A 55,377-nucleotide genomic window follows, 5' to 3' on the forward strand; every position below is an offset into this window, starting at 1 on the left:
GAATTGTGGAAGAAGGAGGTGTGGCCCCGGGTAAAAGGCTCGCGGCGGAGCACGGGCCCTGGATCGTCTTCGAGGACGAAGCCGGCTTCTCGATGACACCGCCCCGTGCCCGCACAGCACGCGGGCAAGCTGCTCATCGTCGACTGCGGCGTGCTGTTCCCCGAGGAGACCCAGCCCGGTGTGGACGTGATCCTGCCGGACTTCACCTCGATCCGGGACCGGCTGGACGACATCGTGGCCGTGGTCCTCACCCACGGCCACGAGGACCACATCGGCGGCGTGCCGTACCTGCTGCGCGAGCGGTCCGACATTCCCGTCGTCGGCTCCAAGTTGACGCTGGCGTTCCTGGGGGCCAAGCTCAAGGAACACGGCATCCGGCCGCGCACGGTGCGGGTGCGCGAGGGCGACCGGCGTAGTTTCGGGCCCTTCGACTGCGGGTTCGTGGCGGTCAACCACTCCATCCCCGACAGCCTCGCGGTCGCGATCCGCAGCCGGGCCGGGATGGTGCTGCACACCGGCGACTTCAAGATGGACCAGTTCCCTCTCGACGACCGCATCACCGACCTGCGCGCCTTCGCCCGCCTCGGCGAGGAGGGCGTGGACCTGTTCCTCACCGACTCCACCAACGCCGAAGTACCCGGCTTCACCACCTCCGAGCGAGAGCTGAACCCGGCGATCGAGCAGGTGATGCGCACCGCGCCGCGCCGCGCCGCGCCGGGTCATCGTCTCCAGCTTCGCCAGCCACGTGCACCGCATCCAGCAGGTCCTGGACGCCGCCCACCAGCACGGCCGCAAGGTCGCCTTCGTCGGCCGGTCCATGGTCCGCAACATGGGCATCGCCCGTGACCTGGGCTATCTGAAGGTCCCCTCCGGTCTGGTCGTGAGCACGAAGGAGCTGGAGAAGCTCCCGGACCACAAGATCACGCTAGTGTGCACCGGCTCCCAGGGCGAACCGATGGCCGCGTTGTCACGGATGGCCAACCGCGACCACATGATCCGCATCGGCAAGGACGACACCGTCCTGCTCGCCAGCTCCCTCATCCCCGGCAACGAGAACGCCATCTACCGGGTGATCAACGGACTCACCCGGTGGGGCGCCCGCGTGGTCCACAAGGGCAACGCCAAGGTGCTACAACATCGTCAAACCCCGCAACGTCATGCCGGTGCACGGCGAATGGCGCCACCTGCGGGCCAACGCCGACCTCGCCATCCGCACCGGTGTCGACCCCGACCGGGTCGTCATCGCCGAGGACGGCGTCGTCGTCGACCTGGTCGACGGGCGCGCATCCATCACCGGCAAGGTCCCCGCCGGCAACGTCTACGTGGACGGCATGGAAGTCGGCGGCGCCACCGAAGCGTCCCTCAAGGACCGCCTCACCCTCGCCGCCGAAGGCGTGGTCACGGTGGTGGCGATCGTCGACGCGGACACAGGCGCCCTCGCCGAGGCCCCCGACTTCCTGGCCCGGGGCTTCGTCCACGACGACACCACCTTCGAGCCGGTCATCCCCGTCATCGAGAAGACCCTGGCCACCGCGGCCGAGGAAGGCGTCGGGGACGCGCGCCAACTCGAACAACTCCTCGCCCGCGCCGTCGCGAACTGGGCGTTCCGCACCTATCGCCGCAAGCCCCTCATCATCCCCGTCATCATCGACGCCTGAACCACAGCCCGGCGGCACGGTCCCGGTTCCGGCCGCGGCCTCGCCGGCATCGAGGCTGGGCACGGGAGTGCGTTGCCACCCCTGCAGGCCGGGGTGGCAACGCACTCCACATGATGAGTCATCGGAAGGTGTCGGCCTGCGTGAGCCGTAGAAAAGACCAGGTAAGCACCACTTTCTCGGCTCGCCGCGCAGCGTCCGGGCGCCCAGAGCCTCAAACGAGCGTCACGGCCGGCGGCCCGTGCCTCCTGCTCAGGAAAGAATCGGCTGTGACAGCCGGCTCGCGACGGGGACCCGCCCCCGCCCGCTCCAGACAGTGCCCCGCCAACCGGCACACCGCGTCATTCCGGAGGAATGCGAAACTCGAATTCGGGACGGTCCCACGGCACGGCGGGCGGGTTCGCGAACGCGGTCCCGGTCCGCACCGCACCAACGCGGTGGTAGAAGTCCTCGGCGGGAAGATGCGACACGACCTTGAGACGGTCGAGCCCGGCGGCACGGGCCTCGGACTGCATGTGCGCCACAAGCAGCCGTCCAATGCCCCGTCCTTGCGCTTCGTCGGCGACGAACAGCAGGTCGAGTTCCGGTGGCGCGAGGACGAGCGAGTAGAACCCGAGGACCCGGCCTCCATGCTCGTCGGCGCCGACGGCCACAAAGGCACGGTGGGCCTCGATGTAATCAGGACCGACCCGGTAGCCCGCGACTGCGGCTGCGTACTTACCCTCATAGGCGCCTGAGCCACGCACGAGCCGCGTGAGCCGTTTGGCATCCCGCGCGACGGCCCTCCGTATCGTGATCGGCTGGCTGCTCGGAAAAGGGCGTGAACTCATCGGGAGAGTATTTCGCACCGGGGAGTGCCTTCGTACGGCGGGTCGGCTGCTCGGGCAGGCGTTCCTGCAGCGCTCCCGCGAGCCGCTCACCCAGGCCCCGATCGGCCACGTCACTGCCGCCGAATCGGCCGCCCGCAAGCAGCCACCGGACGCCCGAACCGATGCGGAGAAGTTGGATCACGGCGTGGTCGACTGCTGCTCTCCCTGGGCTTGCCGCGGCGAAGCCGAGCCGGTACCGGAAAATTCCGAGCCAGCCTCATGAGGCGGATCATCCTCGACCTGTTCGCCGGCCCCGGCGGCTGGAGCCGCGCCCTCACGGTCCCCGGGGCGCGGGACATCGGCCTGGAGTGGGACAGCCGGGCCTGGAAAACCCGGGCTCGAGTCGTTCGGTTGACGATCCAGACCGATGTCGCCCGCTATACCGTATGGATCTTCTCCGCTCGGATTCCCGGGCTGACCGCCTCCCCGCCGTGCCAGGTGTGGTCGATGGCGGGCAAGCTTCTTGGCCTGGTCGACCAGCCGCTCGTCCGCCAGGCAGTCTCCGATCTCGCCGCCGACCGTGAGAAGGTCCGCCGGTGTACTACGCCGAGCAGGCCCTGCTCGGCGCCCTCCTGTCCGAACCGCAGCGCCTCACCAACTTGACCGGCAGCGGCCCAGACGCGTTCTCCACCCCGGCGCGCGCCGAAGTGTCCGTCGGCATTCGTGCCCTGTCGGCCCCTGATCCGGTCACCCGTACGTGACGCCGTCCGATGCACCCCGGCCGATCTCCGGTCCCGCGTATCCGTCCAGCAGCGTAGACGAAGACACTGCCCGGCAGTCCGGGAAGCCGGTCTCAGCCGCCGCGCCGCACCCGGGCCGCCTTGCGGGCCTCCGCGAGCTTGCGGGCCTCGCTGCTCTTGCGGGACGACGACCTGCCACCGGAACCGCTCTTCGCGTCCTTGGCGCTGCCCAGGCCGCCGAACGGGATGTTGTGGTTCTTGGGGCGCGGTACGGCCGACCCGTCGTCGAGAGGCTTCCCGGAGGGGGCCTTGGCGCCGGTGATCCGGCTCAGCTCCGCCTCGCCGGACCGCACTTTGGTGACCTTGGGGGCGACGTCGGCGTCCGCCATGACCTGGCTCGTCTCGCGGCGCTGTCCCGACGGGACGAGTGTCACGACGGTGCCGGAGCGGCCGGCCCGGGCCGTGCGGCCCGCGCGGTGCAGATAGTCCTTCGGGTCGGTGGCCGGGTCGACGTTGACCACGAGGTCGAGGTCGTCGACGTGCAGGCCGCGTGCGGCGACGTTCGTCGCTACCAGCGCGGTGATCTGCCCGTTCTTGAACTGGGCCAGGGTCCGGGTGCGCTGCGGCTGGGACTTCCCGCTGTGCAGGGCGGCGGCGGCCACGCCGCTGGCCCGCAGATGCCGCGTGAGCTGGTCGACGCCGTGCTTGGTGTCCAGGAACAGCAGGACGCGGCCGTCCCGAGCGGCGATCTCCGTGGTCACGGCGTACCGGTCCGGGCCGTGCACGACGAAGACGTGGTGCTCGATCGCGGAGACGGCGCTGGACGAAGGATCCACCGAGTGGACGGCGGGGTCGCGCAGGTAGCGCTGCACCAGCCGGTCGACATCGCCGTCGAGGGTGGCGGAGAACAGCATCCGCTGCCCGTCGGGACGTACCTGGTCCAGGATCCCGGTGACCTGCGGCAGGAACCCCATGTCACACATCTGGTCGGCCTCGTCCAGGACCACGATGCGCACCCGTCCCAGTCGGCAGCCCTTGCGCTCGATGAGGTCGTGCAGCCGACCGGGCGTGGCGACGACGATCTCGGCACCATCCCGCAGCACGGCGGCCTGCCGTCCGATGGACACGCCGCCCACCACGGTCGCGAGCCGCAGCCGCAGCGCCTCGACGTACGGGGTGAGCGCCTCACCGACCTGCTGCGCCAGCTCCCTGGTGGGCACCAGAACGAGCGCCAGCGGCTCTTTCGGCTGCGCGCGCTGCCCGGCCGTCCGGGCGAGCATCCCCAGGCCGAAGGCGAGCGTCTTGCCGGATCCTGTGCGGCCCCGGCCCAGGACGTCCCGTCCCGCGAGCGCGTTCGGCAGCGCCGCCGCCTGGACAGGAAAGGGCACAGTCACACCCTGCTCATCGAGCGCCCGCAGAACCTCGGCCGGCAACCCCAGCTGGGCGAAGGACGCCGCCGTGGGCACTGCCGAAGTGGCCCCCGACGCCTCGGACACATCGTCCTGCCGCCGGGCATCGGCACGTGTTGATTCGCTCACAGAGAGCCTTCCTCCGAAGGGACCGTACCGAGGAAGGCGCGGCAGGGACGCGGCCGCCGACCAGAGACACCCAACGGAGCACCGACACAGCGACACAGCAAAAGCGCAACGCTAGCACGGGGCACGCCGTCCGGGCCTCCCGTGCCGCGCCGCTCAGCCGAGGAACGACAGCCGGACCCAGCAGACGAAGAACCTCCTCGTCTCGTACTCGCCGAAGAAGCTTGGCTTCTTCTAGGAGGAACAACAGGGTCGCCCGGCACGAGGATCGATGACCTGGCGACCCTCCTCCCGCTCGGCAGCGCCCCCGCGCGCCGTCCGGAGATGTGCACGGCTTCATTCCGTACGCACTGCTGCACATCACCGTCCCAGACGGTCACGGACCAAGCGTGCACGCTCCAGCCCCGAAGAGTTCACCAACACCTCGAGACCGCCGGTGGTCCGACGATCCGCACGAGCGTCTCGCCCAGCTCGGCGCCGTCCGCACGCCCCGTTGAAACCGCCCGCGGTGGACCCATCAGCGCGATGCAGCCGCACGTGTGCCGGGTGGACATCCCTATGCCGACGCCGGGCAGCCTGGATGCGCCCGGGGAGGGCCAGGCCGCCGGGCATCGAGGGGAGGAACCGCTCGAAGTCATTCTCGGGTGCGCAGGTGGGAGGGTGCTCTCCGGCGAGCGCGGTGAGCAGGTACTCCCCGCCTGGCCAGGGTTCCCGCGTCGACGAGGTGTGGGAGCCGGGTCATGACGTCGCACAGCGCTCGCACAGGGCCCCGCTCGCCCTCCTGCGCGAACCGCCGTGCCGCCCCGCCGGTCCGCACGGCATGAGGTACTCGAAGGGGCCCGGTGGCGAGGAGAGGTCCCGATGGACGCCATCTGGCGACGGCCGTCTCCGCTCTGCTCGGCCCGCTCTACGCCGACCGCACGGCTGGGCTCCGTGGCCATGCCGAGCGGGCCGGGCACACCGTGGAGCTCACCCCGTCCGGCTGCGCACGCCAGGCGCGTCGGCCCCGCGGGGCTCTGCTGCGGACCATGACCGCGGTGGCTCCGCCGTCACGGTCTTCGGACTCCTCGCCACCTCCTCGGCTTCGGCTCGCCGTCTACGTGGCCTGCGTCAGCGACCCGTGAGCCGGGTCCCAGCCCCGGCGGGGCACGGAGGCCAGGAGCAGCCGGGTGTACGGGTGCTGCGGGGCGTCCAGGACGTGGGCGGTGGGGCCGGTCTCGACGACCCGCCCCGTCTTGAGCACCAGCACCGCGTCGGCGATGTGCCGGACCACTGCCAGGTCATGGGTGACGAACAGGTAGCCGATACCCGCCTCGCGGCGGATCGTCGCGAGCAGGTCGAGAATCTGCGCCTGGATGGACACATCGAGTGCCGCGACCGCCTCGTCCAGGACGAGGACCCTCGGCTGCACCGCCAACGCCCGGGCGATGGCGACGCGTTGGCGCTGGCCGCCGGAGAGACGGCGTGGCAGGACCGTGGACTCGCGGGTGCCGAGGCCGACCTGGTCGAGCAGTTCGGCGACCCGGGCCCGGCGGGCGGCGGCGTCGAGCGCCGTGTGCAGCCGGAGGACCTCGTCGAGGCAGCCGGACACCGTCACCCGCGGATCGAGCGAGAGGTACGGGTCCTGGAAGACCATCTGGATCTCCCGGGCACGGTCCAGCCGTTCGGCCCGGTTCCGGGGCCGTGCCGACCGGTCCCGGCCGTCCAGGCGGACCGTGCCGCCGTCCGGCCGGACGCGCTGTTCGTCGTGGCCGAGGCGAGCCCGCCGCTCGTCCTGGACGCGGCTCGCCGGCAGGGCTACCGGGTCCCCGGCGACCTGCTCCTCGTCTGTGTGAGCGAGGACGCGACCGCCCTGCACACCGAGCCGCCGGTGACGACGGTGAGCCTGCGGCCCCGCGAGGTCGCGCAGGCCGGGCTCGAACTCCTCGTCGCCGTCCTGGAGCACGGCCGCCAGGAGCCGTCCGGGACGCTCGTGCCGACCACCCTCGACGTCCGGGCCTCCTCGGTCCGGCACGGTCAGACCGCGTGCACGAGCCGGCCGCCGACATAGGTCCGCTCGACCCTGGCCTCGGCGATCTCCTCCGGCGGCCCGGTGAGGATGTCGCGGTCGAGGACGACGAGGTCGGCGAGGTGGCCGGGGGCCAGGCTGCCGGTGTCCTCGAGACCGTTCACATATGCGGAGCCGGCCGTGTACGCGGCCAGCGCGCTGGGCAGGTCGATGCGCTGCTCGGGGAGAAAGACCCGGTCGTCCCCGGCCTCCGGGGCGCGGCGGTTCACCGCGACGTGGATGCCTTCCAGCGGCGCGGGGCTGCTGACGGGCCAGTCACTGCCCGCCGCCAGGGTCGCCCCGGCGCGCAGCAGATCGCCGAACGGGTACTGCCACGCGGCCCGTTCGACCCCGAGGAAGGGGATGGTGAGCTCGTCCATCTGCGGTTCGTGGGCGGCCCACAACGGCTGGATGTTGGCGATCGCCCCGAGCCGGGCGAACCGCGCGATGTCGTCCGGGTGGACGACCTGGAGATGGGCCAGGTGGTGCCGGTTGCCGCGTCGGCCGTTCGCGGCCACCGCGGCCTCGACGGCGTCCAGGGCCTCGCGCACGGCGCGGTCGCCCAGCGCGTGGAAGTGCACCTGGAAGTCGAGGGCGTCGAGCTGGGTCACGTACCCGCACAGCGCCTCGGGGTCGACGAAGCTGATGCCGGTATTGGTGGTGGCGCAGCCGCAGCCGTCCAGATACGGGGAGGACAGCGCGGCGGTGAAGTTCTCTGCGATGCCGTCCTGCATGATCTTCACCGACCCGGCGCGGAACCGGCCGTGCTGCAACGCCGCACGCTTCGCCACCAGTTCGTCGATCTGCTCGGCGCCCCGCTCCCGGTCCCACCACAACGCACCGATGACCCGGGCGGTGAGCGAGCCGTCGCGGGCGGCGGTCAGATAGGCGTCCGACGGGTCGGGCATGCCGCCGACGGAGCCCAGCAGCGCGTCCTGCCAGGCTGTGATGCCGAGCGAGTGGAGCAGTTTCTGGGCACGCAGCAGACCGGCCAGCCGGTCCTGCGGCGTGGCCGCCGGCACCAGCCGGGCGACCAGCCCGATCGCGCCCTCCTGGAGCATGCCGCTGGCGGAGCCGTCCGCCTCGCGCTCGATCCGGCCGTCGGCCGGATCAGGGGTGTCGGCGGTGATCCCGGCCAGTTCGAGCGCCCGGGTGTTGACCCACGCGCCGTGGTGGTCCCGGTTGGAGAGCAGCACCGGGCGGTCCGGCACGACGGAGTCGAGCAGCTGACGGGTGGGCAGCCCGCCGTCGAAGCTCTCCATCGACCAGCCGCCGCCGGTGATCCAGACATGGTCGGGGTGGGCGTCCGCGTAGCCGCGGATCAGGTCCAGGTACTCCGTGACGCCGACCGTGCCGGTCAGGTCGCACTCGACCAGCTCCCGGCCGCCGGCGACGGGGTGGACGTGGGCGTCCTGGAACCCTGGGAGCAACAGCTTCCCCGTCAGATCGACGACCTCGGTGCCGGGCCCCACGAGGTCCAGCACCTCGTCGTGGCCGACGGCCGCGATCCGGTCGCCGACGACAGCGAGCGAGGTCGCCCGGGTGCGGGCCGGATCGACCGTGAAGACGGGACCGCGGGTGAAGACGAGATCGGCCGTTGCCATACGTGGCTCCAGTGCTCGGGACGGCGGGCTTGGTGGGCGTCATGGAAGCGGGACGGCCGTTTACACGTCAATGGTGTTGACGTAAGGTCCGGACATGGCCGAGCGTGTGGTACCCGAAGGCAGGCGGCAGCGCCGCCGCCCCACCAAGCAGGGCGCCGTCCTGTCGGAAGAGCTGATCGTCGAGACCGCGTTGCGCCTGGTCGCGCAGCATGGAGCGGAGGCGCTGTCGGTACGGCGGCTGGGCGCCGCACTGGGCGCCGACCCCAGCGCGCTCTACCGCTACTTCCGCAACACCGACGCCCTGCTGCTCGCCCTCGCGGACGAGCTGATCGGCCGCGCCCAGGACGGCTGGACGAGCACCGGCGACTGGCGCGCCGACCTGCGCGCGATCGGGCTGCGGATCCACGCCTCGTACCAGTCGAACCCGCAGGCCGCGCTGCTCGCGGCGCATCGCACGACCGGGCGGCCGAACGAGACGCGGACGGTGGAGACGATCCTCGGCATCCTGCGTTCCGGCGGTTTCCCGGACCGGCTCGCAGTGCGGATCTACCATGCGTTCGTCGACCAGGCGCTCGCCTTCGCCGCTCAGGACGCCGCCGCGCTCGCGCTGCCGGAGGCGGCGCAGCAGGCGGACGCGGAGGTCTGGCAGGAGGTCTACGGCCGGCTGCCAGCCGACACCCACCCGAACATCGCCGCGACCTTGCCGCTGCTCGCCGCCGACATGCGCAACAGCGGGTACCCGTACGCCCTGGAGCTGATGCTCGACGCGGTCGCGGCGCTCCGCCCGGCGGAGGACGGCGACTGACCGGTGAGCCGCGGGCGGCCGGCGGACTCAGCCGGTGGCCACGGGCGAGAAGCGGCTCACCGCCGCCACGTCGGCGCCGATCCGTGCGGCCGTCGCCCGCAGGTGCGGCAGCAGCGCGGCCAGGCTTGTTTCTCGTCCCAGTCGGCGGCGAACAGCGCGCCGGGCGCGCAGCGTTCGGCCGGCAGCAGGTCGCCGACCCGGAAGGAGCGGCAACCTCGTCTTCAGCCGCGCCGCCGGCAACTTCAACCCGCTCGCCGCGATGGCCGGCCGCATCACGATCGCCGAGGTGGAGGAGTTGGTCGAGCCCGGCGAGCTGGATCCCGACCAGGTCCATCTGCCGGGCGTGTTCGTCCAGCGCATGCTCGCGCTCACCCCGGAACAGGCCGCCGCCATCCCTCGCCGACGTACTCCTCGGCCGGGAAGAACCGGGCGGCCGCCTGCCCACCACCTGGCCCGACCGCCTCGCGGACGCCCCCGTCACCCGTGTCACCCCCGAGGACGGCGTCCTCCCCTATGAAGAAGGTCTCTTCATCGGCTACCCGGCCTGGCGGAACCGCACCGTCGCACCCGCGTACCCCTTCGGTCACGGCCTGGGCTACACGACCTGGGAATACCTGACCCTGGACGCCGGGCCCGACTCGGTACACATCCGCCTTCGCAACTCCGGAACCCGCCCGGGCCGCGAGACCGTCCAGATCTACGCCGAGCCGCTCGACGCCGCCGACACACGCCCCAGCCGCAGACTCGCCGGGTTCACGACGGTCACCGCCCCTCCTGGCGGCACCGCCGAGGCCGTCATCCCGCTCTCGGCGCGCACCTTCCAGATCTGGGACGAGGCCCACGGCGCCTGGACCACCGCCCCTGGCCGCTACCGACTGCACGCCTCTCGAAGCAGCATCCACGAGGACCTGTCCGTGCTGCTCACCGTCCCGGCAGGCCTGTGACCGGGGAGCGGCAGGCCGGCAGCCCGGGGAGCGCGTCCAGGAGCGGTTCCCCGGCTGCGCCGCGCAGGTGAAGGGCCCGGCGGGCCGGTCAGGGACGCAGGAAGAAACCCGATGCTTCGCCTCGGCAACTATTTGTTTGACTTTCTTAAGTATCTCGGTCTAGGGTCTGCGGGTACTTGATGACATGAAACATCTAAGTTCTGAAGCATTGAGAAGGTTCCTTACCCTGATGAGCCAGGCCACCACTCCGCCCAGCACCGGCCGCAGACGTGAGACGGTCATCGTCTTCGCGCTGAGCCTCGCCGCGATGGTCGTGTCGATGATGCAGACGCTGCCGGTCCCGATCCTCGGCCTCATCCGCGCCGACCTCGGCACCTCGACGGCGGGCGTGAGCTGGGTGACCACCGCCACCCTGCTCTCGGCTGCCGTCTTCACCCCGCTGCTCGGCCGTTTCGGCGACCAGCACGGCAAGAAGCCGACCCTGGTGGGCGTGCTCGTCGTGATGGTCGTCGGCTCGGTCATCGCCGCCCTCGCGACCTCGCTGCCCTTGCTGATCCTGGGCCGCGTCCTGGAGGGCTCCGCCACGGCGATCTTCCCGCTCGCCCTGTCCGTGCTGCGCGAGGAGGTGCGCCCCGAGAAGCTGCCCGGCGCCATGTCACTGGTCAGCGGGACCCTCGCCTTCGGCAGCGGCCTCGCGCTCGTCGCCACCGGTCTGCTCACCTCCGGCCCCGACGCCGACTACCGCAGCGCCTTCTGGATGGCGACCGGTCTGGCCGCACTCGCCCTGCTCGCGGTGGTCCTCCTGGTCCCGGCGACCCGCCACAAGACCGGTGGCCGCACCGACTTCCTCGGCGCGCTGACCCTCGGCGTCACCCTCCTGCTGCTCCTGCTGCCCATCTCCCAGGGCCACGAGTGGGGCTGGACCTCCGCCCGCACGCTGGGCTGCTTCGCGGGCGCGGCCGTCATGACGGCCGTCTGGGTCCTCACCGAACTCAAGGTCAGCGAACCCCTCGTCGACATGCGGATGTTCGTCCACCGGCCGGTGCTCATGGCCAACCTGGCCGGCATCCTCGTCGGCTTCGGCATGTTCGCGAACTTCCTCGGCATCTCCTACCTCGTCCAGATGCCCAAGGCCCTCACCGGCTACGGCTTCGACGCGTCCATCCTGCGCGCCTCCGTGCAGTACCTGCTGCCCGGCGCGATCGTCTCGCTGCTCGCCTCGCCCATCGGCGGCCAGCTGGTCCGCCACCGCGGTCCGCGCACGGCACTGACCCTGGCCGCCGCGCTCGGCGCCCTGGGCTTCGGCTGGCTCGCCCTCGGCCATGGCCACACCGCCTCGGTGATCGGGGCCGGCATCGTCATCGGCGCGGCCGTCAGCTTCGGCTACGCCGCCATGCCCGCCGTCATCATGGCGAGCGTCCCGCACCACCAGAGCGGCATCGCCAACGGCATCAACTCCATCTCCCGCTCCACCGGCAGCGCCATCGGCAGCGCCGTCGTCACCACGATCCTGGCCTCGAAGACCATCGAGCACCTCCCCGTCGGCGTCCCGGCGCTGCCCGCGGAGTCCGGCTTCACCCTCACCTTCTGGATCGGCGCCACCGCCTTCGCCCTCGTGGCGGTCATCAGCGGGTACGGCCTGCGCGGCGGGCACGGTCCGCTTACCGCGCCGGTGACCGCCTCGGCCACCACCCCTGCCACCGAGAAGGCCACCGAACCCGCAGCCTGACGCGAACGGGGCGCCCCCTGCACCCGCGAGGGGCGCGCCTCCTGGACCGGGGGTCCTCCTCGGTCCAGCACGGTCACCGTGCCCGACGAGACGGCCACCGAGCCGGACGAATCGGTCGCGGTGACCGGCGTTTGGGCAGCCCGGGCCGAGCGAGGGGACGGGACTTTCTGCCGCGACCGTCACGGGGAGGCGATCCCCGCTGGCGGGCCGCGGTCAGGCCGTCGCGCCCAGGCGGTCCAGTTCTTCCCCGATCGCAACCCGCAGCTCGTCGTGGCTCGGGCCGAGCCTGAAGGTCTCGTCGTTCCACCGGTCGTGCGGGTAGAGCCACACCGGCAGGCCCACCAGTTCCGCCGGCTCCCACTCGTAGCGCGGCCAGACATGCGCGTGCAGAACCGGGTAGGTGTTCCCCAGGATCTCCAGATTGACCCGCCGGAACCTCGGGTCCAGCCGCCCGCAGGCCCGCTCGACCGCTTCACCGAGCCGGTCCATGTCGGCGAGGAACGCCGCCCGCTTGGCCCGCGGCAGATCAGACAGCCGTTCGACGCCGGGTTCGTCCACGAGGAGAACCGAGTAGCCCGGCAGGAACTGGACGTCCCCGATCGCCGCGAACCCCGCGTCCAGGCGTCGCAGCACGGTCGGGTTCTCACCACGGAGCGCTGCTCCGATCCGGTCCTTCCGCCAGTCGTTTGTCATGACCCGACCCTATCCGTAAGCGATCAAGGCCGGCGTTCGTGGCGCGTACGGCGGGCCTCGATCAGCAGGGGCAGGAACGAGAGGGCCAGGACCACCGCGACCAACGGCAGCAGATAGTCGTCGATGTTCGGCACGGACGCACCGAGCGTGTAACCGGCCAGGACGAGGGACTGCGACCAGAGGACGCCGCCCACGGTCTGCCAGACGGTGAAGGTGCGGGTGGGAACTCCGAGCACTCCGGCCACCGGGTGCAGGACGGTGCGCAGCAGAGGCACGAAGCGTCCGATCACCAGGGCCTTGCCGTAGCCGTAGCGGGCGAGCAGTTCCTCCGCCCGTGCCGCCGCCGTCTTCACGCGCCGGCTGGAGGTGCGCGACAGCAGGGGCCGCCCGCCGTGCCGGCCGAGCAGGAACCCCACCTGTCCGCCGGCCACCGCGCCGACGGCCGCGCACAGCAGCACCTGCCACAACTCCAGTCGCGGCGGCCGGTCCGCGCTGCCCGCACACAGCACACCGGCCGGGAACAGCAGCGTGTCACCGGGCAGGAAGAAACCGACGACCAGGAGTCCTGACTCGGCAAAGATCACGACCAGGACCCCCAGGGCGCCGAAGGCGGCCAGGACCGAGGCGCTGTTCAGCGGGTTGACGCTGATCACCGGCCGTGCCTCCTGGCCTCTTCGAAGGGCTGCTCGCTCCCCCAGCATCGCCCTCCGGCCGTGAAACCGCCCGCTCGGAACGGACCCGCTCCACCCGGCCACCAGGGCGCCGGGACCCTGGCGCTACCCTGAGCACGACCTGGCCCCCGGACGGGCCGGGCCGACGAACCGGCCCCCTGCCGATCGGACTGTTTCATGGACCTCGTCTTCACCGGCCGCGTGATCGAATGGCGGGGTCCGTCGCCGTACTACTTCGTCCCCGTGCCGGACGCGGAGTGCGACGACATCCGCCAGGTCGCCGCGCTGGCCACCTACGGCTGGGGCGTCATCCCCGTCGAGGCCCGGATCGGCGGTACCGCCTTCACCACCTCCCTGTTCCCCAGGGACGGCGGCTACCTGCTGCCTCTCAAGAGCGCCGTGCGCACCCCGCACGGCCTCTCTGCGGGCGACGACGTCACCGTCGACATGTCCATTCGGCTCTAGCCACGCGATCTTCACGAGTCACCTCCCTACGTCTCGTCCGCCGGGCCCTTCTCGCACGTAGCCGGATGGGCCGGACGGGCGGGGCGGGGCCACGCGCGGGGGCCGTGGCCCGCCCGGTCACCGCCGTGAGAAGGAGAGGCCGTGCGGCCAAGGCGGTGTCGGGCGCCCGCAACGGGTGGTCGGCCAGGGCGGTGAGGTCGGCGCGCCGGCCGACGGCGCTCCGGCCGGCCGAGTTCTCCTCCCCGGCGGCCCAGGCGGTGTCGACGGTCACGCCCTGCAGCGACTGCAGAGCGGTGAGGCCCTGCTCCGGGCCGTGCGGGGCCGGGGCAGATGGGCGGTGCCGGGCCGGGGCAGATGGGCGGTGCCGGGCCGGGGCAGATGGGCGGTGCGGCGGGGCCCGGCACCCGCCGTTCCGGTGCGGGCGCGGGGCCACCCTGTCCGCGCGCCGGCGCTCGGGGCGGGCGTCGCCGCCTCCGCCCTGTGCGCCGACACCGTCCGCATCGGTCCCGTCGCCGCCCCGGGCGGGATCGGCCTCGCCCTCCCGGTGGGCCCGTGCCGGCGGACGCGTACGCGCTCCTGATGCGGCGGCAGCGCCGGTGCGCACCGCGTGAGCTGACGCCGCCTCCTGGACGCCCCGCTGACAACCCGTGAGACTGGCGCGCGTCCGACGCCCCGCTCTCCAGGACGGTGACCATGGAAGAGGAAGTCCCCCGCGTCGAACTGACCCCACGAGCCGCGGAGCTGGTGCGCCGGTTGCGTGCCGAACACGGTCCGCTGATGTTCCACCAGTCCGGCGGCTGCTGCGACGGCAGCGCACCCATGTGCTACCCGGACGGCGAGTTCCGCACCGGCGGCTCGGACGTGCTGCTGGCCGAGCTGTCGGTGGACGGCGTGGAGGAGCCGGTGACCTTCTGGATGTCGCGCAGCCAGTATGCGGCGTGGAGCCACACCCGGCTGATCGTGGACGTGGTACCCGGACGGGGCAGCGGGTTCTCGCTTGAGGCACCCGAGGGGGTGCGTTTTCTCACCCGTTCTCGCGTAGTCGACGCCTAGCCGCCCCGGCGGTCCCCCGCGTCTGGTGCACTGACCCTGACTTCCGGGACGGTGACGAGACATCAGGGGGTACGGTGACGCGACGTCAGCGGCGCTCAGCAGCGGGCAGAACGGTCATCACGGCTCTCACGGCGTTCGGTGTGCTGGCCGGCGCGGCCCTGACCGGGGCGGCGCCGGCCGGTGCCGTGCCGGAGGGCAGGCTGATCGCGCCGGGTGTCACCTACCGGCAGTTCGACCTGTCGGCGGCCAAGGGGACGACGCGCGCCCATGTGCTCAGCGTCGACCTGACCGACCGGCATGTGCGCCTGGACCTGCTGTACCCGGGCGCGGTGGCGGCCCGCGCCACGGTCTCCGGGATGGCCGACGCGGCGGGCGCCGTCGCGGGCGTCAACGGGGACTTCTTCGACATCAGCGAGACCCGGCGCCCCGGCGTGGCGGCCACCGGCGCCGCCGACGGGCCGGCCGTCGCGCACGGCCGGATGCTGAAGGCCGCGGTGCCCGGCGGCCAGCGGTTCGGCCCCGTGCTGCCGCCCGGCACCACCACCGAGGAGGTGTTCGGGGTGGGCGAGGACAGGCGGGCCCGGCTGGACCGGCTCTCCCTCACCGGCTCGGTCCGCACCCCGGAGGGGACGCTGCCGCTGCGGGGGCTCAATCAGTACGCGCTGCCGGAGAACTCCGTCGGCGCCTTCACCCGGGCCTGGGGCAGCGTCTCGCGGGCACGCGCGGTCTGCGGCTCCGACACCGACCGCGCGGCGAAATGCGACAGCACCGCCTACGAGGTGACGGTCCGCGCCGGCCGGGTCGTGTCCGTCTCCGACCGGCCGGGCAGCGGCCCGATCGCCGCGGGCACCACAGTGCTGCTCGGCCGCGGCACGGGCGCCCGGCAGCTGCGCAAGCTGGCCCCGGGGAACCCGGTGACGGTGTGGCACCGCCTGCTGGCATCGGCGTCGAAGGTGCCGTACCGGTTCGCGCTCGGCGGGTACCCGGTGCTGCGTGACGGGGAGCCGCTCGCCGGGCTCGACGACAGGGTCTCGGCGGTACGGACCGCCGTCGGCCTCAGCAACGACGGGCGCAGGCTGCTGCTGCTCGCCACGGACGGCGCCCCCGCCTACCGCAGCGGCCTGACGATCGCCGAAGTATCCTGGGTCATGCGGAAGTTGGGATCGTACGACGCGTTCAGCCTGGACGGCGGCGGCTCCACGGAGATGGTCGTCCGGAAGCCGGGCGCGCGCACGGTGTCGGTCCGCAACCACCCGAGCACCGGCGCCGAGCGACCGGTACCGAACGGCATCGGGGTGTTCACGACGGGGTGACACCCCGGCGGCTCAGGGCTGCAGGCCGCTCACCAGGCTGGCGGTCGCCGTGAGTCCGCTGTTGATGGTGGGCGCCACGCTCGAGCTGGCCATGCAGAAGCCGAGCAGCATGCAGACCAAGGCGTGCGAGACCTTCAGCGCGCCGTTGCGCATGAAGATCACGGTGATGCTCAGGAGCAGCAGCACCGCAGAGATGGAAACGGCCATCGGGAACCTCCTCCGCCACGCCCCATGAGCGGCGTTCGGCCGCAAGTGTGGCGCAGCGGAGGGTCCGTCCGGGCACCTGACGTGTCCTCCGATCGTGTGGTGTCACGCGGAGGTCCCGCCGTTACACGGAGCCGTGGGCGTCGAGGAAGGCCTCCAGACCGGCGAGGTCGTCGGTGTTGAGGTAGTCGACGCCGCCCGCGAGCAGCTCCGTCCACAGCGCGTCCCGGGCGGGACCCGGGGTGTCGGGCGTGGCCCAGAACCGGACCTGCCGGCCGCCCGCGTGCGCCTGTCCGGTGATGGCGCGCAGCTTCTGCCGTTCGGCGTCCGGGAACGGCCCGACCCCCAGCCAGGTGAAGTTGTTCGTCCAGTTGTCGCTGATCAGCGGGATGAAGGAGGCGGGGGCCGTACCGGCGAGGTCGCTGAGCCGGCCGTCGTAGAAGGCGCGGCGCTCGGTCTGGGCCTCCATGGGGATGCGGGCCGCACGGTCGCCGGAGACGACGGCGGTGAGCGGGCCGGGGTGGACCCGGCCGCCCGCGTAACGGGTGAACAGCTGCGGGTAGCGGCGCAGATGGCGGTCGAGCTCCAGGTACGTCGAGGAGCCCTCGGTCTTGATGTCGATCAGGAGCTGCACCGGCCGACGCCAACCCCGGTAGACGCAGCCCTCGTTGGCGCGCACCAGAGCGGCGAGCGGATCGAGGTAGAGCGACTCGAGGGTACGGGTCGGGTCCAGGTCGGTGGCCTCGTGCGCGACGAGGAGCTGGTCGCCGACGAGGAAGATGTCGGCCTCGACGCTGCCGAAGCGGTGGTCGAGGGCGTCGAACAGGGGGCGCGGGTGCTCGTAGTCGTTGTGGGCGTGGGCGTTCCACAGCGGGTGCGGGCCGCGGTGGCCGTCGGCCGCCCAGGCCCGGCCGGCGGGCAGGACGACTCCGCCGGCGAGGGCGGCGCCGAGGGCGGTGAGGGCTCCGCGACGGGTGGTGAGGGCCATGCTCTGCCTCCCTGAAGGGTCTGCTGGGACCTGGGAGAGTATGCGTGGCCTTGGCGTCCGAATGACCCTGCTCGTAAGCGAGTTGGCCGGACCGCCGCCCTCTGTTCACTTCGCCGGAGCACGCGCACGCACAAGCCCGCCCCAGGTGGGGCGGGCTTCACCTGCCGTGGATCAGGGTGCGCCGAGGTCGACCAGTTCGGCCAGCGCCGAGCGGTGGGCGCCGGCGGTGCCGTAGGCGATGGAGTCGGCCTTGGCGCGCTTCAGGTACAGGTGGGCCGGGTGCTCCCAGGTCATGCCGATGCCGCCGTGCAGTTGCACCGCCTCCTCCGCGGCATGGACGGCGGCCGGAGCGGCGTAGGCCTGTGCGACGGCGACCGAGACGTCGGTGTCCTGGCCGCGGGCCAGCGCGTCCGCGGCGGCACGGGCGGCGGCACGGAGGTTCACGACCTCCAGCCACACCTGGGCGAGCCGGTGCTTGAGCGCCTGAAAGCCGCCGACCGGCCGGTTGAACTGCTTGCGTTCTTTCAGGTAGCGCACGGTCTCCGTCAACGCCCAGTCGGCGACGCCCAGTTGCTCCGAGGCGAGGAGTCCGGCCGCGGCGCGCAGGGCTCGGCGTACGGCGGGCCCTGCGTCGCCTGTGCGGCGGCCGGGCGCGCTGTCGAGGGTGACGGTGGCGAGGGGCCGGGTCTGGTCCAGGGATGTCTGCGGGGTGACCGTCACCGCGTCGGCGGACACGGCGTACAGGCCGCCGTCGTCGGCCGGGACGAGCAGCACGTCGGCCGCGCCGGCGTCCGCGATACCGGTCAACTCGCCGTGCAGCGTGCCGTTCTCCAGGCGTACGGCCGCGAACGCGGCGCCCGGGGCGGTGTGCAGCCCGACCGCGAGGGCGCCTATGGTGCGCCCGGAGGCCAGCCGGCCCAGCAGTTCCTCGTCGCCGCAGGCCAGCAGGGCCTCGGTGGCGACGACCGCACTGGTGAGATACGGCACCGGGGCCACCGCGCGCCCCAGCTCCTCCAGCACGACGGCGACTTCGCGGTGGGTGGCGCCCTGGCCGCCCTGTGCCTCGGGCACCAGGAGCCCGGCGAGGCCCATGCTGTCGGCGAGCAGCTTCCACAGGTCGAGGTCGTGCGGGACGTCCGACTCGGTGCGGGCGATCACGTCGGCCGGAGGGCAGTGGTCGGTGAGCAGGCCGCGGACAGCGGCGCGCAGCGCCTCTTCCTCCTCGGAGTAGAGAAGATCCGTCATCGGGAGAGGTCCTTCCAGGCGACTTCCTTGTCGGTGCGCGGCTCGGCGGGCAGGCCGAGGACCCGCTCGGCGACGATGTTCAGCAGGACCTCGGTGGTCCCGCCCTCGATGCTGTTGCCCTTGGCGCGCAGATAGCGGTAGCCGGCGTCGCGGCCCGTGAAGTCGACCAGCTCCGGGCGGCGCATGGTCCACTCGTCGCGCAAAAGGCCCTCGGCGCCGCGGAGTTCGACCTCCAGGCCGCTGATCTCCTGGTTGAGGCGGGCGAAGGCGAGCTTCATGCCGGCGCCTTCGGGGCCGGGCTGCCCGGCGACGAGCTGCTGACGCAGCCGCTCGGCGGTGAGCCGGGAGACCTCGGCCTCGACCCAGAGCTTCAGCAGCCGCTGGTGCAGGTCGTGGGTGCGCAGGTCGGGGCGCTCACGCCAGGTCTTCGACACCGGGCCGATCATGCCGCCCTCGCGGGGCAGCCGCATGCCGCCGATGGCGACGCGCTCGTTGTTGAGCGTGGTCTGCGCGACCCGCCAGCCGTCGCCGACGTCGCCGAGGCGGCGGGAGTCGGGGATGCGGACGTCGGTGAGGAAGACCTCGTTGAACTCGGCCTCGCCGGTGATCTGCCGCAGCGGGCGCACCTCGACACCGGGGTCGGTCATGTCGCAGACGAAGTAGGTGATGCCCGCGTGCTTGGGCACGTCCGGGTCGGTGCGGGCGATGAGGATGGCCCAGCGGGCGAGATGGGCGCTGGACGTCCACACCTTCTGCCCGTTGACCACCCAGTCGGCTCCTTCACGCACGGCACGGGTGCCGAGCGCGGCCAGGTCCGAGCCGGCGCCCGGCTCGCTGAAGAGCTGGCACCAGACCTCCTCGCCCGTCCACAGGGGCCGCAGATAGCGCCGCTGCTGCTCCTCGGTGCCGTAGCGCAGGATGGTGGGGGCGACCATGCCGAGGCCGATGCCGATGCGCCGGGGGTCGTTGTCGGGCGCGCCGGCCTGCTCCAGCTCGGCGTCCACCACGGCCTGGAGGGAGCGCGGGGCACCGAGTCCGCCGAGCCCCTGCGGAAAGTGCACCCAGGCGAGGCCGGCGTCGAACCGGGCCCGGAGGAAGTCGAGGCGGCCAGTGGTGGCAGGCGGGTGCGTAGCCAGGAACTGCCTTGTACGGCTGCGCAGTTCGTCGGCGTCGGTCATTTTACGGCTCCGTTCTTCAGTGCCGGGAGGACGGCGACGCGTCCGGTGGTCACACCGTCGGCGACCCGCTGCACGGCGTCCGCCGCGCCCTCGAGCGGCACCCGCTCGCTGACCAGCGGCTTGATCGCGCCCCGGGCGGCCAGCTCGGTGAGCTGCTCGTGGCAGTGCAGGACCAGCTTGGGGTTCTTGGTGGTGTACAGGCCCCAGTGCAGGCCGAGGATCGAGTAGTTCTTCACCAGGGCGTGGTTGAGGCCCGGGGTCGGGATGGTGCCGCTGGTGAAGCCGATGACCACGATCCGGCCCTCGAAGGCGACCAGCTTGGCGGACTGCGCGTAGGCGTCGCCGCCGACCGGGTCGTAGATCACGTCGGCGCCGCGGCCGCCGGTGGCCTCCTTCACGGCGGCGACGACGTCCTCGGTGTGCCGGTCCACCACGACGTCGCAGCCCAGCTCGCGGGCGACGGCCGCCTTGGCGGCGCCGCCCGCGACGCCGATCACGGTGGCGCCGGCAGCCTTGCCGAGCTGTACGGCGGCACTGCCGACACCGCCCGCGGCGGCGTGCACGAGGAGGGTCTCGCCCGCCTCCAGCCGGGCTCTGCGGTGCAGGGCGAACCAGCCCGTCTGGTAGCCGATGTGCAGCGCGGCGGCCTCCGCGTCGTCGAGCGACTCGGGCGCGGGCAGCAGGGCGCGGGCGTCGGCGACGGCGTACTCGGCGAAACCGCCGTGCGGCAGCTCGGGGTTGGCGATGACCCGGCGGCCGTCCTCGGTCTCGGCGCAGATCTCCACCCCGGGCGTGAACGGCAGCGCAGGGCGCACCTGGTACTCGCCCCGGCACATCAGCGCGTCCGGGAAGTTGACGTTGGCGGCGCGGACCCGCAGCAGCACCTTGCCGTCGCCGGGTGAGGGGCGCTCCACCTCTGCCAGGCGCATCACCTCGCCCGGCTCGCCGTTCTCGTGCACTTGCCATGCCTGCATGCGGGGCCTCCACGGGACTGCTCGTCTGACCGGGTCCGACGCATACTAAGCGGTCGCTTGCTATTCAGGGAACCGTCAGGCGCATCACGGCTGCCGGGGCCGGGCCCGAACGTGCATCCGTTCGCCCTGCGGCCCGAACAGGCTCAGGAACTCCACCGGCCCCTCCCCCGTCGACCCGAACCAGTGCGGTACCCGGGTGTCGAACTCGGCGGCCTCGCCCGCCGTGAGGACCACGTCGTGTTCGCCCAGCACCAGGCGCAGCCGCCCGGAGAGCACGTACAGCCACTCGTAGCCCTCGTGGGTGCGCGGATCCGGCTCCTCCTTGCGCTGCGGTTCCAGGATCTTGAACGCCTGGAGCCCGCCGGGCTGCCGGGTCAGCGGCCAGTGGGTGCGTCCGTGGCGCACGATCGGCTTGAACCGCACCCGCGGGTCCCCCACCGGCGGCGCGCCGACCAGTTCATCCAGCGGCACCTGATGGGCCTGGGCGATCGGGAGCAGGAGTTCCAGGCTCGGCCTGCGCAGGCCCGACTCCAGCCGGGACAGGGTGCTGACAGAGATCCCGGTCGCCTCCGACAGCGCGGCGAGGGTCACCTCCCGCTGCTGGCGGATGCGTCGCAGCCGGGGGCCCACTTCCGCCAGTACCTCATCGGTCGTCATGGCCCTCATTGCAGAATCGGCAAACGGGTTTGTCAATACCGCCATGCATGGGCGACCGTCGGCCGCGGAGGTGGTCACCATGACCGAGAGGTACGAAGTCGTCGTGATCGGAGGCGGGGCGGCCGGGCTGTCCGCCGCGCTCGTCCTGGGCCGCGCCCGGCTGCGCACACTGGTCGTCGACGCGGGCGAGCCCCGCAACGCGTCCGCGGCGCACATGCGGGGCTATCTGTCCCGGGACGGCATGTCCCCGGCCGAGTTCCTGGCCGTCGGGCGTGAGGAGATCGCCCGTTACGGCGTGGAGCTGGTCCGGGACCGTGCGGTGGACGCCGGCCGGGACGGGGAGGACGGGGACTTCACCGTGGCCCTGGCGAGCGGCCGGGCCGTACGGGCACGGCAGCTGGTGGTGGCCACCGGCCTGAAGGACGAACTCCCGCCCGTCCCGGGCCTTGCCGAGCGGTTCGGCCGGGACGTGCTGCACTGCCCCTACTGCCATGGCTGGGAGGTCCGCGACCGGCCGACGGGCGTGCTCGCCACCTCCCCGCTGAGCGTGCACCAGGCCCTGATGGTCACCCGGTGGTCGAAGGACGTGCGTCTCTTCCTGCACCGGGTCCACCCGGGCGAGCTGACGGACGACGACCTGCGCCGGCTGGCCGCCGCCCGCGTCCCCGTCGTTCCCGGCGAGGTGGCGGAGCTTGTCGTGGAGGCGGACCGGCTCACCGGGATCCGGCTCGCTGGGGGTGCCCCCTCTGGGGGAGGCGCGGTCCACGACCGCGAGGTGCTGTACGCCGCCCCGCGCGCCGTTCCGCAGGGCGACCTGTTCGTACGGCTGGGCGCGAAGCTGCGCGAGACCCCCTTCGGCAGCTACCCGGTGATCGACGAACGGGGTCTGACGAGCGTGCCCGGACTGTGGGCGGCCGGCAACGCGAGCGGGTCCGCCGAGCAGGTGGTGAACGCGGCCAGCCGGGGCTACCGCGCCGGAGCGGCGATCAACGCGGAGCTGCTCCTCGCCGACCTCGACGCGGCCGTCCGGGTGTAGAGCGCGCACCCTCGGTGCACCATGACTGCATGCTGCTGTCCCGGCTCGCCGAAGTGTCACGGGAGGTCGCCGCCACGGCGGCCCGGTCCCGTAAGACGGCGCTGCTCGCGGAGCTGTTCCGGGACGCGGAGGCGGACGACGTGCCGGTCGTCATCCCGTATCTGGCCGGACGGATCCCGCAGGGGCGGCTCGGGATCGGCTGGAAGGTGCTGAGCCGCCCGGTGCGGCCGGCCTCCGAGCCCTCGCTCACCGTGCGGGAGGCCGACGCGCGCCTGGCCGAGCTGGGCAAGGTGTCCGGGCCCGGTTCCCAGGCGGAGCGGGCCCGGCTCGTCGGGGAGCTGATGGGCGCGGCCACCGAGGCGGAGCAGCGCTTCCTGCGCGGTCTGCTCACCGGCGAGGTGCGCCAGGGCGCCCTGGACGCGGTCGCCGTGGAGGGGCTCGCCCGGGCGACCGGCGCGGATCCGGCGGAGGTACGCCGGGCGGTGATGCTCGCCGGGTCGCTGCAGGCGGTGGCCGAAGCCCTGCTCGCCGACGGGCCCGGCGCGCTGGAGCGCTTCCGGCTCACGGTCGGCCGCCCGGTGCTGCCGATGCTGGCGCACAGTGCCTCCTCGGTCGCCGAGGCGGTCGAGAAGCTGGGTGCGTGCGCGGTGGAGGAGAAGCTGGACGGCATCCGGGTCCAGGTCCACCGGGACGGCGAGACCGTACGGGTCCACACCCGCACGCTGGACGACATCACCGAGCGGCTTCCCGAAGTGACCGCCGCGGCCCTGGGGTTGGCGGGCGAGCGGTTCATCCTCGACGGCGAGGTGATCTCCTTCGACGCCGCCGGGCGCCCGCGCTCCTTCCAGGAGACGGCGGGCCGGGTCGGCTCCCGGACGGACGTGGCGAGGGCCGCCGGCCAGGTACCGGTCTCCCCCGTCTTCTTCGACGCCCTGTCGGTCGACGGCCGTGACCTGCTCGACCTGCCCTTCGCCGAACGGCACGCCGCACTGGCCCGGCTGGTGCCGGAGCCTATGCGGGTGCGCCGGACGGTGGTGTCCGGCCCACGGGAGGTCGCCGAGGCGGAACGGTTCCTCGCCGACTCCCTGGCCCGCGGCCACGAGGGCGTGGTCGTCAAGGCACTGGACGCCCCCTACAGCGCGGGCCGGCGCGGCGCCGCCTGGCTGAAGGTCAAGCCCGTGCACACCCTCGACCTCGTCGTGCTGGCTGCCGAGTGGGGCCACGGCCGGCGCACCGGCAGGCTGTCCAACCTGCATCTCGGCGCCCGCAACCCGGACGGCACGTTCGCGATGCTCGGCAAGACCTTCAAGGGCATGACGGACGCGATGCTCGCCTGGCAGACGCACAAGCTCCAGGAGCTGGCCGTCGAGGACAACGGCTGGGTGGTCACCGTACGCCCCGAACTCGTCGTGGAGATCGCCTACGACGGCCTGCAGCGCTCCACCCGCTACCCGGCCGGGGTCACCCTCCGCTTCGCCCGCGTGGTCCGCTACCGCGAGGACAAGCGCCCCGAGGAGGCGGATACGGTCCAGGCTCTGCTCGCGGCCCACCCGGAGGCCGGGCCATGACGGTGAGGACGACCAAGCGCAGCGCGGGACTGCTGCTGTTCCGGCGCACCGACGAAGGGCTGGAGGTGTTGCTGGGGCATATGGGCGGTCCGTTCTTCGCCAGGAAGGACGCGGGCGCGTGGACCGTGCCCAAGGGCGAGTACCAGCCGGACGAGCCCGCCCGGGAGGCGGCCCGGCGGGAGTTCCGCGAGGAGCTGGGGGTGGAGCCGCCCGACGGTGAGGCCCTGCCGCTCGGCGAGGTCGTGCAGCGGGGCGGCAAGGTCGTGACGGCGTGGGCGGTCGAGGGTGATCTCGACCCGGAGACGATCACCCCGGGCACCTTCGCCATGGAGTGGCCCCCGAGGTCAGGGCGGATGCGGGAGTTCCCCGAGCTGGACCGCGTGGCGTGGTTCGGCCTCGCCCCGGCCCGCGAGGTGATCATTTCGGCTCAGGCCGCGTTTCTCGACCGACTGGAGGAGCACTCGGGCTGAAGGGACGCTCACGCGTTGCGCACGGCACGGGTGCGCGCGAAGGTCGAAGCAAGCCCGCTCCCAGGGAGGCCAGCCATGCCCATCGCGACGGTGAACCCGGCGAACGGCGAGACGCTCAAGACGTACGAGCCCATGGGCGAGGAGGAGCTGGAACGCCGGCTCCAGCTCGCCGAGGCCACCTTCCGCACGTACCGGACGACGTCCTTCGCCGAGCGCGCCCGGCTGCTGAACAAGGCCGCCGGCCTGCTGCAGGAGGACCAGGCGGAGATCGGCCGGGTCATGACCACGGAGATGGGCAAGCCGATCAAACAGGCCCGCGCCGAGGCCGCCAAGTGCGCCAGGGCGATGCGCTGGTACGCCGAGCGGGCCGAGTCGCTGCTGGCCGACGAGGAGCCCGCCGAGTCGGACGTACGGGACTCGGGCGCGTCCCGCGTGCGCGTCGTCTACCGGCCGCTGGGACCCGTGCTCGCGGTCATGCCGTGGAACTTCCCCCTCTGGCAGGTGATCCGCTTCGCCGCGCCCGCCTTGATGGCCGGCAACGTCGGTCTGCTCAAACACGCCTCGAACGTCCCGCAGACGGCCCTGTACCTGGAGGACCTGTTCCACCGGGCGGGCTTCACGGAGGGATGCTTCCAGACCCTGCTGATCGGCGCGGGCGCGGTCGAGGACATCCTGCACGACGAGCGCGTGAAGGCCGCGACCCTCACCGGCAGCGAGCCCGCGGGCCGCGCGGTCGCCTCCACCGCCGGGCAGATGATCAAGAAGACGGTGCTGGAGCTGGGCGGCAGCGACCCGTTCGTGGTCATGCCCTCCGCCGACATCGACCGCGCTGCGCAGGTCGCGGTGACCGCGCGGGTGCAGAACAACGGGCAGTCCTGCATCGCCGCCAAGCGGTTCATCGTGCACAGCGACGTGTACGACGCCTTCACCGAGAGGTTCGTCGCGGGCATGACGGCGCTCAGGATGGGCGACCCCCTGGAGGAGGACACGGAGATCGGGCCGCTCGCCAGCGAGCGGGGACGGTTGGACCTGGAGGAACTGGTGGACGACGCCAGGCGCGGCGGCGCCCGGGTGCTGTGCGGCGGCGAACGTCCGCAGGGGCCGGGGTGGTACTACCCGCCGACCGTGCTCGCCGGGGTCACCCGCGAGATGCGCCTACACCGCGAGGAGGCGTTCGGACCGGTCGCCACGGTGTACCGGGCCGGGGACCTGGACGAGGCCGTACTGATCGCCAACGACAGCCCGTTCGGGCTGAGTTCGAACGTGTGGACCCGTGAGGAGGACGAGGCGGAGCGCTTCGCCCGCGACCTGGAGGCCGGTGCCGTGTACGTCAACGGCATGACCGCCTCCCACCCGGCGTTCCCGTTCGGCGGTGTGAAGAGGTCGGGCTACGGGCGTGAGCTGTCCGGGCACGGAATCCGGGAGTTCTGCAACATCACCACGGTTTGGCAGGGTGTGTGAGCACCGCACGACTACCATCCCCTTCTGTGAACCGCGAACTGACCCTGCCACTGATCGTCGACGACCGCGGGACCTTGCAGGTGGCCGCGGCCGACGTGAGCAAGTTGCTGCGGACGGTGGGCGGGCGGTGGCTCCGTCTGGTCGAGTCCGGGGAGCAACGGCTCGACGAGGACACCGTGGCCGCCCTGACGATCGAGCTGGCCAAGCTCGCGGACCGCATCGACGTCGCATGCATCGCACACAGCAGCGGAGCGCCGTAGCGGGGCGGCCACCCCTTACCCTTCATCACCGGTTCGGAGTAGTCCGGCGCGAGATCGTCGCCCCGTCGGGTGAACCTGAGTGGACCACCTTCTGACCGGCGGGCACAGGCCTGCCGGAAGGCGAAAGCAGGGACGCTCATGGCGACTTTGTGCAGACCTTCGGTGTCGGTCCCGGAACACGTGATCACGATGGAGGAGACGCTGGAGCTGGCGCGCTCCCGCCACGCGGACCACCCCCAACTGCCTCTGGCACTGAGGCTGATCGAGAACACCGGTGTTCGCACGCGGCACATCGTGCAGCCCATCGAGGAGACCCTGAAGCATCCCGGCTTCGAGGACCGCAACAAGCTGTACGAGGCCGAGGCCAAGGCCCGGGTCCCCGCGGTGATCCAGCGGGCGCTGGACGACGCCGAACTCCTGACCTCCGACATCGATGTGATCATCTACGTGTCGTGCACGGGGTTCATGATGCCCTCGCTGACCGCGTGGCTGATCAACGAGATGGACTTCGACACCACTACCCGTCAGCTGCCCATAGCCCAGCTGGGCTGTGCGGCCGGCGGCGCGGCGATCAACCGGGCCCATGACTTCTGCACGGCCTACCCGAACGGCAACGCGCTCATCGTGGCCTGCGAGTTCTGCTCGCTGTGCTACCAGCCCACCGACCTCGGCATCGGCTCGCTGCTCTCCAACGGTCTCTTCGGTGACGGCATCGCCGCCGCCGTGGTGCGCGGCCATGGCGGCACGGGCGTCCACCTGGAACGCAACGGCTCGTACCTGATCCCGAAGACCGAGGAGTGGATCGCGTACGACGTCCGGGCGACCGGGTTCCACTTCCTGCTGGACAAGCGGGTGCCCACGACCATGGAGCCGCTCGCACCGGCCCTGACGGACCTGGCCGGCACCCACGGCTGGGACGCGTCCGACCTGGACTTCTACATCATCCACGCGGGCGGGCCCCGAATACTCGACGACCTGAGCAAGTTCCTCCGGGTCGACCCGCACGCGTTCCGGTTCAGCCGGGCGACGCTGACCGAGTACGGCAACATCGCGAGCGCCGTCGTCCTGGACGCACTGCGCCGCCTGTTCGACGAAGGCGGCGCCGAGGACCGGGCGCGGGGACTGCTCGCCGGATTCGGTCCCGGTATCACCGCCGAGATGACGGTGGGCCGCTGGACCTCGGCGGACGGAGCCAGGCGATGACCGACGACACGCTCACCGAGATCCTGCCCCCGGTCCGGCACTGGCCGGCGCTCGACCTGACCGGGACGGACTTCGACCCGGTGCTGACCGAGCTGATGCGCGAGGGACCGGTCACCCGCATCCAGCTGCCCAACGGCGAGGGCTGGGCGTGGCTGGTGACCCGGTACGACGACGTGCGCATGGTGACCAACGACCCCCGCTTCAGCCGTGAGGCGGTCATGGGCAGGCAGGTCACCCGGCTCGCCCCGCACTTCATCCCGGACCGGGGCGCGGTCGGCTTCCTCGACCCGCCCGACCACACCCGGCTGCGCCGCTCGGTGGCCGCCGCGTTCACCGCGAAGGGCGTGGAACGCGTCCGGGAGAAGGCGCGCGGAATGCTGGACGAGCTGGTGGACGAACTCCTCCAGGACGGCCCGCCGGCCGACCTCACGGCGACGGTCCTCGGGCCGTTCCCCATCGCGGTGATCTGCGAACTGATGGGCGTACCGGCCGCGGACCGGCACGTCATGCACACCTGGACCCAGCTGATCCTGTCCTCCTCCCACGGCAAGGAGATCAGCGAGAAGGCCAAGCGCGAGATGAGCGCCTACTTCTCGGACCTGATCGGGCGGCGCGAGGGCAGCACGGACGAGGACGTCACCTCGCTGCTCGGCGCCGCCGTGGGCCGGGGCGAGGTCACCCTGGACGAGGCGGTCGGCCTCGCCGTGCTCCTCCAGATCGGCGGCGAGGCGGTCACCAACAACAGCGGGCAGATGTTCTACCTCCTGCTGACCCGCCCCGACCTGACCGAACGGCTGCGCGCCGAGCCGGAGATCCGCCCGCGGGCGATCGACGAACTGCTGCGCTACATACCGCACCGCAACGCGGTCGGCCTGTCCCGGATCGCCCTGGAGGACGTCGAGATCAAAGGCGTACGCATCCGGGCCGGCGACCCGGTCTACGTCTCCTACCTGGCCGCCAACCGCGACCCGGACGTCTTCCCCGACCCTGAGCGGATCGACTTCTCCCGTACCTGCAACCCGCACGTGGCGTTCGGCTTCGGCCCGCACTACTGCCCGGGCGGCATGCTGGCCCGGCTGGAGTCGGAGCTGCTGGTGGACACCCTCCTGGACCGGGTGCCGAGGCTGCGGCTGGCCGTGACGCCGAGGCAGGTGCCCTTCCGGAAGGGCGCGTTGATCCGGGGGCCCGAGGCCCTGCCGGTGACCTGGTGAGCGGGCCATGACGGAGACCGAGGGACTGCTCGTGCCGCCCGGGCACGGCCGCGTCGTCGAGACGCCGGCCCAGCGCGTGACGTTCAAGGTCACCGGCACCCACTCGCGGATGGCCTCCACCTTCGAGGTGGAGGTCCCGCCGGGATTCGACGTCGGCGCACATGTGCACACGCGAAGCGAGGAGTTGTTCTACGTCCTCGAAGGCGAGCTGGACGTGCTCGCCTTCGAGCCCCGCGTTCGCACACCGGAGAACTGGCAGAGCTGGGAGTCGGGTTCGGGCAACCGGGTGGTCCGGGCGGCGCCCGGCACGGTGATCGTCGTACCACCGGGCTGCCCCCACGCGTTCGCGAACCCGACGGACCGGTCCGCGAGGATGCTCTTCCAGGCGTCTCCCCCGCCGGACCACGAGCGCTATTTCGAGGAACTGCTGGAGATCCTGCGGGACGGCGGCCCGCCGGACCAGGAGGCGATCGAGGAGCTACGCGCCAAGTACGACATCGAGCAGCTGACTCCGCTGAGGCACGGCGCTACCGGATGGGCATCCCGGCCAGGGTCCGCGCGATGACCAGCCGCTGGATCTCGCTCGTGCCCTCGAAGATCGTGTAGATCGCGCTGTCGCGGTGCATCCGCTCGACCGGGTACTCCCGGGTGTACCCGTTGCCGCCGAGGATCTGGATGGCCTGCGCGGTCACCTTCTTCGCGGTCTCGCTCGCGAACAGCTTCGACATCGACCCCTCGGCCGCGGTGAACGGCTTGCCGTTGACCGCCATCCAGGAGGCGCGCCACACGAGCAGACGGGCGGCGTCGATCTGCGTCCGCATGTCGGCGAGCTGGAAGGCCACGCCCTGGTTGTCGATGATCGGCCGGCCGAACTGCTCACGGGTGCCGGCGTAGTCGAGAGCGACCTCGTAGGCGGCACGAGCGGTGCCGACCGCCATCGCGCCCACGGCCGGCCGCGAGGCCTCGAACGTGGCCATCGCCGCGTTCTTCACGCGCTCGCCGCCCGCCTTCGCCGTCTCGCGGGCGCGGGCGAGGCGCTCGTCCAGCTTCTCCTTGCCGCCGAGCAGGCAGGAGCCGGGGACGCGGACGTCGTCGAGGATGACCTCGGCGGTGTGCGAGGCGCGGATGCCGTGCTTCTTGAACTTCTGCCCCTGGGCGAGGCCCGGCGTGCCCGGCGGGACGATGAAGGAGGCGTGGCCCTTGGATCCCAGCTCCGGGTCGACGACGGCGACGACGACGTGGACGCCCGCGATGCCGCCGTTGGTCGCCCAGGTCTTGGTGCCGTTGATCACCCACTCGTCCTTGGCCTCGTCGTACACCGCACGCGTGCGCATGGAGGCCACGTCGGAGCCGGCGTCGGGCTCGGAGGAGCAGAACGCGGCCACCTTGACGTCGCTCGCGTCGCCGTACATCTGAGGGATCCAGGTGCCGATCTGTTCCTCGGTTCCGTTGGCGAGCACGCCCACGGCGGCGAGGCCGGTGCCCACGATGGACAGGGCGATGCCCGCGTCACCCCAGAACAGTTCCTCCATGGCCATCGGAATACCGAGACCGGTGGGGTCGAAGTACTGCTGCGCGTAGAAGTCGAGGGAGTAGATGCCGACCTTGGCCGCCTCCTGGATGACCGGCCAGGGAGTCTCCTCGCGCTCGTCCCACTCGGCGGCGGCGGGGCGGATCACATCGGCGGCGAAGCCATGGAGCCAGTCCCGGACCTCCTTCTGTTCGTCGTTCAGCTCCATGGTGAACTCGGCCATGTCCCCTCCAGCGGCAGTACGGTGTTACTAGCGGTAACTGGAGTGTGTTACCGACCGGTAGGAGAAGTCAACTCCCGCTGACGCCCCGCGTGCCCGGCATCCCGTTCGATGTCAGGCACCCGGTCAGTGTTACTTTGCGCAGGCGTCACCGAAACAGCACGGGTGGGGAGAGCACATGAACACCACACAGCGGACCGACCAGCAGCGGTCCGCGGACCGCCGACGGCGCGAGCTACTGGAGGCCGCCGACCGGGTGGTGCTGCGCGACGGCCCGCAGGCTTCGATGAACGCGATCGCGGCGGAGGCCGGCATCACCAAGCCGATCCTCTACCGGCACTTCGGGGACAAGGGCGGGCTTTACGCGGCCTTGGCCAAGCGGCACACGGACGCCCTGCTGGACTCGCTGCGGGCGGCGCTGGACGCGCCGGCCGAGCGACGCGAGCGCGTGGAGTCCACGCTGGACACCTACCTCGCGGCGATCGAGGCCCGCCCCCAGGTCTACCGCTTCCTGATGCACCCGGCGGAGGGGTCCCAGAGCGACCAGGGCTTCGACGTCGGCAAGCACAGCGCGCCGCTGCTGCGCAGGATGGGCGAGGAGCTGGCCCGGGTCATCGAGGAGCGGGTCGATCTGGGACCGGGCAGCCAGCAGCTGGCCCGGGTGTGGGGGCACGGCATCGTCGGGATGATGCACGCGGCCGGGGACTGGTGGCTGGGCGAACGGCCCTGTTCCCGGGCCGAGTTGGTGCGGTCCCTGGCCGACCTGCTGTGGGGTCGTCTCGCGGCGGCCGGGGACCGGGTGGGCGGCCCGGGGTTCTGATCCTTCAGCGGCGCCACGAGGCCCGGCCGACCTGCCTGAGCAGTCTGCGCCTGCGCCAGCCCCTGAGATGGTCGGCGTAGACCGTGCCGTCCAGATGGTCGCACTCGTGCTGCAGGCACCTCGCGAAGAAACCCGTGCCGTGCACGGTGACCGGCTCCCCCGTCATCGTGACGCCCTCGACCACCGCGTGGTCGTAGCGCTCGGTCCCCGCCTCCAGTCCCGGCAGCGAGAGACAGCCCTCCGGGCCGCGGATCACCACACCGTCCGCGTCCACCAGGCGGGGGTTCACCACGTGTCCGAGGTGCCGTACGTCCTCGTCGTCCGGGCAGTCGTACACGAACACCCGCAGCGGCACCCCGATCTGGTTCGCGGCCAGGCCCACCCCCCGCGCCGCGTACATCGTGGCGAACAGGTCCTCCACGAGTACCGCCAGATCGCTGCCGAAATCGGTGACTTCCCGGCATTGCTCGCGCAGTGGGGCGTCGCCGAGCAGGGTGAGAGGCCGGACGCGCCCGCGGGCGCCCGGAATGGAACCGTGTCGCATGGGCGCAAGGGTACGGTTCCCTCGGCACACGCCCGTCGCGCGAGGCTGGGCCGGGATTCGGGTGTGTGAGCGGATCTCGATAGGCTGAGGCCCACACCACGTTGCCGGATGGCCCAAGGCGCGGCGCGTACGCAAGGAGGATCGAGAACTGATGGCAGGCAACTCGGACCCGCTCAACGCGCGGGCCAAGCTGGCCGTGACCGCCGGCAAGGCGGTCGCTGCGGCGTCTCGCGCAGCGGGACGGGGCAGCGGGTCGGTGATCGGCGGCCGGGTCGCGCTCAGACTCGACCCCGATCTCCTCGGACGGCTCGCCCAGAACCTGGACGTCGTCCTGGTGTCCGCCACCAACGGCAAGACCACCACCACCCGGCTCATCGCGGAGGCGCTGCGCGCCGCGGGCCCGGTCGTGTCGAACGCGCTCGGCGCCAACATGCCGGCCGGTATCACCTCTGCGCTCGCGGGCGGCTCGGACGCGAAGTTCGGCGTCATCGAGGTCGACGAGAAGTACCTGGCCGGAGTGGCCCGGGACACCGACCCGAAGTGCATCGCCCTGCTCAACCTCTCCCGCGACCAGCTCGACCGCGCCGCCGAGACCCGGATGCTCGCCGAGAACTGGCGCGAGGGCCTGTCCGGGTCGAAGGCCGTCATCGTCGCCAACTGCGACGACCCGCTCGTGGTGTGGGCCGCCTCCTCCTCCCCGAACGTGATCTGGGTCGCGGCCGGGCAGATGTGGCAGGAGGACGCATGGTCCTGCCCGTCGTGCGGCGGCGTGATGCAGCGCCCCGGCGACGACTGGTTCTGCGGTGAGTGCGGCTTCCGCCGGCCGACGCCGAGCTGGGCGCTGTCCGGGGACCACGTCCTCGACCCGCACGGCTCGGCCTGGCCCATCCACCTCCAGCTGCCGGGCCGGGCCAACAAGGCGAACGCGGCCAGCTCCGCGGCCGTCGCCGCCGTCTTCGGGGTGCCGCCGCAGGTCGCCCTGGAGCGGATGTACCAGGTGCAGGCCGTGGCCGGACGGTACGACGTGGTCCAGTTCCTGGAGCGGGACCTGCGGCTGCTGCTGGCCAAGAACCCGGCCGGCTGGCTGGAGACGTTCTCCCTGATCGACCCGCCGCCCACCCCGGTGATCCTGTCCGTGAACGCGCGCTCCGCCGACGGCACCGACACCTCCTGGCTGTGGGACGTCGACTACACGCGGCTGACCGGCCACCCGATCTTCGTCATCGGCGACCGGAAGCTGGACCTCGCCGTCCGTCTGGAGGTCGCGAACCAGCACTTCCAGGTCTGCGACAACCTCGACCAGGCCGTCCAGCAGGCCCCGCCTGGCCGCATCGAGGTCATCGCGAACTACACCGCGTTCCAGGACCTGCGCCGCCGCGTCGGCAACTGATCTTCGAAGGGCGATCACCTCATGAGCGACAACCAACTGCGGCTGGTGTGGATCTACCCGGACCTGCTGAGCACCTACGGCGACCAGGGCAACGCGCTCGTCGTGGAGCGCCGGGCCCGGCAGCGCGGACTGGACGTGGCCCGGCTGGACGTGCGCAGCGACCAGCCCATCCCGACCTCCGGCGACATCTACCTGATCGGCGGCGGCGAGGACCGGCCGCAGCGGCTCGCGGCCGAGCGGCTGCGCCGCGACGGCCATCTGCACCGGGCGGTGGAGAACGGCGCGATCGTCTTCTCCGTCTGCGCCGGCTACCAGATCCTCGGCCACGAGTTCATCAACGACCTCGGCCAGCGCGAGCCGGGCCTCGGCCTGCTCGACGTGGTGTCGGTGCGCGGCGAGGGCGAGCGGTGCGTCGGCGACGTCCTCGCGGACATCGACCAGCGGCTCGGCCTGCCCCAGCTCACCGGCTTCGAGAACCACCAGGGCGTCACCCATCTCGGCCCCACCGCCCGTCCCTTCGCCCAGGTCCGCATGGGCCGGGGCAACGGCACCGGGGACGGCACGGAGGGCGCGTACAACGGGACGGTCTTCGGCACGTACATGCACGGGCCGGTACTCGCCCGCAACCCGCAGATCGCCGACCTGCTGCTGAAGCTGGCGCTCGACGTCAACGCGCTGCCGCCGATCGACGACCGCTGGTACGAAGCACTCCGCGACGAGCGCATCGCGGCCGCGCAGCAGTCCGCCTAGGGTTTCTCCAAGGGTGCTGAAGGGCCCTTCCAGCGCCCCCCGGCACGCTCGTGGCGGGCCCGCCTGACGGTACGTCCGCTCACATGTGCGGGCGCGTCCAGCAGGCGGACGCCCGCTACGGAGCCACCCCCTCGCGCCGGTAGGGTGGACGGGAATCCGCCGGACGACGTGGTCCGGTTTCCCGGCCCACGTTGAGAAGGTATTTCGGGCTATGCGCATTGGTGTCCTCACGTCAGGCGGCGACTGCCCCGGCCTGAACGCCGTCATCCGGTCCGTCGTGCACCGTGCCGTCGCCGACCACGGCGACGAGGTCATCGGTTTCCGGGACGGCTGGAAAGGCCTCCTGGAGTGCGACTACGTGAAGCTCGGCCTCGATGCCGTGGGCGGCATCCTGGCGCGCGGCGGCACCATCCTCGGCTCCTCCCGGGTCCAGCCCTCGCACCTGCGCGACGGTGTGGAGCGGGCCAGGGGGCACGTCGCGGAGCTGGGCCTGGACGCCATCATCCCGATCGGCGGCGAGGGCACGCTGAAGGCGGCCCGGCTGATGTCGGACAACGGCCTGCCCGTCGTCGGCGTCCCGAAGACCATCGACAACGACATCGCCGTCACGGACGTCACCTTCGGCTTCGACACGGCGGTGGGCGTCGCCACCGAGGCGCTGGACCGGCTGAAGACCACCGCCGAGTCCCACCAGCGCGTGCTGGTCGTGGAGGTCATGGGCCGGCACACCGGCTGGATCGCGCTGCACTCCGGTATGGCGGCCGGCGCCCACGCCATCGTCGTACCGGAACGGCCCTTCGACATCGAGGAGCTGACGAGGAAGGTCGGCGAGCGGTTCGAGGCGGGCAAGCGGTTCGCCATCGTGGTCGCCGCGGAGGGTGCCAAGCCTCGGCCCGGCTCCATGGAGTTCGACGAGGGCGGCAAGGACATCTACGGGCACGAGCGCTTCGCGGGCATCGCCCGGCAGCTGTCGGTCGAGCTGGAGCAGCGGCTCGGCAAGGAGGCGCGGCCGGTGATCCTGGGCCATGTGCAGCGGGGAGGAACGCCGACGGCGTACGACCGGGTGCTGGCCACGCGTTTCGGCTGGCACGCGGTGGAGGCCGTGCACCGCGGGGAGTTCGGGATGATGACGGCTCTGCGGGGGACCGACATCGTGATGGTGTCGCTGGCGGAGGCGGTGCAGACGCTGAAGACGGTTCCCTCCGAGCGGTACGACGAAGCGGAGTGCGTCCTGTAGTCCCCCCGGGAACAACCCGCCCCCGGTCACAGCCGTGACCGGGGGCGGTTCTACTCTTGGGGCGGACAGATTTGCACAACCCCCACGAATCAGGAGCGCCGCATGGATCACAGCGGGCACGGCATGACGATGGATCTGCCGCCGTTCACGCTGGGGCGGGGGCTTGAGTGGTCCGCCGATCCCTTCTTCCTCCTCGCCTGCCTGCTGGGGCTCGGTCTGTACGGGTGGGGGGTCGTGCGGCTGCGGCAGCGCGGGGACGCATGGCCGGCCGGCCGCACCGTGTCGTACGTCGCCGGCGTGCTGACCATCGGGCTGGTGATGTGCACCAAGCTGAACGACTACGGGATGGTCATGTTCAGCGTGCACATGGTGCAGCACATGGTGATCAGCATGCTGTCGCCGATCCTGATCCTCCTGGGCGCCCCGGTCACGCTGGCGCTGCGCGCGCTGCCGGCCGCCGGCAAGGGCCGCAAGGGGCCGCGCGAACTGCTGCTGGCGCTGCTGCACAGCCACTACATGCGGTTCGTCACCCACCCGGGGTTCACGATCCCGATGTTCATCGCGAGCCTGTACGCGCTGTACTTCACCCCACTGTTCGACTTCCTGATGGGCTCGAAGGCCGGGCACGTCGCGATGATGGTGCACTTCCTCGCGGTCGGTGTCGTGTTCTTCTGGCCGATCATCGGCGTCGACCCCGGTCCGCGCCGGCCGGGTCACCTGATGCGGATGCTGGAGCTGTTCGCCGGCATGCCGTTCCACGCGTTCTTCGGCATCGCGCTGATGATGGCGTCGACGCCGATGGTGGAGACGTTCAAGAACCCCCCCGCCTCGCTCGGCATCGAGGCCCTGTCCGACCAGAGCGCGGCCGGCGGCATCGCCTGGGCGTTCAGCGAGGTCCCGTCCGTGCTGGTGCTGATAGCGCTGCTGTTCCAGTGGCACGGCTCCGATCAGCGCCAGGCCAAGCGCAAGGACCGGGCCGCCGACCGGGACGGCGACAAGGAGCTGGAGGCGTACAACGCCTACCTCGCCTCCCTGAACACGCGCCAGAGCTAGCTCGCGCAAACGCGCCAAAGCCGGCCGGAGCCGTCCCGTCCGCGCGGGGACCGGGGCACCATGGTGGAGGACGGACCACGAGGAGGGTGTCTTCATGCCCGGTTCCACGCACGGTTCCACGCACGGTTCCACCAAGGCCATGGGGGCGATGACCGTCGGCGGGCTCGTCGTCGTCACGGCGTACACGGTCACGCTCGGCAGCAACGGCTGGCTGTGGTTCGGGTGGGCGGTGCTGGGGCTGCTGACCCTTGCGATGATCCTCACCCAGTCGTAAAGGCCGCTGGTCAAGGCCGCTGTAGCGGGCAGGGCTTACAGTGCCCGCATGAGCAGCAGGACCCCCTCGTTCGACGATCTCGACCGGAAGATCATCACCGCGCTGATGGCGAACGCCCGGACCAGCTTCGCCGAGATCGGCGCGGCGATCGGGCTGTCGTCCACCGCGGTCAAGCGGCGTGTCGACCGCCTCCGGGAGACCGGCGTGATCACGGGGTTCACCGCGACGGTCAAACCCTCCGCGCTCGGCTGGCGCACGGAGGCGTACGTGGAGGTGTACTGCGAGGGCGCGGCCCCGCCGCGACGGCTTGCGGAGGTCGTGCGCAACCATCCGGAGATCACGGCGGCCATGACGGTGACCGGGGGCGCGGATGCCCTGCTGCACGTGCGGGCACGGGACGTGGAGCACTTCGAGGAGGTGCTGGAACGGATCCGCGTCGAACCCTTCATCCGGAAGACGATCAGCGTGATGGTGCTTTCCCATCTGCTCCCGGAGAGTCCCGAGGCGGGCGCCACCCAGGCTGCTCCCCCGTGATCGGGCTCTCAAACCTCGACCGGCGCATTGATCATGCGTCCTGCCTGCGGAGAACGCAGCGATGCTGCGTATGCACGCAGCTTTGATCGCTTGTCGTCGTCGTCCTCCGATTCCTACCGTGGTGCCATCCCCAGTGACACACAGGAACCGGAGGGAACCCTCTGTGCCCGACAGTCGTGTGCCGCGCGCTCGGCGCTTTCTCGTCTGCGAACCCAGACACTTCGCCGTGCAGTACGCGATCAACCCCTGGATGCACCCCGACATCCCCGTCGACGTGGACCTGGCCCAGGAGCAGTGGCAGGCGCTGATCCGCGCCTACCGCGCTCACGGTCACACCGTGGAGACGGTCGATCCGGTCCCGGGCCTGCCCGACATGGTCTTCGCCGCGAACGCGGCGTTCGTGGTCGGCGGCCGGGTCTTCGGCTCCCTGTTCCACGCGCCGGAGCGGCGCCCCGAGTCGATCCACTACGACACCTGGTTCAAGGCGTCGGGTTACGACGTCCACCGCCCGGAGTCGGTCTCCGAGGGCGAGGGCGACCTGGTGTGGACGGGCCGGTACGTGCTGGCCGGCACCGGCTTCCGCACCACCCGCGACGCACACCGGGAGGTGCAGGAGTTCCTCGGCCACCCGGTGATCGGCCTGACGCTGGTCGACCCGCACTTCTACCACCTCGACACGGCGCTGTTCGTCCTCGACGACGACAACATCGCGTACTACCCGGAGGCGTTCTCGCCGGGCAGCCGGGAGGTGCTGGAGCGCCTGTACCCGGACGCGGTGCTCGCCACCCGCGACGACGCGATGGCGTTCGGCCTGAACTCGGTGTCCGACGGCCGGCACGTCTTCATCGCCCCCCGGGCCGAGGCGCTGGCCGGGCGCCTGGCCGACCACGGTTACGTCCCCGTCCCCGTCGACCTGTCCGAGTTCCACAAGGCCGGCGGAGGCATCAAGTGCTGCACCCAGGAGATCCGCTCATGACCGCGCCCGCCCGCACCCGTTCCTCCGCCGACCTCATCCGGGCGGAGGAGCCGGTCCTCGCACACAACTACCACCCGCTGCCCGTGGTCGTCGCGCGCGCCGAGGGCACCTGGGTGGAGGATGTGGAGGGCCGCCGCTACCTCGACATGCTGGCCGGCTACTCCGCGCTCAACTTCGGGCACCGGCACCCGGCACTGATCGAGGCCGCGCACCGCCAGCTCGACCGGCTCACCCTGACCTCGCGGGCCTTCCACAACGACCGGCTCGCCGAGTTCGCCGAGCGGCTCGCGGAACTGACCGGCCTCGACATGGTGCTGCCGATGAACACCGGCGCCGAGGCGGTGGAGAGCGGCATCAAGGTGGCCCGCAAGTGGGCGTACGACGTCAAGGGCGTCCCCGCCGACCAGGCGACGATCGTGGTCGCGGCGGAGAACTTCCACGGCCGTACGACGACGATCGTCAGCTTCTCCACGGACGAGACCGCCCGCACCGGCTTCGGTCCGTTCACCCCCGGCTTCCGGATCGTGCCGTACAACGACCTGGCCGCGCTGGAGGCGGCGGTCGACGAGACGACGGCGGCGGTGCTGATCGAGCCCATCCAGGGCGAGGCCGGCGTCATCATCCCGGACGACGGCTACCTCGCCGGGGTCCGGGAGCTGACCCGCCGCAAGGGCTGCCTGTTCATCGCGGACGAGATCCAGTCCGGCCTCGGCCGCACCGGCCGCACCCTCGCCGTCGAGCACGAGGACGTCGTCCCGGACGTGCTGCTGCTCGGCAAGGCGCTGGGCGGCGGCATCGTGCCGGTGTCGGCAGTGGTGGGCCGGCGCGAGGTGCTGGGCGTGCTGCACCCCGGTGAGCACGGCTCCACGTTCGGCGGCAACCCGCTCGCGGCGGCCGTCGGCACGGCGGTGATCGAGCTGCTCGAGACCGGTGAGTTCCAGCGCCGGGCGGCCGAACTGGGCGAGATCCTGCGGGACGGACTCGCCGAGCTGGTGGGCCGGGGCGTGACCGGCTTCCGCGCGCGCGGCCTGTGGGCGGGCGTCGACGTCGACCCGGCCCTCGGCACCGGCCGGGAGATCAGCGAGCGCCTGATGCGGGAGGGGATCCTCGTGAAGGACACCCACGGCTCCACGATCCGGCTGGCACCCCCGCTGACCATCACGGCCGAGGAGCTGCGCTCCGCGCTGGCCGCGCTGGAGAAGGTGCTGGGCCAGGGCGTCTGACACGATGGCGGGGGCCGGACGCGCCGGTCCCCGCCTCGCGGCCGGCCCCCCTCACGCCGGGCGGCCTTCTGAGCGGCTCATGGGGGCCGGGCCGAGAATCTCTCGCCGCAGATCCTGGCCGGCCTGTGAGCGGTCAGGGGTTCAGGAGGGTCTTGATCATGCCGTCCTCCTTGGCCTGGAACATGGCGTAGGCCTTCGGCGCGTCCTCCAGCGGCATGGCATGCGTCTTGAAGGTGTCGACGCCGAGCGGGTCCTCGTCCGTGAGCAGGGGCAGGATGTCGTCCACCCACCGCCAGACGTTCGCCTGGCCCATGCGGAACTGGATCTGCTTGTCGAACATCGTCAGCAACGGCATGGGGCTGACCGCTCCGCCGTAGACACCGGACACGGAAATCGTGCCGCCCCTGCGTACGAGGTCGATGGCCGCGTGCAGGGCGCCGAGCCGGTCCACGCCCGCCTTCTCCATGAGCGGCTGGGCCACGCCGTCGGGGAGGTGCCCCACGAGCCACTGGGCCGCCTTGGCGATGGTGGCGCCGTGGGCCTCCATACCGACCGCCTCGATGACGGCATCGGTTCCGCGCCCCTCGGTGAGTTCCCGTACGGCCTTGCCCACGTCCTTGCCGTCACCGCGGATGTCCAGGGTGGTCACGCCGCGTGCTCGGGCGCGTGCCAGGCGTTCGTCCACGAGGTCGATGCCGATGACGAGACGGGCTCCGCGGTGCTGGGCGATGCGTGTGGCCATGTCACCGATGGGCCCGAGCCCCAGCACGGCCACCGTCCCTCCCGGGGGGATGCCGGCGTACTCGACCGCCTGCCAGGCGGTGGGCAGCACGTCGGACAGGTACACGTACCGGTCGTCCGGCGTGCCGTGCGGCACCTTGATAGGCAGCCTGTCCCCGAACGGCACGCGCAGGAACTCCGCCTGGCCGCCCGGCACCTGTCCGTAAAGCTTCGTGTAGCCGAACAGCGAGGCACCCGTGCCGTACTCGTGGACCTGGGTCGTCTCGCACTGCGAGTGCAGGCCCTGGTCGCACATGAAGCAGTCGCGGCAGCAGACGTTGAACGGGATGACCACACGGTCACCCGGCGCGAGAGTGCGCACCTGCGGCCCGGTCTCCTCGACGACCCCCATGGGTTCGTGGCCGAGAATGTCACCGGGCTCCAGGAAGGGCCCCAGCAGTTCGTAGAGGTGCAGGTCGGATCCGCAGATGCCGCAGGACGTGATCCGCACGACGATGTCGTCCGGCTTCTCGATCTTCGGGTCGGGAACGGTCTCCACCCGTACGTCCCGCTTTCCCTGCCATGTCAGTGCGCGCATCGTCCGGCTCCTCGGTTCGCGGCGTGCCCGGTCGCCCCTTCCCGTCAGGACAGGCCGGTTCCACCACCCCCGAGTCCCCTGCCGCCGCACGTCCGACACCAGCAGCGGGCTCCGTCCGAGCCGACGCAGCGTCTGCGCCGTGCGGACGCAACGTCTTCAAAATTCCGTACGCCGGTTTGCGGTCGCTGCACTCGTGAAACCCGTTCTACGCCGAGGGGACCTCCGACAGCCGTCCAGCACAGCCGGTCCACGTCCCTTCAGGACACGAAGGGCGGAGATCATGAACGCCAAAGGCGCACACGGAGACCACGGCCCCCGACGGTCGGGCCGGACGGCTCCTGAGAGCGGCGGCACGGCGGACGTGCCCGCCACCCCGGTCGAAGGCCTGTCCGTGCCGGGGGACGCCACTCCGGCCCCCGGTGCGACCCCTCCCGCCGAATCCGGGATGTCCGGCCTGGGCGCCCCGGAACGCGAGGCGCTGCGCAGAGGCTGGGCGGTGGCGCCGCTCATGCTGATCTGGATCGTCGTCCTGCTCGTCGTCATCGGCCTGGTGGCGATGGTGGTGGTGCTGATCACCGGCTGAGCGGCACGGCTGTCAGGCAGCTGTGCGCAGGGCCTCCCGCCAGCGCACGTCGCCGCCCTGCACGGCGCCCTCCTTCGCCAGCGGCGACACGGGCACCGTGAGCCTGCGCGCCCACAGGACGCGTCCGGCCGCGATCGTGCCGGCGATGAGCAGACCGCCGGCGACCAGGGTGCCACGCGCTCCGGCCAGCCCCATGAGGAGGCCGAGGGCCGGCGGCCCGCCGAGGCTCCACACCGTGCCGATGCTGCTCCAGACGCCGAGCACCCGGCCCCGCAGGTGTGCGGGCGGGTCGGTCTGCAGTACCGCCGTACCCGCGGTGTCGGAGACGGACTCGACGACGGCCATGGGCAGGACGAGCATCAGCAGGACGGCCAGCGACGGCGACAGCCCGGCCACCACCTGGAGCAGCCCGCCCGCCGCGGCCAGGGTGCCGACGAGCCGGACCGAGGGCCGGCGCATCCGGGCGCCGAGGACCGCACCGAGCGCGCCGCCCACGGCCAGGACGCTGGAGACGGTGCCGAACGCCCCCGCGCCGCCCGCGAGCGGCCCGGTGACGAGGACGGCCAGGGTGAGTCCGTAGTTGCGGCCGAAGACGGAGCTGATCCCGGTGACGCAGGCGAGCGCGACCAGCCGGGGCCGGCGCGCGAAGTAGGCGAGCCCCTCGCGCACGGACATGTCGGGCGCGGGCGTGTCGGCGGACACGGCAGGGGTGGCGTCGGCCGGGGCGCCCTGCGGGAAGGCGCCGGACGCCGGGCGGAGGAACGGTACGACCGAGGCGACGAACAGGAACGACACCCCGTTGGCGAGGTATGCCGCGGCCGTGCCGAGGAAGCCGACGGTCACGCCGGCCAGAGCGGTGCCGAGGAGCCGGCCGGAGCTGTGCACCAGCGCGCCGACGCCGATGGCCGAGGGAATGTCCTCCACGGGCACGAGATCGTTGCCCAGCAGGGCACAGGCCGGCCCGTCGACGGTCGCGATGATGCCGGTCACGGCGGCGAGCACGAGCAGGGACGTCAGATCGAGCCGGCCGAGCGCCACCAGCACGGCCGTCGCGAGGGCCACCGCGCCGAGCAGGGCCTGACTGACGGCGACCGTCAGCCGACGCGGCCACCGGTCGACGGCGGCGCCCCCGAGAAGGCTCATGAGCAGAGCGGGCGCGGCCTGCACGGACATGGACAGGCCGGTTGCGGCGGCCGATCCGGTGATGTGCAGGACGAGCAGGTTCTGCACCGTGAGCTGCATCCAGGTGCCGACGTTCGACACCAGGTTGGCGACCGACCACCATCGCATGCCGCGATGCCTCAGCGACCGCCAGGGCGAACGCGAGGGGCTGGTGGACGGCCGGTCGGCCGATTCGGGCGAGGACAGGACAGCGGAAGCAGAGGAAGACACAGTGGCGGCACTCGACAGCAACAGGAGTCAGCGGCGGACACGGGACCGAGGAGCCCGCGGCGCTGTCGCTGCAGCGTCCACCGAGTCGGTCACGGCTCGACCATCGTGGCAGACCGGACAGCCGAGCGGCGGGACCGGGCGTCGTCCGGGCCTGCGGACGGCCGCCAAGAGACCTTCTCCCACTGGCACTTGGGGCCTGAGTGTGGTTGCTCACAGGCGTGAGCCCAGCAGCGTTCGGGAACTGAAGCCGGCACGCCGGCCGGGGCCGCGGCGAAGAGGCAGGAGTTGCGAGCCGATCAGGCGAAGCGGACAGTAAGCATAAACGTGTGAAACGTACTGGCCTGGGAACACCGTCTCGTACCGTCAGGAAGACGGCGGTCACGAAGGGCGCACCAAGCGCTCCCGCACAGAACGGCTCGGTGACCTCCCGCTCCCACACGTTCTCCGCGCTCAACGGTGAGCGCCACGTTCCCGGCGTTCGTGCGCCCTCGACGCGAACAAAGGACGTCCCACCATGACTGATGTGACGACGTGCACACCCTGGCGGCGTGCCGTGGTGACCGGCGGCGCCGGGTTCATCGGCAGCCATCTGTGCGAGCGCCTGCTGAATGCGGGTGTCGAAGTCGACTGCGCCGACAACCTGTGCTCCGGAACACGCGACAACATCGCTCATCTGCGAGGCCGCCCGGGTTTCCGGTTCGTCGAGTGCGACGTCTGCGCCGCCGAGGCTCCGGGGCGTCTCGCGGGACCGTACGACCTGGTCCTGCACTTCGCCTGTCCCGCGTCGCCGGTCGACTACCTGCGGCTGCCTCTGGAAACACTCGACGTGGGCAGCCTGGGCACCCGCGGCATGCTGGCCCTTGCCGAACGGGACGGAGCGAGGTTCCTGCTCGCGTCGACCTCCGAGGTGTACGGCGACCCGCTCGTGCATCCCCAGCGCGAGGACTACTGGGGCAACGTCAACCCGGTCGGCCCGCGCAGTGTGTACGACGAGTCCAAGCGGTTCGCCGAGGCCCTGGTCACCGCCCATGTGCGCGCCAGGGACGCCGACGCGGGCATCGTGCGCCTGTTCAACACCTATGGGCCCCGGATGCGCGCCCACGACGGACGTGTGGTGCCCACCTTCGTCTGCCAGGCCCTGGCCGGCGAGCCGCTGACGGTGGCCGGGGACGGCAGTCAGACACGCTCCCTGTGCTACGTCGACGACACCGTCGAGGGCATTCTGCTGGTCGCCGCCAGCCGGTCCGTACGCCCGGTCAACATCGGCGGCACCGACGAGGTGACCGTGCGGGAGATAGCCGCCCGCGTCGTGGAGTTGACGGGCTCCTCCTCCCGGATCGAGTTCGTCGACCGCCCCGCCGACGATCCGCAAAGGCGTCGGCCCGACATCGCGATGGCCCGTGAACTGCTGGGCTGGGCGCCCCGCGTGCCCTGGGAGGAGGGCATCAAGCAGACGATCGCCCACTTCGCGGCGCGGCCGCTGCCCGAGCCGGTCCCGCACTTCTGAGTCGTCCACCCCGCCCCACGGAGGCACCATGCGCGTGCTGGGAATCAACGCCCTCTTCCACGACCCCGCCGCAGCTCTCGTCGTCGACGGCCGGATCGTGGCGGCGGCCGAGGAGGAGCGCTTCAGCCGGCGCAAGCACGGCAAGCGGCCCCTGCCGTTCTCCGCGTGGGAACTGCCCGAGCGTTCCGCCCGCTGGTGCCTGGAACACGCGGGCCTCACCCCGTCCGACCTCGACGCGGTCGCGTATTCCTACGAGCCGGAACTCGCGCTCCCCGCAGACCGGTTGGGCCTCGACGACCCCTGGGACCACCTGCGGCAGGAATACGCCCGCCGGGCGCCGGAGTTCCTCGCCGAGGCGCTGCCGGGCCTCGATGCGGACAAGGTCCGCTTCGTCGCCCACCACGTCGCGCACGCCGCCTCGGCGGGCCAGGCGTCTCCGTATCCGGACTGCGCCGTCCTGGTGCTGGACGGCCGCGGGGAGTGCGGCTCCCATCTCGCCGGCAGGTATGTGAACCGCGAACTGACCGTGCTGCACACGCAGTCACTGCCCGACTCGTTGGGCCTGTTCTACGAGGACCTCACCCAGCACCTCGGATTCCTGCGCAGCAGCGACGAGTTCAAGGTGATGGCCCTCGCCTCCTACGGCACCCCCCGCTTCCTGGAACGGCTGCGCAGCTACGTCCGCCTGGACGACGACGGCGGCTTCCGGGCCCGTCCCGTGCCCTGGGCGTCACTGGTGCCGCCCCGCCCGGCGGGTGGTGCCTGGACGCAGGAGCACGCCGACGCGGCGGCCAGCGCCCAGGCGTGTGTGGAGGAGGTCCTGCTCGGCCTGGGGCGGTGGCTGCACGAGCGTACCGGCGAGGACGTGCTGACCCTGGCGGGTGGCGTCGCGCTCAACTGTGTGGCCAACACCCGGCTGCACCGCGAGGGCCCCTTCCGCCGCGTCTGGGTGCAGCCCGCCGCCGGGGACGCGGGCACGGCCCTCGGCTCCGCGCTGCACGTCGCCCACCAGAAGGAGACGGTGGAGGCCATGCCGACCGCCGCCCTGGGGCGGGGCTGGTCCGACGCCGAGCTGCGGGCCTGGCTGGAGCGTGCGGCCGTCCCGTACGAGGAGCCGGACGACATGGCCGAGACCGTCGCCGAGGAACTCGCCCGCGACGGCGTGGTGGCCTGGTTCCAGGGGCGCAGCGAGTACGGCCCCCGGGCCCTCGGACACCGCTCGCTGCTGGCCCATCCCGGCCGGGCCGCGAACCTGGAGCGGCTCAACGCGGTGAAGGGACGCGAGGAGTTCCGTCCGGTCGCCCCGATGGTGCTGGCCGAACGCGCCGCGGAACTGTTCGACGGCCCGCTGCCCAGCCCGTACATGCTGTTCGTGCACGACGTGCGTCCCGAGTGGCGTGAGCGCATCCCCGCGGTGGTGCACGTGGACGGGACGGCGCGGATCCAGACCGTGGACCGGGCGGCCGAGCCACTGGTGGCCCGCATGATCGACGGGTTCGAGCGCCGTACCGGGCTGCCCGTGGTGGTCAACACCAGCCTCAACACCGCGGGGCGGCCCATGGTGGACGACCCGCGCGACGCCCTGGAGTGCTTCGGCTCGGCCCCCGTCGACCTGCTCGCGCTCGGCCCGTTCGCCGTGCGCCGGAAGAAGGTGTTCGCATGAGGTGCGCCGCCGGGGTCCACGGGCCGGGGGCCTCCGTTCCCGCCGTTCCCGCCTACGCCGTCGTCGTCCCGACGATCGGGCGCGGCTGTCTCACCGACTGCCTGCGCGCACTGGCCGCGGCCGAGGGCCATCCGCCCGATGAGGTCGTCGTCGTGGACGACCGCGCGGAGGCCGCCACGCCGCTGCCGCTGGAGGCGGCGGGCGTCCTGCGCCCCCGGGTCCGCACGCTGCGCACCGGCGGACGCGGCCCGGCAGCCGCCCGCAACGCGGGATGGCGCACGGTGCGCGCGCCCTGGACCGTCTTCCTGGACGACGACGTGCAGGTGCTGCCCGACTGGTCCCGCCGTCTGGCCGAGGACCTCGCCTCGGCCGCCGCGACCACCGGCGGTGTGCAGGGGCGCCTGAGCGTTCCGCTCCCCCAGGGCCGCAGGCCCACCGACTGGGAGAGGGGCACCGCGGGCCTGGAACGGGCGGCCTGGGCGACAGCGGACATGGCCTACCGCACGGCCGTGCTCCTGACGGTCGGGGGTTTCGACGAGAGGTTCCGCCGCGCCTTCCGGGAGGACGCCGACCTGGCACTGCGGGTGCGGGACGCAGGCTGGTCGCTGCACCGCGGGCGGCGCACCACCCGCCACCCGGTGCGGGCGGCCGGCCCGTGGGCGTCGGCACGGGCCCAGCGCGGCAACGCGGACGACGCCCTGATGACCCGCCTGCACGGCCGCGGCTGGTGGGAACGGGCCCAGGCGCCACGCGGCCGGCTGCCCCGGCACGCACTCGTCACGGCCACGGCCCTGGCGGCACCCGCGCTCGCGCTGGCCGGCCGGCCGCGCGCCGCCCGCGGCGCCTGCGCCCTGTGGGCGCTGGGCACCGCCGAGTTCGCCCTGGCCCGCATCCGGCCCGGCCCGCGTACCGCCCGGGAGAGCGCGACGATGCTCGCCACCAGCGTCGTCATCCCGCCCCTCGCGGTCGGCCACTGGCTCACCGGTCTGGTCAGGCACCGCGGGGCCGCGCCACTGACGGTTGCTTCCGCCGGGGCCCCGCCACGCCCCGCACCGGCGGCCTCCGCGCCGCCGGCCGCCGTGCCCGGGAGGACACCGTGAGCGCGCACCTGACCGGACCGGCCTCCGAGGGCGTCGTGACGCCTCGGCCCCGGGGCCGGCCCGCCGCCGGGCGCACCGAGGGCCGCACGGGCGCCGCGCGGGCCGGGGCGGCGCGCGGCGCCCTCGCCGCCGTCCTCTTCGACCGCGACGGCACCCTGGTGGAGGACGTTCCCTACAACGGTGACCCCGACCGGGTGCGGCTGCTGCCCGGCGCCCGGCAGGCCGTGGACCTGCTGCGTGCCGCGGGTGTCGCGACGGGTGTGGTGAGCAACCAGTCCGGCATCGGGCGCGGTCTGATCACCGACGCCGACGTCCGGCGCTGCAACGAGCGCGCCGACGCCCTGCTCGGCGGGCTCGGCACCTGGGTGTACTGCCCGCACCTGCCCGAGGACGGCTGCGACTGCCGCAAGCCGCGCCCCGGACTGGTCCGGGAGGCGGCCCGGCGCCTGGAGGTGCCGCCCGAGCAGTGCGTGGTGATCGGCGACATCGCGGCCGATGTGCTGGCCGCCGAGGCCGCCGGCGCCCGCGGCGTACTGGTGGCGGGCGCGGCGACGCGGCCCGAGGAGGTCGCCGCGGCACCCCGCACGGCCTCCGACCTGCTCACGGCGGTCCGGGAACTGCTGGCCGAGGCCCGAGGTCACGGCGCATGAAGGGACTGGTCGTCCGCCTCGACAGCTTCGGCGACGTGCTGCTCGCCGGGCCCGCGGTCCGGGCCGTCGCCGAGCACTGCCCGCATGTGACGATGCTGTGCGGGCCGGGCGGCGAAGGCGCCGCACGTCTGCTGCCCGGCGTCGACGACGTGATCGTCTGGGCGGCGCCCTGGGAGGGCTTCGACCCGCCGGCCGTCCAGGAGGCGGACGTCGACGGCCTGATCCGCCGCCTGCGGGAGGCCGCGTTCGACGCCGCGCTCGTCCTCACCTCGTTCCACCAGAGCCCGTTGCCCACCGCACTGCTGCTGCGGCTGGCCGGTGTCGGGCGGATCGGTGCCGAGAGCGTCGACCACCCCGGCCGGCTGCTCGACGTACGGCACCGGCGGCTGCCCGGCCGGCACGAGGCCGAGGCCGCGCTCGACACCGCCGTCGCCATGGGTTTCCTACCCCACCCGGGTGACGACGGCCGGCTGCGCGTCGTCCCGCCGCCCGACACGGCGGCCCTGACCGGCAACGGCCCGTACGTCGTCGTCCACCCCGGCGCGAGCGCGCCCGCCCGCACGTGGAGCCCCAAGCGCTGTGCCGAGGCGGTCGACCTGCTCACCGACGCCGGGCACCGGGTCGTCGTCACCGGAGGCCCCGGCGAGCGGGAGCTGACCCGGCAGGTGAGCGGCGACGCCGCCGTGGACCTCGGCGGTCAGACCGACCACCGCACGCTCGCCGGTGTGCTGCGCCTGGCGGACGTCGTGGTCACCGGCAACACCGGCCCCGCGCACCTGGCCGCCGCCGTGGGGACGCCCGTCGTGTCGCTCTTCGCGCCCGTGGTCCCGGCCGGCCGGTGGGCACCGTACGGAGTGCCGTACGTGCTCCTCGGCGACCAGACGGCCCCGTGCGCGAACAGTCGCGCCCTCGAGTGCCCCGTCCCCGGCCATCCGTGCCTGGACGACGTCACGGGCGAGGACGTGGTCCGTGCGGTGCACCGACTCCTCCAGGAGGGCCCATGAACATCCTTGTCTGGCATGTGCACGGCTCGTGGCTCACCTCGTTCGTGCAGGGGCCGTACACCTTCCTCGTCCCGGTGACCCCGGACCGTGGTCCGGACGGACTGGGACGGGCCCGCACCTGGAAGTGGCCCGCGAGCGTACGTGAACTGACGCCCGCTCAGCTGCGGCGGGCCGACATCGACCTCATGGTGCTGCAACGGCCCCACGAACCGGAACTGGCCCGGCGGTGGACCGGCCGCCGCCCCGGCGTCGACGTGCCGGCCGTCTACGTCGAGCACAACAGCCCGCACGGGACGGCCGTGGACACCCGGCACCCGCTGGCCGGGCGCGGCGACATCACGCTCGTCCACGTCACCCACTTCAACCACCTGATGTGGGACAACGGCCGGGCGCCGACCACGGTGATCGAGCACGGCATCATCGACCCCGGCCGGCTGTGGACCGGCGAGGAGCGGCGGGCCGCCGTCGTCGTCAACGAACCGCTGCGGCGCGGCCGTACCACCGGAACGGACCTGCTGCCCCGGTTCGCGAGCTGGGCACCGCTGGACGTGTTCGGCATGCGCACCGGGGAACTCGCCGGTCACCTGGGGCTTTCACCCGAACGCTGCCGGACCCGGGACCTGCCGCAGGGTGAGCTGCACCCGGCGATGGCCCGCTGCCGTCTCTATCTCCATCCCCTCCGCTGGACCTCCCTCGGACTGTCCCTGCTGGAGGCGATGTTCCTCGGCATGCCAGTGGTGGCGCTGGCCACGACCGAGGTGCGCGAGGCCGTCCCCGACGGAGCCGGCGTCGTCTCGAACCGGTTCGACGTCCTGCAGGACGCCGTCCGCGGCTTCCTCGCCGATCCCGCGTACGCACGGCGGACAGGGGAGGCCGCCCGGGCCGCGGCACAGGCCCGCTACGGAGAACGACGTTTCCGGGACGACTGGGAACGACTGATCAAGGAGGTCACCCGATGAGCCACCGTTGTCCCTCGGCCCGGCGCGTCGCCATGGTCTCCGAGCACGCCAGTCCGCTGGCCGAGCTCGGCGGTCCGGACGCGGGCGGCCAGAACGTCTACGTGGCCCAGCTCGCGGCGCACCTGACCCGGCGGGGCCACGAGGTGGTGGTGTACACGCGCCGGGACGGTCCCCGGCTGCCGGACCGGGTCAGGACGCCGGACGGCGTGCAGGTCGTCCACGTGCCCGCCGGGCCGCCGGCGCCGATACCCAAGGACGAACTACTGCCCTACATACCGGAGTTCGGTGCCTGGCTGGCCCGGGAGTGGGCGACCGATCCGCCCGACGTCGTGCACGGGCACTTCTGGATGTCGGGGATGGCCGCGCTGGCGGGCGCACGCGAGCTCGGGCTGCCGGTGGTGCAGACGTACCACGCGCTCGGCACCGTGAAGAAACGCCACCAGGGCGCCGCCGACACCAGCCCGCCCGACCGCGTCGCGATCGAGAAGGCCGTGGGGCACGAGTGCCGGGCGATCATCGCCACCTGCCGGGACGAGGTGGCGGAACTGGAGGCCATGGGCCTGCCCCGCCGGCGCATCCGCGTCGTCCCCTGCGGAGTCGACCCCGACCGGTTCGCCCCGGTCCCCGGAGCACGAGGACAGCGGTCCGGGCCCCCGCGGCTGCTCACGGTCGGCCGGCTGGTGCCCCGCAAGGGCTTCGACCGCGCCATCCGTGCCCTGGCGAGCGTCCCGGACGCCCAACTGCTCATCGCCGGCGGTCCCGAACCCGCCCTGCTGTTCGGCGAACCGGAGGCGGAGCGCCTGTGGACGATCGCCTTCGAGTGCGGAGTCGGCAACCGGGTGGCGCTGCTGGGCGGCGTGAGCCGTGCGTGCATGCCGGGGCTGATGTCCAGCGCGGACCTCGTGCTGTCGCTGCCCAGCTACGAGCCGTTCGGCATCGTCCCGGTCGAGGCCATGGCCTGCCGCACGCCCGTGGTCGCCACCGCGGTCGGCGGGCAGCTGGACACGATCGTGGACGGCCGCACCGGGGTCCTGGTCTCGCCCGACGACACGGACGAGGACATCGGCCGGGCCGTGCGCCGCCTGCTCGACGATCCGGACCTGCTGGCCGAGTACGGCGCCCACGGACGCCGGCGCGTGCTCGACCGCTACACGTGGGACCGCGTCGCCGACGGCGTGACCCGCGTCTACAGCGCCGTCTCGTCCGTCCCCTCGCTCTCGGGAGTCGTCCGATGAAAGCACCCGACGCCACGCACTGCGACGAGCTGCTGAGCGCACTGCAACGGTTCCGCGAGGACGCCCCGTTGCTCCAGCGGTGGGGCACGCTGCTCGCCGGGCGGCTGACCGGCGGTGCCCGGCTGCTGGTCGCGGGCAACGGCGGCAGCGCCGCCCAGGCCCAGCACCTGACGGCCGAGCTGGTCGGCCGCTACCGCGACGACCGCCCCGCGTTCTCCGCCCTCGCCCTGCATGCCGACACCTCCTCCACCACCGCGATCGCCAACGACTACGGGGTGCAGCAGATCTTCGCCCGGCAGGTCTGCGCGCACGGGCGGCCCCGGGACGTCCTGATGCTGCTGTCCACCAGCGGCGCCAGCGCCAACCTGCTCGTCGCGGCGACCGAGGCACACCGCCGCGGCATGACCGTCTGGGCACTGACCGGGTCGGCGCCCAATCCCCTGCAGATCGCCGCGGACGACGCACTGAGCGTGTCCGCACAGAGCGCCGCCACGGTCCAGGAACTGCACCTGGTGGCCGTCCACATGCTCTGCGAGTTCTTCGACCGGGCGGTGGAACAGCACGTCGGGGGCCGGCGACGGCGCGGGAACGGTCAGCGCCGGCCCGTGGAGGGGAGGGTCGGCGGATGACGGCACCCGCACCCCTGCTCGTCGTCGGTGACGCCCTGCTCGACCACGACGTCACCGGCCGCGCCGAGCGTCTCGCCCCCGACGCGCCCGTGCCCGTCGTCAGCGGCCTCGGCCGCACCACCCGGCCGGGAGGGGCGGCGCTCGCCGCCTGCCTCGCCGCGAACGACGGCCGGCCCGTCACCCTCGTCACCGCACTGGGCGACGACCAGGCCAGCGACACGCTGCGCGGGCTGCTGGCCGGCCGGGTCCGGCTGGTACAGCTGCCGCTGACCGGTGACCTGTCCAGCAAGACCCGGATCCTCGCCGAGGGCCGGCCACTGCTGCGCCTGGACGACGGGGACGGGCGCGCCCGGGAGGCGACCGACGCGGCCCGCCGGGCGGTGGCCGAGGCCTCTGCCGTCCTCGTCGCCGACTACGGCCGTGGCACCGCCGACGTGCTGCGCGAGGCACTGACCGCGGCAGCCGCCCGGGTGCCCCTGGTCTGGGACCCCCATCCGCGCGGCAGGCCGCCCGTGCCCGGCGCCCGGGTCGTCACCCCGTCCGCGGCCGAGGCGCGCGCCTTCGCCGCCCGCCTCGACGGCGCCCGGGAAACCGGGGGCGGCGAGCTGCGCGTCGCCGCGCGGGACGCCGGCGCACTCGTCGAGGCGTGGCGGGCGGGCGCGGTGGCCGTGACGCTGGGCGGGCGGGGCGCCCTGCTCTCGCACGGCGGGACGCCGCTGATGGTGCCCTCGCCGGTCTCGGCGCAGGGCGACGCCTGCGGGGCCGGGGACCGGTTCGCGGCGACGGCCGCCGGGCTGCTGGCGGACGGTGAGCTGACCGAGACCGCGGTGTGCGCGGCCGTGCACGCCGCCACCCGGTACGTCGCCGAAGGCGGCGTCCGGTCGGTCGCCACCGGCGCCGCCGCGGCCGGGGATCCGGGCCCGGCGCGGGGGCGGGAGGAGGCCGCCGACGCTCTGCGCACGGCCGCCCGGGTCCGGGCGGCGGGCGGGACCGTCGTCGCCGCGGGCGGCTGTTTCGACCTGCTGCACGCGGGCCACGTCGCCCTTCTGCAGGCCGCCCGGCGCACCGGTGACTGCCTGATCGTGTGCGTCAACTCGGACGCGTCGGTGCGCCGGCGCAAGGGCGGCGGCCGTCCGCTCGTGCCGGTCACGGACCGGGTCCGGGTGCTGCGTGCTCTGGAGTGCGTCGACGCGGTCGCCGTGTTCGAGGAGGACACGCCGGAGCGGCTGCTCGCCGAGCTGCGCCCGCACATCTGGGCCAAGGGCGGCGACTACGCCCGCACCCCGCTCCCGGAGGCGTCACTCGTGGCGAGCTGGGGCGGTCAGGTCGTGCTCTTCCCCTACCTGGACGGCCGCTCCACCACCGGCATCGCCGAACGGGCGGCGCTCGCCCCGCGCCCCGTGGACCTGTCCCGGGCCGCGACGCGGGGACGGTGGTGAGCGTGACCTCCGCGGGGCGTCCGCCGCGGCTGCTGGTGCTGCGGGCGCTCGGCCTGGGCGATCTGCTCACCGGTGTGCCGGCGCTGCGCGGGATACGCCGGGCCTTCCCCCGGTACCGGATCGTCCTCGCGCTGCCCGCCGCGCTCGCCGAGGCCGCGCTGGCCACCGGCGCCGTCGACGCCGTCCTGCCCGCCGAGGCACCGGGGCGGGCCGTGCCACGCCTGGACCACTGGCCGCAGCCTCCGCCGGACGTGGCGATCGACCTGCACGGCAACGGGCCCGAGAGCCGCGACGCACTGGCCGCCCTCGCACCGCGCCGGCTGCTCGCCTTCGCGCACGAGGGGCCCGTCCGGCCGCCCGTGTGGCGGCCGGACGAGCACGAGCGCACGCGCTGGTGCCGCTTCCTCGGGGCGTACGGCATCCCCGCCGACCCCGGCGACGTGCGGCTGCCGGTGCCGCCCACGGCGTCCCCCGCGCCGGGCGCGGTCGTGGTCCACCCCGGCGCGGAGTCCGCCGCGCGGCGCTGGCCGGCCGAGCGCTTCGCCGAGCTGGCCGGGCGGTTGCGGTCCGCCGGGCACCGGGTCGTCGTCACCGGCGGCCCGACGGAGGACGCCCTGGTGCTGCGCGTCGCCGAGCGCGCCGGTCTGCGGGGCGGGGACGTACTGGGCGGCGGGCTGCCGTTCGGCCGGCTGTCGGCGCTCGTGGCCGGCGCCACGCTGCTCGTCAGCGGCGACACCGGGCTCGCCCACCTCGCGGTGGCCCACGGCACGCCGTCCGTGACGCTGTTCGGGCCGGTGTCGCCCCGCCTGTGGGGACCTCCGCCCGATCCGCGCCACCGCGCACTGTGGAAGCCCGGACCTCCCGGCGACCCGCACGGCCAGGTGCCCGATCCGCAACTGCTGCGCATCGGGGCCGACGAGGTCGCCGCCGCGGCACTGGCCCTGCTGCGCGCCGTCCCCACGACCACGCCGTGCCCGGCCGGGCCGTACCGCGAGGGAGAGCCCGCCCATGTCCACCCGACCCGTCCCTGACGTGCATCCGGTCCGCACCGAGGCGCCCGACGGCCGGGTCACGGTCGCGGTGATCACCCGTGACCGGCGCGCCAGCGTGCTCCGTACCCTCGACGCCCTCGGCGCACTCCCGGAACGGCCCGAGATCATCGTGGTGGACAACGGTTCCGACGACGCCACGCTGCGGGCGATGCGCCACCACCCGGCGGCGCCCCGCGTGCTCAGTCCCGGCCGGAACACCGGCTCGCTCGGCCGCAACCTCGCGGTCGGCCGGGCCACGACGCCGTACGTCGCCTTCAGCGACGACGACTCCTGGTGGACGCCGGGCGCACTCGGGCGGGCAGCCGACCTGCTCGACGCCCACCCCCGTCTGGGCCTGCTGGCCGCCCGCACCCTCGTCGGCCCCGACGGCTTGGAGGATCCGCTGAACGCGGTCCTCGCCGCCTCACCGCTGCCGGCCCAGCCGGATCTCCCGGGGCGACCGGTGCTGGGCTTCCTGGCCTGCGCCTGCGTGGCCCGCCGGGAGGCGTTCCTGACCGCGGGCGGCTACCACCCGGTGCTCTTCTTCGGCGGCGAGGAGACCCTGCTCGCCTACGATCTGGCGGCCGGCGGCTGGGGCGTCGCCTACGAGCCGTCGCTCACGGCCCATCACCATCCCGATCCCTCCGGCCGTGCCGACCGCGGTTCCCTGATGCTGCGCAACGAAGTCCTCGCCCTGTGGCTGCGCCGTCCCCTCCCGGTGGCGCTGCGGGGCAGCACGCGCCTCGCCGCAGCCGCCGTCGCCGACCGCCCCGGCGCCCGGCAGGCCCTGCGCGAGGTGCTCGCACGGCTGCCGGCCGCGCTCGCCCGGCGCCGCACACTGCCCCCGCACGTCGAGCGGGCAGCCCGTCTGCTGGACGGTGGCACGAGCGCCCGCACGGAGGGGAACGGACAGCCGTGACCACGCACCCCGCGGGCCGTGACGGCCGCACCAGCGTGGTGGTGATCACGCACAACCGGCGCACGGAACTGCTGCGCACGCTGGAGCTGATGCGGCAACTGCCCGAGCGGCCCCCGTTGATCGTCACCGACAACGCCTCGACCGACGGCACTGCCGAGGCGATACTGCAGGCCTTCCCCGACGTGCTGCTGCTGTGCCCGGGCCGCAACCTGGGAGCGGTGGGGCGCAACCTGGCCGTACGCCACGTCCGTACGCCCTATGTCGCCTTCTGCGACGACGACACCTGGTGGGAGCCGGGCAGCCTGCGGCGCGCGGCGGACCTGCTCGACACGCGTCCGCGGCTCGCCGCCGTCACGGCCCGGATCATCGTGGAGCCCTCCGGTACGGAGGACCCGGTCGTGGCGGAGTTGCGCGACTCGCCGCTGACGGGGCCCGACTGGCTGCCGGGGCCGGCCCTGGGCTCGTTCCTCGCGGCCTCCACCGTGCTGCGCACCGATGCGTTCCGGTCCGCCGGCGGCTTCCACCCGGGACTGTGGTTCGGCGGCGAGGAGGAACTGCTCGCCACCGATCTGATGCGCGCCGGGTGGTGGCTGAGCTACTCCGAGGACCTCACCGTCCATCACCAGGCCTCGGTGCTGCGCGACAGCACGGCACGCCGGATCCTCGGACTGCGCAACACCCTGTGGTTCACCTGGCTGCGCCGGCCGCTGCTGCCCGCGCTGCGGCGCACGGCCCAGCTGATGGTCACCGTCCCGCGCGACGCCGCCTCGGTCCGGGCCTTCGCCCGTGCGGCGGCCGGAATGCCGTGGGTGCTCAGGCAGCGCGACCCGGTCCCGCCCGCCCTCGAAGACCGGCTGACGGCTCTGCAACGGGCCCGG

Annotated in this window: 55 protein-coding genes and 4 pseudogenes (1 of these 59 only partly in view); 42 read left to right on the top strand and 17 right to left on the bottom strand. The window is 72.7% G+C overall.

Features of this window, described 5'->3' with window-relative positions:
- Positions 1 to 105: 105 nt before the first annotated feature.
- Positions 106 to 1,658 (top strand): annotated as a pseudogene (locus K7G59_RS28945) (ribonuclease J).
- Positions 1,659 to 1,996: 338 nt separating this feature from the next.
- Here the strand turns inward: K7G59_RS28945 and K7G59_RS28950 are convergent.
- Positions 1,997 to 2,485 (bottom strand): GNAT family N-acetyltransferase, encoded by a 489-nt coding sequence (locus tag K7G59_RS28950; RefSeq protein WP_225839370.1) that lies wholly within the window; start codon positions 2,483 to 2,485, stop codon positions 1,997 to 1,999.
- Here K7G59_RS28950 and K7G59_RS28955 point away from each other — a divergent pair.
- From K7G59_RS28955 to K7G59_RS28965, 3 genes and pseudogenes are all read left to right on the top strand, one after another.
- Entirely contained in the window at positions 2,448 to 2,747 is a 300-nt protein-coding gene (locus tag K7G59_RS28955) for a hypothetical protein (protein ID WP_225839529.1), read from the top strand. The genes K7G59_RS28950 and K7G59_RS28955 overlap by 38 nt on opposite strands.
- A pseudogene (locus K7G59_RS28960) lies at positions 2,744 to 3,061 on the top strand (DNA cytosine methyltransferase); the annotation flags it as partial. The gene K7G59_RS28955 and the pseudogene K7G59_RS28960, both read left to right, overlap by 4 nt.
- Positions 3,061 to 3,225, top strand: a complete 165-nt coding sequence (locus K7G59_RS28965; protein WP_225839531.1) for a hypothetical protein — start codon at positions 3,061 to 3,063, stop codon at positions 3,223 to 3,225. The pseudogene K7G59_RS28960 and the gene K7G59_RS28965, both read left to right, overlap by 1 nt.
- Positions 3,226 to 3,317: 92 nt before the next feature.
- Here K7G59_RS28965 and K7G59_RS28970 read toward each other — a convergent pair whose 3' ends face one another.
- Positions 3,318 to 4,742, bottom strand: coding sequence for a DEAD/DEAH box helicase (locus K7G59_RS28970; RefSeq protein WP_374114301.1), 1,425 nt, complete (start codon positions 4,740 to 4,742; stop codon positions 3,318 to 3,320).
- A 1,093-nt stretch (positions 4,743 to 5,835) separates the two neighbouring features.
- A pseudogene (locus K7G59_RS28975) lies at positions 5,836 to 6,471 on the bottom strand (ABC transporter ATP-binding protein); the annotation flags it as partial.
- A 15-nt stretch (positions 6,472 to 6,486) separates the two neighbouring features.
- Between K7G59_RS28975 and K7G59_RS28980 the strand changes: the two are divergent.
- Positions 6,487 to 6,789 carry a substrate-binding domain-containing protein gene (locus K7G59_RS28980; RefSeq protein WP_308295103.1) on the top strand — a complete coding sequence of 101 codons (303 nt, stop codon included), beginning with the start codon at positions 6,487 to 6,489 and terminating at the stop codon, positions 6,787 to 6,789.
- Here K7G59_RS28980 and K7G59_RS28985 read toward each other — a convergent pair.
- Positions 6,756 to 8,390: an amidohydrolase gene (locus K7G59_RS28985; RefSeq protein WP_225839372.1), complete on the bottom strand. Its 1,635-nt coding sequence runs from the start codon at positions 8,388 to 8,390 to the stop codon at positions 6,756 to 6,758. The two genes, K7G59_RS28980 and K7G59_RS28985, sit on opposite strands and share 34 nt — an antisense overlap.
- A 94-nt stretch (positions 8,391 to 8,484) precedes the next feature.
- Here K7G59_RS28985 and K7G59_RS28990 point away from each other — a divergent pair, with 94 nt between their 5' ends.
- The 4 genes and pseudogenes from K7G59_RS28990 (at position 8,485) to K7G59_RS29005 (ending at position 11,868) form a co-directional block, all read left to right on the top strand.
- On the top strand, positions 8,485 to 9,195 hold the full coding sequence (locus tag K7G59_RS28990; RefSeq protein WP_225839375.1) for a TetR/AcrR family transcriptional regulator: 711 nt from the start codon (positions 8,485 to 8,487) through the stop codon (positions 9,193 to 9,195).
- A 172-nt stretch (positions 9,196 to 9,367) separates the two neighbouring features.
- Positions 9,368 to 9,583, top strand: a pseudogene (locus tag K7G59_RS28995) (CoA-transferase); the annotation flags it as partial.
- Entirely contained in the window at positions 9,528 to 10,139 is a 612-nt protein-coding gene (locus tag K7G59_RS29000) for a fibronectin type III-like domain-contianing protein (RefSeq protein ID WP_374114305.1), read from the top strand. The pseudogene K7G59_RS28995 and the gene K7G59_RS29000, both read left to right, overlap by 56 nt.
- Before the next feature lie 229 nt (positions 10,140 to 10,368).
- Complete coding sequence (locus K7G59_RS29005) at positions 10,369 to 11,868, top strand: MFS transporter (RefSeq protein ID WP_225839377.1); 1,500 nt, start codon at positions 10,369 to 10,371, stop codon at positions 11,866 to 11,868.
- Between the two features lie 213 nt (positions 11,869 to 12,081).
- Here K7G59_RS29005 and K7G59_RS29010 read toward each other — a convergent pair whose 3' ends face one another.
- Together K7G59_RS29010 and K7G59_RS29015 are read right to left on the bottom strand one after the other, a co-directional pair.
- Positions 12,082 to 12,561 carry an HIT family protein gene (locus tag K7G59_RS29010; protein ID WP_225839379.1) on the bottom strand — a complete coding sequence of 160 codons (480 nt, stop codon included), beginning with the start codon at positions 12,559 to 12,561 and terminating at the stop codon, positions 12,082 to 12,084.
- A gap of 23 nt (positions 12,562 to 12,584) precedes the next feature.
- Entirely contained in the window at positions 12,585 to 13,214 is a 630-nt protein-coding gene (locus tag K7G59_RS29015; protein ID WP_225839383.1) for a DedA family protein, read from the bottom strand.
- Positions 13,215 to 13,409: 195 nt separating this feature from the next.
- Here K7G59_RS29015 and K7G59_RS29020 point away from each other — a divergent pair, with 195 nt between their 5' ends.
- Positions 13,410 to 13,697, top strand: coding sequence for a DUF1905 domain-containing protein (locus K7G59_RS29020; RefSeq protein ID WP_225839385.1), 288 nt, complete (start codon positions 13,410 to 13,412; stop codon positions 13,695 to 13,697).
- On the opposite strand, the gene K7G59_RS35440 is transcribed toward K7G59_RS29020, so the two are convergent.
- Entirely contained in the window at positions 13,669 to 14,427 is a 759-nt protein-coding gene (locus K7G59_RS35440; protein WP_374114302.1) for an amidohydrolase family protein, read from the bottom strand. The two genes, K7G59_RS29020 and K7G59_RS35440, sit on opposite strands and share 29 nt — an antisense overlap.
- Between K7G59_RS35440 and K7G59_RS29025 the strand changes: the two genes are divergently transcribed.
- On the top strand, positions 14,391 to 14,750 hold the full coding sequence (locus K7G59_RS29025; protein ID WP_225839388.1) for a DUF779 domain-containing protein: 360 nt from the start codon (positions 14,391 to 14,393) through the stop codon (positions 14,748 to 14,750). The two genes, K7G59_RS35440 and K7G59_RS29025, sit on opposite strands and share 37 nt — an antisense overlap.
- 74 nt (positions 14,751 to 14,824) lie before the next feature.
- Entirely contained in the window at positions 14,825 to 16,063 is a 1,239-nt protein-coding gene (locus K7G59_RS29030; protein WP_225839391.1) for a phosphodiester glycosidase family protein, read from the top strand.
- A 12-nt stretch (positions 16,064 to 16,075) separates the two neighbouring features.
- Here the strand turns inward: K7G59_RS29030 and K7G59_RS29035 are convergent, their stop codons facing one another.
- The 6 genes from K7G59_RS29035 to K7G59_RS29060 all read right to left on the bottom strand — a co-directional run bounded on the left by K7G59_RS29035 (position 16,076) and on the right by K7G59_RS29060 (position 21,309).
- Positions 16,076 to 16,270 (bottom strand): hypothetical protein, encoded by a 195-nt coding sequence (locus K7G59_RS29035; protein ID WP_225839394.1) that lies wholly within the window; start codon positions 16,268 to 16,270, stop codon positions 16,076 to 16,078.
- A 121-nt stretch (positions 16,271 to 16,391) separates the two neighbouring features.
- A complete protein-coding gene (locus K7G59_RS29040) occupies positions 16,392 to 17,255 on the bottom strand; it encodes a phosphatidylinositol-specific phospholipase C/glycerophosphodiester phosphodiesterase family protein (protein WP_225839396.1) in 864 nt (287 codons plus the stop codon).
- Between the two features lie 171 nt (positions 17,256 to 17,426).
- A complete protein-coding gene (locus tag K7G59_RS29045) occupies positions 17,427 to 18,500 on the bottom strand; it encodes an acyl-CoA dehydrogenase family protein (RefSeq protein ID WP_225839397.1) in 1,074 nt (357 codons plus the stop codon).
- Complete coding sequence (locus K7G59_RS29050) at positions 18,497 to 19,678, bottom strand: acyl-CoA dehydrogenase family protein (protein ID WP_225839400.1); 1,182 nt, start codon at positions 19,676 to 19,678, stop codon at positions 18,497 to 18,499. The genes K7G59_RS29045 and K7G59_RS29050 overlap by 4 nt, the downstream gene beginning before the upstream one ends.
- A complete protein-coding gene (locus K7G59_RS29055; RefSeq protein ID WP_225839402.1) occupies positions 19,675 to 20,652 on the bottom strand; it encodes an NADPH:quinone oxidoreductase family protein in 978 nt (325 codons plus the stop codon). The genes K7G59_RS29050 and K7G59_RS29055 overlap by 4 nt, the downstream gene beginning before the upstream one ends.
- A gap of 84 nt (positions 20,653 to 20,736) precedes the next feature.
- A complete protein-coding gene (locus tag K7G59_RS29060; protein WP_225839404.1) occupies positions 20,737 to 21,309 on the bottom strand; it encodes a helix-turn-helix domain-containing protein in 573 nt (190 codons plus the stop codon).
- A 79-nt stretch (positions 21,310 to 21,388) separates the two neighbouring features.
- Here K7G59_RS29060 and K7G59_RS29065 point away from each other — a divergent pair, with 79 nt between their 5' ends.
- The 8 genes from K7G59_RS29065 (at position 21,389) to K7G59_RS29100 (ending at position 29,083) form a co-directional block, all read left to right on the top strand.
- A complete protein-coding gene (locus K7G59_RS29065; protein ID WP_225839406.1) occupies positions 21,389 to 22,345 on the top strand; it encodes an NAD(P)/FAD-dependent oxidoreductase in 957 nt (318 codons plus the stop codon).
- Between the two features lie 29 nt (positions 22,346 to 22,374).
- The gene (locus K7G59_RS29070) at positions 22,375 to 23,913 is read left to right on the top strand and encodes an ATP-dependent DNA ligase (RefSeq protein WP_225839408.1); all 1,539 of its coding nucleotides are present in this window, start codon (positions 22,375 to 22,377) and stop codon (positions 23,911 to 23,913) included.
- Entirely contained in the window at positions 23,910 to 24,383 is a 474-nt protein-coding gene (locus K7G59_RS29075; protein WP_225839410.1) for an NUDIX domain-containing protein, read from the top strand. The genes K7G59_RS29070 and K7G59_RS29075 overlap by 4 nt, the downstream gene beginning before the upstream one ends.
- 75 nt (positions 24,384 to 24,458) lie before the next feature.
- Entirely contained in the window at positions 24,459 to 25,844 is a 1,386-nt protein-coding gene (locus K7G59_RS29080; RefSeq protein ID WP_225839412.1) for an NADP-dependent succinic semialdehyde dehydrogenase, read from the top strand.
- Between the two features lie 26 nt (positions 25,845 to 25,870).
- A complete protein-coding gene (locus K7G59_RS29085; protein WP_225839415.1) occupies positions 25,871 to 26,104 on the top strand; it encodes a DUF6213 family protein in 234 nt (77 codons plus the stop codon).
- 69 nt (positions 26,105 to 26,173) lie between these two features.
- Complete coding sequence (locus tag K7G59_RS29090; protein ID WP_225839417.1) at positions 26,174 to 27,307, top strand: type III polyketide synthase; 1,134 nt, start codon at positions 26,174 to 26,176, stop codon at positions 27,305 to 27,307.
- The gene (locus K7G59_RS29095) at positions 27,304 to 28,518 is read left to right on the top strand and encodes a cytochrome P450 (protein ID WP_225839419.1); all 1,215 of its coding nucleotides are present in this window, start codon (positions 27,304 to 27,306) and stop codon (positions 28,516 to 28,518) included. Before K7G59_RS29090 ends, K7G59_RS29095 begins: the two co-directional genes overlap by 4 nt.
- Positions 28,519 to 28,525: 7 nt before the next feature.
- Positions 28,526 to 29,083 carry a cupin domain-containing protein gene (locus K7G59_RS29100; protein WP_225839421.1) on the top strand — a complete coding sequence of 186 codons (558 nt, stop codon included), beginning with the start codon at positions 28,526 to 28,528 and terminating at the stop codon, positions 29,081 to 29,083.
- Here the strand turns inward: K7G59_RS29100 and K7G59_RS29105 are convergent.
- Entirely contained in the window at positions 29,046 to 30,272 is a 1,227-nt protein-coding gene (locus K7G59_RS29105) for an acyl-CoA dehydrogenase family protein (protein ID WP_225839423.1), read from the bottom strand. The two genes, K7G59_RS29100 and K7G59_RS29105, sit on opposite strands and share 38 nt — an antisense overlap.
- A 175-nt stretch (positions 30,273 to 30,447) precedes the next feature.
- Here K7G59_RS29105 and K7G59_RS29110 point away from each other — a divergent pair, with 175 nt between their 5' ends.
- Positions 30,448 to 31,089: a TetR family transcriptional regulator gene (locus tag K7G59_RS29110; protein WP_225839425.1), complete on the top strand. Its 642-nt coding sequence runs from the start codon at positions 30,448 to 30,450 to the stop codon at positions 31,087 to 31,089.
- Between the two features lie 4 nt (positions 31,090 to 31,093).
- Here K7G59_RS29110 and def read toward each other — a convergent pair whose 3' ends face one another.
- Complete coding sequence (def, locus tag K7G59_RS29115; RefSeq protein ID WP_225839427.1) at positions 31,094 to 31,633, bottom strand: peptide deformylase; 540 nt, start codon at positions 31,631 to 31,633, stop codon at positions 31,094 to 31,096.
- A 151-nt stretch (positions 31,634 to 31,784) separates the two neighbouring features.
- Between def and K7G59_RS29120 the strand changes: the two genes are divergently transcribed.
- The 8 genes from K7G59_RS29120 (at position 31,785) to rocD (ending at position 39,070) form a co-directional block, all read left to right on the top strand.
- Entirely contained in the window at positions 31,785 to 33,023 is a 1,239-nt protein-coding gene (locus tag K7G59_RS29120; protein ID WP_225839429.1) for a MurT ligase domain-containing protein, read from the top strand.
- Between the two features lie 21 nt (positions 33,024 to 33,044).
- Positions 33,045 to 33,773, top strand: a complete 729-nt coding sequence (locus K7G59_RS29125) for a type 1 glutamine amidotransferase (protein WP_225839432.1) — start codon at positions 33,045 to 33,047, stop codon at positions 33,771 to 33,773.
- A 211-nt stretch (positions 33,774 to 33,984) separates the two neighbouring features.
- Complete coding sequence (locus K7G59_RS29130; protein WP_225839434.1) at positions 33,985 to 35,010, top strand: 6-phosphofructokinase; 1,026 nt, start codon at positions 33,985 to 33,987, stop codon at positions 35,008 to 35,010.
- Positions 35,011 to 35,112: 102 nt separating this feature from the next.
- Positions 35,113 to 36,063 (top strand): cytochrome c oxidase assembly protein, encoded by a 951-nt coding sequence (locus K7G59_RS29135; protein ID WP_225839436.1) that lies wholly within the window; start codon positions 35,113 to 35,115, stop codon positions 36,061 to 36,063.
- Between the two features lie 94 nt (positions 36,064 to 36,157).
- The gene (locus K7G59_RS29140) at positions 36,158 to 36,337 is read left to right on the top strand and encodes a hypothetical protein (protein ID WP_225839438.1); all 180 of its coding nucleotides are present in this window, start codon (positions 36,158 to 36,160) and stop codon (positions 36,335 to 36,337) included.
- A 48-nt stretch (positions 36,338 to 36,385) separates the two neighbouring features.
- A complete protein-coding gene (locus K7G59_RS29145) occupies positions 36,386 to 36,871 on the top strand; it encodes an Lrp/AsnC family transcriptional regulator (RefSeq protein WP_225839440.1) in 486 nt (161 codons plus the stop codon).
- A gap of 163 nt (positions 36,872 to 37,034) precedes the next feature.
- Complete coding sequence (ddaH, locus tag K7G59_RS29150; RefSeq protein ID WP_225839442.1) at positions 37,035 to 37,847, top strand: dimethylargininase; 813 nt, start codon at positions 37,035 to 37,037, stop codon at positions 37,845 to 37,847.
- Entirely contained in the window at positions 37,844 to 39,070 is a 1,227-nt protein-coding gene (gene rocD, locus K7G59_RS29155) for an ornithine--oxo-acid transaminase (protein WP_225839444.1), read from the top strand. The genes ddaH and rocD overlap by 4 nt, the downstream gene beginning before the upstream one ends.
- A gap of 133 nt (positions 39,071 to 39,203) precedes the next feature.
- Here rocD and K7G59_RS29160 read toward each other — a convergent pair whose 3' ends face one another.
- Entirely contained in the window at positions 39,204 to 40,388 is a 1,185-nt protein-coding gene (locus K7G59_RS29160) for an alcohol dehydrogenase catalytic domain-containing protein (protein WP_225839446.1), read from the bottom strand.
- 280 nt (positions 40,389 to 40,668) lie between these two features.
- On the opposite strand from K7G59_RS29160, the gene K7G59_RS29165 reads away from it, so the two are divergent.
- The gene (locus tag K7G59_RS29165) at positions 40,669 to 40,971 is read left to right on the top strand and encodes a DUF6480 family protein (RefSeq protein ID WP_225839448.1); all 303 of its coding nucleotides are present in this window, start codon (positions 40,669 to 40,671) and stop codon (positions 40,969 to 40,971) included.
- A 12-nt stretch (positions 40,972 to 40,983) separates the two neighbouring features.
- On the opposite strand, the gene K7G59_RS29170 is transcribed toward K7G59_RS29165, so the two are convergent.
- Entirely contained in the window at positions 40,984 to 42,261 is a 1,278-nt protein-coding gene (locus K7G59_RS29170; protein WP_374114303.1) for an MFS transporter, read from the bottom strand.
- A 616-nt stretch (positions 42,262 to 42,877) separates the two neighbouring features.
- On the opposite strand from K7G59_RS29170, the gene K7G59_RS29175 reads away from it, so the two are divergent.
- The 12 genes in view from K7G59_RS29175 to K7G59_RS29230 are tightly spaced (at most 28 nt apart) and all read left to right on the top strand, a layout consistent with a single transcriptional unit that may run on beyond the window.
- The gene (locus K7G59_RS29175; RefSeq protein ID WP_225839452.1) at positions 42,878 to 43,870 is read left to right on the top strand and encodes an NAD-dependent epimerase/dehydratase family protein; all 993 of its coding nucleotides are present in this window, start codon (positions 42,878 to 42,880) and stop codon (positions 43,868 to 43,870) included.
- A 28-nt stretch (positions 43,871 to 43,898) separates the two neighbouring features.
- Entirely contained in the window at positions 43,899 to 45,533 is a 1,635-nt protein-coding gene (locus tag K7G59_RS29180) for a carbamoyltransferase C-terminal domain-containing protein (RefSeq protein ID WP_225839454.1), read from the top strand.
- On the top strand, positions 45,530 to 46,633 hold the full coding sequence (locus K7G59_RS29185; RefSeq protein ID WP_225839456.1) for a glycosyltransferase family 2 protein: 1,104 nt from the start codon (positions 45,530 to 45,532) through the stop codon (positions 46,631 to 46,633). Before K7G59_RS29180 ends, K7G59_RS29185 begins: the two co-directional genes overlap by 4 nt.
- Complete coding sequence (locus tag K7G59_RS29190; protein WP_225839458.1) at positions 46,630 to 47,283, top strand: HAD-IIIA family hydrolase; 654 nt, start codon at positions 46,630 to 46,632, stop codon at positions 47,281 to 47,283. Before K7G59_RS29185 ends, K7G59_RS29190 begins: the two co-directional genes overlap by 4 nt.
- Positions 47,280 to 48,287 carry a glycosyltransferase family 9 protein gene (locus K7G59_RS29195; RefSeq protein WP_225839459.1) on the top strand — a complete coding sequence of 336 codons (1,008 nt, stop codon included), beginning with the start codon at positions 47,280 to 47,282 and terminating at the stop codon, positions 48,285 to 48,287. Before K7G59_RS29190 ends, K7G59_RS29195 begins: the two co-directional genes overlap by 4 nt.
- Positions 48,284 to 49,246, top strand: coding sequence for a glycosyltransferase (locus K7G59_RS29200; protein WP_225839460.1), 963 nt, complete (start codon positions 48,284 to 48,286; stop codon positions 49,244 to 49,246). Before K7G59_RS29195 ends, K7G59_RS29200 begins: the two co-directional genes overlap by 4 nt.
- Positions 49,243 to 50,481, top strand: coding sequence for a glycosyltransferase (locus tag K7G59_RS29205; protein ID WP_225839461.1), 1,239 nt, complete (start codon positions 49,243 to 49,245; stop codon positions 50,479 to 50,481). Before K7G59_RS29200 ends, K7G59_RS29205 begins: the two co-directional genes overlap by 4 nt.
- Entirely contained in the window at positions 50,478 to 51,110 is a 633-nt protein-coding gene (locus tag K7G59_RS29210) for an SIS domain-containing protein (RefSeq protein WP_225839462.1), read from the top strand. Before K7G59_RS29205 ends, K7G59_RS29210 begins: the two co-directional genes overlap by 4 nt.
- Positions 51,107 to 52,549, top strand: a complete 1,443-nt coding sequence (locus tag K7G59_RS29215; protein WP_225839463.1) for a PfkB family carbohydrate kinase — start codon at positions 51,107 to 51,109, stop codon at positions 52,547 to 52,549. Before K7G59_RS29210 ends, K7G59_RS29215 begins: the two co-directional genes overlap by 4 nt.
- Complete coding sequence (locus K7G59_RS29220; protein WP_374114304.1) at positions 52,546 to 53,580, top strand: glycosyltransferase family 9 protein; 1,035 nt, start codon at positions 52,546 to 52,548, stop codon at positions 53,578 to 53,580. Before K7G59_RS29215 ends, K7G59_RS29220 begins: the two co-directional genes overlap by 4 nt.
- Positions 53,558 to 54,499: a glycosyltransferase family 2 protein gene (locus tag K7G59_RS29225; RefSeq protein WP_225839465.1), complete on the top strand. Its 942-nt coding sequence runs from the start codon at positions 53,558 to 53,560 to the stop codon at positions 54,497 to 54,499. Before K7G59_RS29220 ends, K7G59_RS29225 begins: the two co-directional genes overlap by 23 nt.
- On the top strand, positions 54,496 to 55,377 hold the 5' portion of the coding sequence (locus K7G59_RS29230; protein WP_225839467.1) for a glycosyltransferase family 2 protein. It continues 33 nt past the right edge of the window; the window shows 882 of its 915 coding nt (coding positions 1–882); it begins with the start codon at positions 54,496 to 54,498; its stop codon lies beyond the right edge, outside the window. The genes K7G59_RS29225 and K7G59_RS29230 overlap by 4 nt, the downstream gene beginning before the upstream one ends.

This window comes from Streptomyces sp. NK08204 (assembly GCF_020400585.1).
GTDB lineage: Bacteria > Actinomycetota > Actinomycetes > Streptomycetales > Streptomycetaceae > Streptomyces.

Coding starts and splice junctions, on each gene's coding strand:
- K7G59_RS29210 (WP_225839462.1), top strand. CDS start 50,478: ATGAAAGCACCCGACGCCACGCACTGCGACGAGCTGCTGAGCGCACTG.
- K7G59_RS29055 (WP_225839402.1), bottom strand. CDS start 20,652: ATGCAGGCATGGCAAGTGCACGAGAACGGCGAGCCGGGCGAGGTGATG.
- K7G59_RS29140 (WP_225839438.1), top strand. CDS start 36,158: ATGCCCGGTTCCACGCACGGTTCCACGCACGGTTCCACCAAGGCCATG.
- K7G59_RS29185 (WP_225839456.1), top strand. CDS start 45,530: ATGAGGTGCGCCGCCGGGGTCCACGGGCCGGGGGCCTCCGTTCCCGCC.
- K7G59_RS29100 (WP_225839421.1), top strand. CDS start 28,526: ATGACGGAGACCGAGGGACTGCTCGTGCCGCCCGGGCACGGCCGCGTC.
- K7G59_RS29045 (WP_225839397.1), bottom strand. CDS start 18,500: ATGACGGATCTTCTCTACTCCGAGGAGGAAGAGGCGCTGCGCGCCGCT.
- K7G59_RS29165 (WP_225839448.1), top strand. CDS start 40,669: ATGAACGCCAAAGGCGCACACGGAGACCACGGCCCCCGACGGTCGGGC.
- K7G59_RS29200 (WP_225839460.1), top strand. CDS start 48,284: ATGAACATCCTTGTCTGGCATGTGCACGGCTCGTGGCTCACCTCGTTC.
- K7G59_RS29010 (WP_225839379.1), bottom strand. CDS start 12,561: ATGACAAACGACTGGCGGAAGGACCGGATCGGAGCAGCGCTCCGTGGT.
- K7G59_RS28985 (WP_225839372.1), bottom strand. CDS start 8,390: ATGGCAACGGCCGATCTCGTCTTCACCCGCGGTCCCGTCTTCACGGTC.
- def (WP_225839427.1), bottom strand. CDS start 31,633: ATGCGACACGGTTCCATTCCGGGCGCCCGCGGGCGCGTCCGGCCTCTC.
- K7G59_RS28950 (WP_225839370.1), bottom strand. CDS start 2,485: ATGAGTTCACGCCCTTTTCCGAGCAGCCAGCCGATCACGATACGGAGG.
- K7G59_RS29175 (WP_225839452.1), top strand. CDS start 42,878: ATGACTGATGTGACGACGTGCACACCCTGGCGGCGTGCCGTGGTGACC.
- K7G59_RS28990 (WP_225839375.1), top strand. CDS start 8,485: ATGGCCGAGCGTGTGGTACCCGAAGGCAGGCGGCAGCGCCGCCGCCCC.
- K7G59_RS29125 (WP_225839432.1), top strand. CDS start 33,045: ATGAGCGACAACCAACTGCGGCTGGTGTGGATCTACCCGGACCTGCTG.
- K7G59_RS29120 (WP_225839429.1), top strand. CDS start 31,785: ATGGCAGGCAACTCGGACCCGCTCAACGCGCGGGCCAAGCTGGCCGTG.
- K7G59_RS29065 (WP_225839406.1), top strand. CDS start 21,389: ATGACCGAGAGGTACGAAGTCGTCGTGATCGGAGGCGGGGCGGCCGGG.
- K7G59_RS29005 (WP_225839377.1), top strand. CDS start 10,369: ATGAGCCAGGCCACCACTCCGCCCAGCACCGGCCGCAGACGTGAGACG.
- K7G59_RS29080 (WP_225839412.1), top strand. CDS start 24,459: ATGCCCATCGCGACGGTGAACCCGGCGAACGGCGAGACGCTCAAGACG.
- K7G59_RS29205 (WP_225839461.1), top strand. CDS start 49,243: ATGAGCCACCGTTGTCCCTCGGCCCGGCGCGTCGCCATGGTCTCCGAG.
- K7G59_RS29215 (WP_225839463.1), top strand. CDS start 51,107: ATGACGGCACCCGCACCCCTGCTCGTCGTCGGTGACGCCCTGCTCGAC.
- K7G59_RS29025 (WP_225839388.1), top strand. CDS start 14,391: ATGGAAGAGGAAGTCCCCCGCGTCGAACTGACCCCACGAGCCGCGGAG.
- K7G59_RS29075 (WP_225839410.1), top strand. CDS start 23,910: ATGACGGTGAGGACGACCAAGCGCAGCGCGGGACTGCTGCTGTTCCGG.
- K7G59_RS29105 (WP_225839423.1), bottom strand. CDS start 30,272: ATGGCCGAGTTCACCATGGAGCTGAACGACGAACAGAAGGAGGTCCGG.
- K7G59_RS29050 (WP_225839400.1), bottom strand. CDS start 19,678: ATGACCGACGCCGACGAACTGCGCAGCCGTACAAGGCAGTTCCTGGCT.
- K7G59_RS29095 (WP_225839419.1), top strand. CDS start 27,304: ATGACCGACGACACGCTCACCGAGATCCTGCCCCCGGTCCGGCACTGG.
- K7G59_RS29195 (WP_225839459.1), top strand. CDS start 47,280: ATGAAGGGACTGGTCGTCCGCCTCGACAGCTTCGGCGACGTGCTGCTC.
- K7G59_RS29020 (WP_225839385.1), top strand. CDS start 13,410: ATGGACCTCGTCTTCACCGGCCGCGTGATCGAATGGCGGGGTCCGTCG.
- K7G59_RS29130 (WP_225839434.1), top strand. CDS start 33,985: ATGCGCATTGGTGTCCTCACGTCAGGCGGCGACTGCCCCGGCCTGAAC.
- rocD (WP_225839444.1), top strand. CDS start 37,844: ATGACCGCGCCCGCCCGCACCCGTTCCTCCGCCGACCTCATCCGGGCG.
- K7G59_RS29170 (WP_374114303.1), bottom strand. CDS start 42,261: ATGCGATGGTGGTCGGTCGCCAACCTGGTGTCGAACGTCGGCACCTGG.
- K7G59_RS29035 (WP_225839394.1), bottom strand. CDS start 16,270: ATGGCCGTTTCCATCTCTGCGGTGCTGCTGCTCCTGAGCATCACCGTG.
- K7G59_RS29135 (WP_225839436.1), top strand. CDS start 35,113: ATGGATCACAGCGGGCACGGCATGACGATGGATCTGCCGCCGTTCACG.
- K7G59_RS29110 (WP_225839425.1), top strand. CDS start 30,448: ATGAACACCACACAGCGGACCGACCAGCAGCGGTCCGCGGACCGCCGA.
- K7G59_RS29070 (WP_225839408.1), top strand. CDS start 22,375: ATGCTGCTGTCCCGGCTCGCCGAAGTGTCACGGGAGGTCGCCGCCACG.
- K7G59_RS29145 (WP_225839440.1), top strand. CDS start 36,386: ATGAGCAGCAGGACCCCCTCGTTCGACGATCTCGACCGGAAGATCATC.
- K7G59_RS29180 (WP_225839454.1), top strand. CDS start 43,899: ATGCGCGTGCTGGGAATCAACGCCCTCTTCCACGACCCCGCCGCAGCT.
- K7G59_RS29160 (WP_225839446.1), bottom strand. CDS start 40,388: ATGCGCGCACTGACATGGCAGGGAAAGCGGGACGTACGGGTGGAGACC.
- K7G59_RS29225 (WP_225839465.1), top strand. CDS start 53,558: ATGTCCACCCGACCCGTCCCTGACGTGCATCCGGTCCGCACCGAGGCG.
- K7G59_RS29040 (WP_225839396.1), bottom strand. CDS start 17,255: ATGGCCCTCACCACCCGTCGCGGAGCCCTCACCGCCCTCGGCGCCGCC.
- K7G59_RS29060 (WP_225839404.1), bottom strand. CDS start 21,309: ATGACGACCGATGAGGTACTGGCGGAAGTGGGCCCCCGGCTGCGACGC.